This is a genomic window from Candidatus Acidianus copahuensis (assembly GCF_000632495.1).
In the GTDB taxonomy this organism is placed as follows: Archaea; Thermoproteota; Thermoprotei_A; order Sulfolobales; family Sulfolobaceae; genus Acidianus; species Acidianus copahuensis.
The window spans coordinates 1-57,671 of the sequence record NZ_JFZT01000021.1; the positions used below are offsets into that span (position 1 = coordinate 1).

General features: G+C 35.0%; 55 protein-coding genes. 31 read left to right on the plus strand and 24 right to left on the minus strand.

Features of this window, described 5'->3' with window-relative positions; translation table 11 throughout:
* The 3 genes from CM19_RS03345 to CM19_RS03355 all read left to right on the plus strand — a co-directional run.
* A partial coding sequence (locus tag CM19_RS03345; RefSeq protein WP_048099044.1) for an APC family permease occupies positions 1-527 on the plus strand: 527 nt, incomplete at its 5' end.
* Between the two features lie 109 nt (positions 528-636).
* On the plus strand, positions 637-1,575 hold the full coding sequence (locus CM19_RS03350) for an alpha/beta hydrolase (protein WP_048099045.1): 939 nt from the start codon (positions 637-639) through the stop codon (positions 1,573-1,575).
* Between the two features lie 91 nt (positions 1,576-1,666).
* Positions 1,667-2,020, plus strand: coding sequence for a hypothetical protein (locus tag CM19_RS03355; protein ID WP_048099046.1), 354 nt, complete (start codon positions 1,667-1,669; stop codon positions 2,018-2,020).
* 39 nt (positions 2,021-2,059) lie between these two features.
* Here CM19_RS03355 and CM19_RS03360 read toward each other — a convergent pair whose 3' ends face one another.
* From CM19_RS03360 to CM19_RS03375, 5 genes are all read right to left on the minus strand, one after another.
* Positions 2,060-3,634 (minus strand): APC family permease, encoded by a 1,575-nt coding sequence (locus tag CM19_RS03360; protein WP_048099047.1) that lies wholly within the window; start codon positions 3,632-3,634, stop codon positions 2,060-2,062.
* Between the two features lie 98 nt (positions 3,635-3,732).
* Complete coding sequence (locus tag CM19_RS03365) at positions 3,733-4,905, minus strand: NAD(P)/FAD-dependent oxidoreductase (protein WP_048099048.1); 1,173 nt, start codon at positions 4,903-4,905, stop codon at positions 3,733-3,735.
* A 448-nt stretch (positions 4,906-5,353) separates the two neighbouring features.
* Positions 5,354-6,016, minus strand: a complete 663-nt coding sequence (locus CM19_RS03370) for an HAD family hydrolase (protein ID WP_048099049.1) — start codon at positions 6,014-6,016, stop codon at positions 5,354-5,356.
* Positions 6,017-6,835: 819 nt separating this feature from the next.
* A complete protein-coding gene (locus CM19_RS13040) occupies positions 6,836-6,991 on the minus strand; it encodes a hypothetical protein (RefSeq protein WP_160164857.1) in 156 nt (51 codons plus the stop codon).
* Positions 6,992-7,694: 703 nt separating this feature from the next.
* Positions 7,695-8,852 (minus strand): MFS transporter, encoded by a 1,158-nt coding sequence (locus CM19_RS03375; protein ID WP_048099050.1) that lies wholly within the window; start codon positions 8,850-8,852, stop codon positions 7,695-7,697.
* A 584-nt stretch (positions 8,853-9,436) separates the two neighbouring features.
* Here CM19_RS03375 and CM19_RS03380 point away from each other — a divergent pair.
* Positions 9,437-10,339, plus strand: coding sequence for an ABC transporter ATP-binding protein (locus CM19_RS03380; RefSeq protein ID WP_048099051.1), 903 nt, complete (start codon positions 9,437-9,439; stop codon positions 10,337-10,339).
* Positions 10,336-11,817 (plus strand): ABC transporter permease subunit, encoded by a 1,482-nt coding sequence (locus tag CM19_RS03385; RefSeq protein WP_048099052.1) that lies wholly within the window; start codon positions 10,336-10,338, stop codon positions 11,815-11,817. Before CM19_RS03380 ends, CM19_RS03385 begins: the two co-directional genes overlap by 4 nt.
* 319 nt (positions 11,818-12,136) lie before the next feature.
* Here the strand turns inward: CM19_RS03385 and CM19_RS03390 are convergent, their stop codons facing one another.
* The 3 genes from CM19_RS03390 to CM19_RS03400 form a co-directional block, all read right to left on the minus strand.
* Positions 12,137-12,898 (minus strand): sulfite exporter TauE/SafE family protein, encoded by a 762-nt coding sequence (locus tag CM19_RS03390; RefSeq protein WP_235185612.1) that lies wholly within the window; start codon positions 12,896-12,898, stop codon positions 12,137-12,139.
* 22 nt (positions 12,899-12,920) lie between these two features.
* Positions 12,921-13,613 (minus strand): phosphorylase family protein, encoded by a 693-nt coding sequence (locus CM19_RS03395; RefSeq protein WP_048099053.1) that lies wholly within the window; start codon positions 13,611-13,613, stop codon positions 12,921-12,923.
* A gap of 459 nt (positions 13,614-14,072) precedes the next feature.
* Positions 14,073-14,474: a hypothetical protein gene (locus CM19_RS03400; protein ID WP_048099054.1), complete on the minus strand. Its 402-nt coding sequence runs from the start codon at positions 14,472-14,474 to the stop codon at positions 14,073-14,075.
* A 340-nt stretch (positions 14,475-14,814) separates the two neighbouring features.
* Here CM19_RS03400 and CM19_RS03405 point away from each other — a divergent pair, with 340 nt between their 5' ends.
* Complete coding sequence (locus CM19_RS03405; RefSeq protein ID WP_048099055.1) at positions 14,815-16,005, plus strand: RNA-guided endonuclease TnpB family protein; 1,191 nt, start codon at positions 14,815-14,817, stop codon at positions 16,003-16,005.
* Between the two features lie 89 nt (positions 16,006-16,094).
* Here the strand turns inward: CM19_RS03405 and fdhD are convergent, their stop codons facing one another.
* Positions 16,095-16,871 (minus strand): formate dehydrogenase accessory sulfurtransferase FdhD, encoded by a 777-nt coding sequence (fdhD, locus tag CM19_RS03410; protein WP_048099056.1) that lies wholly within the window; start codon positions 16,869-16,871, stop codon positions 16,095-16,097.
* Positions 16,858-19,788, minus strand: a complete 2,931-nt coding sequence (gene fdhF, locus CM19_RS03415; protein ID WP_048099120.1) for a formate dehydrogenase subunit alpha — start codon at positions 19,786-19,788, stop codon at positions 16,858-16,860. Before fdhF ends, fdhD begins: the two co-directional genes overlap by 14 nt.
* A 633-nt stretch (positions 19,789-20,421) precedes the next feature.
* Here fdhF and CM19_RS03420 point away from each other — a divergent pair.
* Complete coding sequence (locus CM19_RS03420) at positions 20,422-21,339, plus strand: fumarylacetoacetate hydrolase family protein (RefSeq protein WP_048099057.1); 918 nt, start codon at positions 20,422-20,424, stop codon at positions 21,337-21,339.
* Here CM19_RS03420 and CM19_RS03425 read toward each other — a convergent pair.
* The 4 genes from CM19_RS03425 to CM19_RS03440 all read right to left on the minus strand — a co-directional run bounded on the left by CM19_RS03425 (position 21,323) and on the right by CM19_RS03440 (position 25,142).
* The gene (locus CM19_RS03425) at positions 21,323-22,936 is read right to left on the minus strand and encodes a hypothetical protein (RefSeq protein ID WP_048099058.1); all 1,614 of its coding nucleotides are present in this window, start codon (positions 22,934-22,936) and stop codon (positions 21,323-21,325) included. The genes CM19_RS03420 and CM19_RS03425 overlap by 17 nt on opposite strands.
* A 162-nt stretch (positions 22,937-23,098) precedes the next feature.
* Positions 23,099-23,530 carry a CoA-binding protein gene (locus CM19_RS03430; RefSeq protein WP_048099059.1) on the minus strand — a complete coding sequence of 144 codons (432 nt, stop codon included), beginning with the start codon at positions 23,528-23,530 and terminating at the stop codon, positions 23,099-23,101.
* Between the two features lie 32 nt (positions 23,531-23,562).
* On the minus strand, positions 23,563-24,420 hold the full coding sequence (locus tag CM19_RS03435; RefSeq protein ID WP_048099060.1) for an electron transfer flavoprotein subunit alpha/FixB family protein: 858 nt from the start codon (positions 24,418-24,420) through the stop codon (positions 23,563-23,565).
* A complete protein-coding gene (locus tag CM19_RS03440; protein WP_048099061.1) occupies positions 24,417-25,142 on the minus strand; it encodes an electron transfer flavoprotein subunit beta/FixA family protein in 726 nt (241 codons plus the stop codon). The genes CM19_RS03435 and CM19_RS03440 overlap by 4 nt, the downstream gene beginning before the upstream one ends.
* 144 nt (positions 25,143-25,286) lie before the next feature.
* Here CM19_RS03440 and CM19_RS03445 point away from each other — a divergent pair, with 144 nt between their 5' ends.
* Positions 25,287-26,075 (plus strand): hypothetical protein, encoded by a 789-nt coding sequence (locus CM19_RS03445; RefSeq protein ID WP_048099062.1) that lies wholly within the window; start codon positions 25,287-25,289, stop codon positions 26,073-26,075.
* A gap of 67 nt (positions 26,076-26,142) precedes the next feature.
* On the opposite strand, the gene CM19_RS03450 is transcribed toward CM19_RS03445, so the two are convergent.
* The 3 genes from CM19_RS03450 to CM19_RS03460 all read right to left on the minus strand — a co-directional run bounded on the left by CM19_RS03450 (position 26,143) and on the right by CM19_RS03460 (position 28,696).
* Positions 26,143-27,903, minus strand: a complete 1,761-nt coding sequence (locus tag CM19_RS03450) for a cbb3-type cytochrome c oxidase subunit I (protein WP_048099063.1) — start codon at positions 27,901-27,903, stop codon at positions 26,143-26,145.
* A 102-nt stretch (positions 27,904-28,005) separates the two neighbouring features.
* Entirely contained in the window at positions 28,006-28,485 is a 480-nt protein-coding gene (locus CM19_RS03455) for a hypothetical protein (RefSeq protein WP_048099064.1), read from the minus strand.
* Positions 28,478-28,696, minus strand: a complete 219-nt coding sequence (locus CM19_RS03460) for a hypothetical protein (RefSeq protein WP_235185610.1) — start codon at positions 28,694-28,696, stop codon at positions 28,478-28,480. Before CM19_RS03460 ends, CM19_RS03455 begins: the two co-directional genes overlap by 8 nt.
* A 1,398-nt stretch (positions 28,697-30,094) precedes the next feature.
* Between CM19_RS03460 and CM19_RS03465 the strand changes: the two genes are divergently transcribed.
* From CM19_RS03465 to CM19_RS03510, 11 genes are all read left to right on the plus strand, one after another.
* Positions 30,095-30,697 (plus strand): cupredoxin domain-containing protein, encoded by a 603-nt coding sequence (locus tag CM19_RS03465; protein ID WP_048099065.1) that lies wholly within the window; start codon positions 30,095-30,097, stop codon positions 30,695-30,697.
* Between the two features lie 11 nt (positions 30,698-30,708).
* The gene (locus CM19_RS03470; protein ID WP_048099066.1) at positions 30,709-30,969 is read left to right on the plus strand and encodes a hypothetical protein; all 261 of its coding nucleotides are present in this window, start codon (positions 30,709-30,711) and stop codon (positions 30,967-30,969) included.
* The gene (locus CM19_RS03475; RefSeq protein WP_048099067.1) at positions 30,966-32,636 is read left to right on the plus strand and encodes a DOMON domain-containing protein; all 1,671 of its coding nucleotides are present in this window, start codon (positions 30,966-30,968) and stop codon (positions 32,634-32,636) included. Before CM19_RS03470 ends, CM19_RS03475 begins: the two co-directional genes overlap by 4 nt.
* Complete coding sequence (locus tag CM19_RS03480) at positions 32,633-33,574, plus strand: hypothetical protein (protein ID WP_048099068.1); 942 nt, start codon at positions 32,633-32,635, stop codon at positions 33,572-33,574. Before CM19_RS03475 ends, CM19_RS03480 begins: the two co-directional genes overlap by 4 nt.
* A gap of 45 nt (positions 33,575-33,619) precedes the next feature.
* Entirely contained in the window at positions 33,620-33,817 is a 198-nt protein-coding gene (locus CM19_RS03485) for a hypothetical protein (protein WP_048099069.1), read from the plus strand.
* Positions 33,808-34,416, plus strand: a complete 609-nt coding sequence (locus tag CM19_RS03490) for a DUF1404 family protein (protein ID WP_048099070.1) — start codon at positions 33,808-33,810, stop codon at positions 34,414-34,416. Before CM19_RS03485 ends, CM19_RS03490 begins: the two co-directional genes overlap by 10 nt.
* 88 nt (positions 34,417-34,504) lie before the next feature.
* A complete protein-coding gene (locus CM19_RS13045; RefSeq protein ID WP_160164858.1) occupies positions 34,505-34,666 on the plus strand; it encodes a hypothetical protein in 162 nt (53 codons plus the stop codon).
* Position 34,667: 1 nt separating this feature from the next.
* Complete coding sequence (locus CM19_RS03495) at positions 34,668-36,530, plus strand: hypothetical protein (RefSeq protein ID WP_048099071.1); 1,863 nt, start codon at positions 34,668-34,670, stop codon at positions 36,528-36,530.
* A gap of 76 nt (positions 36,531-36,606) precedes the next feature.
* A complete protein-coding gene (locus CM19_RS03500; RefSeq protein WP_048099072.1) occupies positions 36,607-38,700 on the plus strand; it encodes an AAA family ATPase in 2,094 nt (697 codons plus the stop codon).
* 22 nt (positions 38,701-38,722) lie between these two features.
* The gene (locus CM19_RS03505; RefSeq protein WP_048099073.1) at positions 38,723-38,980 is read left to right on the plus strand and encodes a hypothetical protein; all 258 of its coding nucleotides are present in this window, start codon (positions 38,723-38,725) and stop codon (positions 38,978-38,980) included.
* Positions 38,980-39,174 (plus strand): hypothetical protein, encoded by a 195-nt coding sequence (locus CM19_RS03510; RefSeq protein ID WP_048099074.1) that lies wholly within the window; start codon positions 38,980-38,982, stop codon positions 39,172-39,174. Before CM19_RS03505 ends, CM19_RS03510 begins: the two co-directional genes overlap by 1 nt.
* 4 nt (positions 39,175-39,178) lie before the next feature.
* Here CM19_RS03510 and CM19_RS03515 read toward each other — a convergent pair whose 3' ends face one another.
* On the minus strand, positions 39,179-39,472 hold the full coding sequence (locus CM19_RS03515; protein ID WP_048099075.1) for an antibiotic biosynthesis monooxygenase family protein: 294 nt from the start codon (positions 39,470-39,472) through the stop codon (positions 39,179-39,181).
* Between the two features lie 251 nt (positions 39,473-39,723).
* Here CM19_RS03515 and CM19_RS03520 point away from each other — a divergent pair, with 251 nt between their 5' ends.
* Positions 39,724-41,628, plus strand: a complete 1,905-nt coding sequence (locus tag CM19_RS03520; RefSeq protein WP_048099076.1) for a 4Fe-4S binding protein — start codon at positions 39,724-39,726, stop codon at positions 41,626-41,628.
* 14 nt (positions 41,629-41,642) lie between these two features.
* Here CM19_RS03520 and CM19_RS03525 read toward each other — a convergent pair whose 3' ends face one another.
* Together CM19_RS03525 and CM19_RS03530 are read right to left on the minus strand one after the other, a co-directional pair.
* Positions 41,643-42,095 (minus strand): hypothetical protein, encoded by a 453-nt coding sequence (locus CM19_RS03525; protein WP_048099077.1) that lies wholly within the window; start codon positions 42,093-42,095, stop codon positions 41,643-41,645.
* A gap of 111 nt (positions 42,096-42,206) precedes the next feature.
* Entirely contained in the window at positions 42,207-43,022 is an 816-nt protein-coding gene (locus CM19_RS03530; RefSeq protein ID WP_160164859.1) for a helix-turn-helix transcriptional regulator, read from the minus strand.
* A gap of 58 nt (positions 43,023-43,080) precedes the next feature.
* Here CM19_RS03530 and CM19_RS03535 point away from each other — a divergent pair, with 58 nt between their 5' ends.
* From CM19_RS03535 to CM19_RS03550, 4 genes are all read left to right on the plus strand, one after another.
* On the plus strand, positions 43,081-43,533 hold the full coding sequence (locus CM19_RS03535; RefSeq protein WP_048099079.1) for a hypothetical protein: 453 nt from the start codon (positions 43,081-43,083) through the stop codon (positions 43,531-43,533).
* Between the two features lie 666 nt (positions 43,534-44,199).
* Positions 44,200-45,126: a sulfur oxygenase/reductase gene (sor, locus tag CM19_RS03540; RefSeq protein WP_048099080.1), complete on the plus strand. Its 927-nt coding sequence runs from the start codon at positions 44,200-44,202 to the stop codon at positions 45,124-45,126.
* Positions 45,127-46,483: 1,357 nt separating this feature from the next.
* Entirely contained in the window at positions 46,484-46,936 is a 453-nt protein-coding gene (locus CM19_RS03545) for an HPP family protein (RefSeq protein ID WP_235185611.1), read from the plus strand.
* Between the two features lie 275 nt (positions 46,937-47,211).
* Positions 47,212-47,553: a hypothetical protein gene (locus CM19_RS03550; protein WP_048099082.1), complete on the plus strand. Its 342-nt coding sequence runs from the start codon at positions 47,212-47,214 to the stop codon at positions 47,551-47,553.
* Here the strand turns inward: CM19_RS03550 and CM19_RS03555 are convergent, their stop codons facing one another.
* The 3 genes from CM19_RS03555 to CM19_RS03565 form a co-directional block, all read right to left on the minus strand.
* Positions 47,554-48,012: a DUF2173 family protein gene (locus tag CM19_RS03555; RefSeq protein WP_048099083.1), complete on the minus strand. Its 459-nt coding sequence runs from the start codon at positions 48,010-48,012 to the stop codon at positions 47,554-47,556.
* Positions 48,009-48,314: a hypothetical protein gene (locus tag CM19_RS03560; protein WP_048099084.1), complete on the minus strand. Its 306-nt coding sequence runs from the start codon at positions 48,312-48,314 to the stop codon at positions 48,009-48,011. Before CM19_RS03560 ends, CM19_RS03555 begins: the two co-directional genes overlap by 4 nt.
* A 138-nt stretch (positions 48,315-48,452) precedes the next feature.
* Entirely contained in the window at positions 48,453-48,872 is a 420-nt protein-coding gene (locus CM19_RS03565) for a DUF3211 domain-containing protein (protein WP_048099085.1), read from the minus strand.
* Between the two features lie 330 nt (positions 48,873-49,202).
* Here CM19_RS03565 and CM19_RS03570 point away from each other — a divergent pair, with 330 nt between their 5' ends.
* The 5 genes from CM19_RS03570 (at position 49,203) to CM19_RS03590 (ending at position 52,833) form a co-directional block, all read left to right on the plus strand.
* A complete protein-coding gene (locus CM19_RS03570) occupies positions 49,203-49,877 on the plus strand; it encodes a TIGR00266 family protein (protein WP_048099086.1) in 675 nt (224 codons plus the stop codon).
* Between the two features lie 288 nt (positions 49,878-50,165).
* A complete protein-coding gene (locus CM19_RS03575; RefSeq protein ID WP_048099087.1) occupies positions 50,166-51,287 on the plus strand; it encodes a thiolase family protein in 1,122 nt (373 codons plus the stop codon).
* Complete coding sequence (locus CM19_RS03580) at positions 51,287-51,499, plus strand: zinc ribbon domain-containing protein (protein WP_048099088.1); 213 nt, start codon at positions 51,287-51,289, stop codon at positions 51,497-51,499. The genes CM19_RS03575 and CM19_RS03580 overlap by 1 nt, the downstream gene beginning before the upstream one ends.
* A 22-nt stretch (positions 51,500-51,521) precedes the next feature.
* Positions 51,522-52,058 (plus strand): CRISPR-associated ring nuclease Crn1, encoded by a 537-nt coding sequence (crn1, locus tag CM19_RS03585; protein ID WP_048099089.1) that lies wholly within the window; start codon positions 51,522-51,524, stop codon positions 52,056-52,058.
* Between the two features lie 133 nt (positions 52,059-52,191).
* A complete protein-coding gene (locus CM19_RS03590) occupies positions 52,192-52,833 on the plus strand; it encodes a uracil-DNA glycosylase (protein ID WP_048099090.1) in 642 nt (213 codons plus the stop codon).
* Here the strand turns inward: CM19_RS03590 and CM19_RS03595 are convergent.
* On the minus strand, positions 52,802-53,518 hold the full coding sequence (locus CM19_RS03595; RefSeq protein ID WP_048099091.1) for a sugar nucleotide-binding protein: 717 nt from the start codon (positions 53,516-53,518) through the stop codon (positions 52,802-52,804). The genes CM19_RS03590 and CM19_RS03595 overlap by 32 nt on opposite strands.
* A 674-nt stretch (positions 53,519-54,192) precedes the next feature.
* Here CM19_RS03595 and CM19_RS03600 point away from each other — a divergent pair.
* Positions 54,193-55,497, plus strand: a complete 1,305-nt coding sequence (locus CM19_RS03600; RefSeq protein ID WP_048099092.1) for an outer membrane protein assembly factor BamB family protein — start codon at positions 54,193-54,195, stop codon at positions 55,495-55,497.
* Between the two features lie 613 nt (positions 55,498-56,110).
* The gene (locus CM19_RS03605) at positions 56,111-56,440 is read left to right on the plus strand and encodes an Sso10a family chromatin protein (protein ID WP_048099093.1); all 330 of its coding nucleotides are present in this window, start codon (positions 56,111-56,113) and stop codon (positions 56,438-56,440) included.
* Positions 56,441-57,671 lie beyond the last annotated feature (1,231 nt).

A 57,671-nucleotide genomic window follows, 5' to 3' on the forward strand; every position in this document is an offset into this window, starting at 1 on the left:
CCTTATCATATTCCCACGCTCCTCAGGTACTGCTTTTGGTAGTAGACATCGGTGCTCTAATGGCAACAACTTCCGCAACCTTAGCTATGATATTGACTTCCTCTAGAATGCTTTATCAATTGGGTTCTGATGGTTTACTACCTAGGCTAGTAACGAACTATAACGAATCTAAGGATGTAGCAACTTCAGGAGTAATAATCTCATCAATAATTGGCTTTGTTACTCTTTTTGCTGGTAATGTCTACGTTATAGCCGCAATAAGTAACTTTGGTCTCCTCTTTTCCTATCTTGTCACATCCCTTGCGGTAATTCACTTTAGAAGAAAAGGATCAAACGCTACATTTAAAACCCCTGGTTATCCTTATTTGCCTGTAATTTCAATAGTAGCTCTTCTAGTAGTCTTTATAGGAATGCCTAAGGAGGCTTTGCTCATAGGTTCAGTAACTACCGTGTTGTTACTCGTCATATATTCTGTAATAAGAGAAGGAAAAAGAGAAAAACCAGAAAAAGCCAGACTTTTTGGTTAATGTTTACAATGAATTTACGATTATAATCTTATTTTAAAGAAGGTTTCTGTATGCTTTTCCTTAAAAATATAAATATAATTTTAAATTATCTTTTGGGCAATCCATATCTATGAAGCATGATATAATGACTATAGAAAGCGAAAGCTTAAAGGATAATTTCTTAAAGGATCCTTATGTCAGGGAACTTCACATATATACGCCAGATCAGCTCGATGAAGGTCTACCTCTCTTTATAGAACTTGCAGGAATAAAATGGTCAAGGAACACAAGTAATATATTTCATCATATAATGCATAATTTGCTTGATAAAGAAAAAATAAAGGCGATTGTAGTTAATCCGGACTTTAGAACAAAATATTCTATGAACCAATACATCAATTCACCTGCTGTTGGAAATTATGAGGACTTCATCATCAATGAATTAATTCCACAAGTTAGAGAAAAATATGGCACAGGAAATGTCGCTTTATTTGGAAAGTCATCTGGTGGTTTTGGTTCTTTTACCTTGGCGGTAAAGCATCCAGATATAGTAAATGGCTTTGCTGATCACTTTGGTGACAGTTGCTTCTTTTATCTTTACGCTCAAGACTTTGTTTACGCTGTAAAGTATTTACATGATAAGGACGTAAGGCAAGCGATTTCTGAGCTTATCTCTAAGGAGCCTAATGACGATGAAATGAGGGTTCTTAATGTACTAGGTAGTTCAGCATTCTACTCGTACAATGTAAAAAAGGAGTGTGGATTTGATTTACCATTTACATGTTCTGGAGAGATAGTTGAAGACGTATGGAAAAGATGGATAGCGAATGATCCAGTTAAGACTGTGTCCAACTATAGAGACGAATTAAGAAAAATGAAAGCGATTTACTTAGACGTTGGAAAGAACGATGAGTACAACTTATTTATAGGTATGCGAACTCTACATAAAAAAATGGAGAACCTAGGCATAACCCACTTTTTCGAGGAATTCGATGGCGGTCACTTTGGTAATTCAACTAGGTACTGCAAGTCCCTTCCTTATCTTTATGAAAAATTAGTAGACAGTTAGGTGTACAATACTCTTTGATATTGTAAGCTTTAAGATAATACATAAAAACCTAATCAGGAAAACTTTTACGTGTTAACATCCCATTTTATTTATGGACAAATTACAAGAAATAGCAAAGCTCAGATGTATGAATAAACCTGTTAAATACATTGCAAAGAGAGTTGGAATGGACAGAGACGATGTAGAAAAATATATTTCCGATTTAATAATAAAAACAGATCCGTTCTTAAAGGAAATAGTTAAGGGAAGAAAAGCATCTAGCACTCTTTTCGACATATCTCCTTTAATCGAGATGAGTGATCTCTCAGTAGATTATGCGAAGTTACTCCTAGGAAACGAGAAAGTTTTAGATTATGTTGCTGTAAAAATGAATGACCATCACGATAGGTATATGGATTGTATAAGATATCATGCCTATATATTAATGAAAAAAGAGGCAAAGTAGCACGTGTTGGAATATTTTAGGCTAAGAAGGTATTTATTGTTATTCTATATTATTCTTACCTACAATTCCGGCCTCTGTATGGCTTTCGTAGTTTCTTTGTTTTAATCCCTGTAGAATTCCAAATGGATAAAATACTGCTATTGACACTATCGCAACTATCAAAGTGGATAGATTAAAGGAAATTAGATTGAGAGCTCCATTAGAACCAATATATGTCATTGCCGTGAGGAAAGCAATGTACGTTATATACCACGCCGACTCTTTCCAACCTTCTCTTACTTTTCCTATAATTCCTAGAAATGCAGTTATGAAAGCTAAGATAATCACGGAGTATGGAACAGCAGGCCATCCACTCCAGTACACTATTAGAGAGGCCGAAATAAACGCTAAGGCCGAAATCACGCTACCTCCAGGTATTTTATATTTTGTTACACCTTGTCTTCTTAAGACAATCATTGCTACTGGATTAGTGGAAAATCCTATATAACCTGCAACGGTAGCATCATCTATTAAACCGTATATACTGGGTATTGGAGCAAATAGAAAAGCTATAATAGCCCCAATTATGGCAAAGACTATAAGCCCCCAATATGGTATAGCGTACTTAGAATGTAACGCTTTTAATTTATCATGTAGAAATCCAGATCTTGCTGAGGCAAACATCACTCTAGCTCCTCCTCCCATATAAACATAACCAGTTAAAAATGGACCAACTATTCCCCCAATCAAAAGTAATATGAGGGCAACGTTATTATGGAAAGTGCTAGCAAGGACTATAAACGGATTTCCGATTATCTTATCCAGATTTCCCCAGTTTCCAGTTTGAATTCCTAACTTTGACCAGTCCAAGTTAGATATGAAAGTAAAGTCAAAGAGTAGGTAAATTAGACCTTCGCCTATAACTGTAATTATTAAGGCATATATAAGATCCTTCTTCTTCTTTACCTCTTCAGCAAAATCTGGTATAACTCTAGCTCCTCCGAAGGCGAACATCGCATAAGGCATTGCAGCAAAAATTCCAGATACCCCAAATGGTATGAAGCCATTGTATTGTGTAAAGTTCTTGAGGTTAACAAAGGCAAATAATAAAAGTAACGCTGGAAGTACGTAGATTATATACTTTATTGTGCCAAAACCTGACGTTATCCTTGAAAAAATCCTAACTCCAAAATAATTAAATGGTATATATCCAAGCATCAGTGCAACTCCAACTATTGCTCCATAGATTGTTGGAAAACCTTTTGCGTTTAATAGCTGAGGAAAGATGTAGTATAATCCCTCAATAGTCGCAAAAGCTTCTATTGGAGGGATAAACAAGTACCAAAGCAGATCAGCCATGGCGTTAATCAAGTTTGTCGCAGCTCCATGACTATAAATCGAATATCTAGAGGGTCCTCCTGCCTCTGGATAGGCCTGGGATAACTCTATGTAAGTTAAAGATATCGTAACGTAAAAGAATATGCCCAAAATCCATGAGATTAGGCTAGCAGGTCCCGCTATTTCTGACATCTGAAGTGGGCTGAAGAATATCGCTGTTGCTACTGCTGATGATAATCCTATTACAGATAAGGAGTAAAGGGATATCTCCTTTTTAAGCTTCTTGTCATCGGTCATGGCAAACCTTATATTCCCGATCTTTTTTAAAATTGCCTTGGAATTCTCTGTTTAATAATTAACTATATCTTTCCCAATATTTCAAGATAGTTAGAAAATTAATTCTGATATTTATATCCAAATAGTCTATCCAGGTAGGCTTGTTCCCAGTTATCCTTTTGTACGGTGTACTCCTTTTTCGGTTCAGTGTCTTTAGATGGTTTAGGAGGCTGAGTAGAGAAATCTAGACCAAATCTAACCGATATAGTCTCTAATTTTCCTTCAATATTTCCCATGTAAGCCCATCCAATGAAAGCGTACTGTACAGGATTCTTTGGTAGAGATTCCGTTTCAAGGATTTTATTGGCGGCGAAGTTAGCAGTCTCAAACGCTATTTCCTGGTTCTTAGGGAAAGGTAAGTTTGCTATATCTCCTGCAGAAAATATATCATCGTACTTAGGGTGCCTTAAATCCTGAGGGCCTCTAATATCCATCCATGTTTTTCCTAGTCCTGCCTCCTCTACAAATTTCGGTGCCCTGTTAGGTTCGAGCATGGCTAAAACGTCAAAATTATATTTCTCACCGCTCTTGGTTACAACGTAGTTGTCTCCAATTTCAGTAATTTCCTGGTTTGTTACAAGTTTTATGCCTGCTTTTTCGTAAATCTTAGAAACTACGTCAGCTATTACAGGTGGCTGAGTTTTATCATTAGCGTCTATATGCACTATTTCTACCTTGTCCTGAACTCCTTTGAATTTTAAAATTGTATATAACAAAAGGGCAGTCTCTGTAGGTGCTGGTGCACATCTGTACGGAGCTTTAGGAGCATAAACTATCACTTTTCCCGAGTTTAGGTTCCATATTCTTTCCTTTAATACGTGAACTCTTCCAGGATCGTAGACTGTAGTATTGTTATACCAGAACTTTTCATAACCGTTTATAGCGCTTCCATCAAAGGTAACTCCAGGAGCTACGACTAGGTAATCATAAGAGATCTTTGTTTTAGAAAAATTCGAAGTAGTAGTTTCACTCATTATTACCTCTCTGTTTTCTGGACTTACCTTAGTTACATGTCCAAACACAACTTTTATTCCCCTTTTACCTGATTCCTCATATCCTCTTATTGTCCTGGAATATCTTTGCTCATTAGTTAGTATTAATGGTCTTGAAGGTCCTGCAAAATAATATGGAGAATCAGTTACTACAGTCACTTTGATATCCTTTTTCTCAGCCAATGCATTTGCCACTGTCATTCCTGCTATTCCTCCGCCTATTACCAAAACGTTTTTCATATTTAGAAAATTTTATACTATTTTTTAAAATAAACTCATCAACGCCGATAAAGATAACTTTAATAGTTCAGTATGAGAAAATTATTGGCAATAATTACTATAACATTAGTCAAATATATTTATTTTTTGTATTCTAAAATTTTGATAAAATTTTGTTTTCTATAGGATTAATTGATTTTTATAGAATGTCATCGTAAGCGTTTCCGTTTAACTATGAAATTTATAATGCACAATGATTTTATTATTAATTCAAAGAAATAATAATAGGGCAATTCCTCTGGGCGTGTATACCCTGATTAAGCTTTTTATAAGGATGTATTCATTCCAACTATTGCGCTGAATCTTTATCTACTTAACTCTAGCTGAGGAAAATATCATGTTAATCGATCTCTTCTCTTCTAAGTATAAGAACCTTGTAAACTATTCTAAATAGGCCAGTCCATAAAAGTTATTCTTCAATATTTTTCTTTATTTCCTTTAAAGCATCTTTTAAATTTCTCACTTTCTTAACCTTCAATTCTTTATAAAGTTCAGATCTATCAAGGAGTATAGCGTCTATAAACGCGCTTTTAGCTCCTACATAATCTGCCTCATACATATCACCTATGTGAACAGCTCTATCTCCTGCAAAGTCGATTGCTTTTGAGAATATTCGAGGATTAGGCTTGATTAATCCGACTTCAAAGGAAAAGATCATCTTATCGAAATATTTATCTAGTTTAAATTCCTTAACAGTTGATAAAGCTCTAGGCGTAGCATTGCTTACTAAGACTAGAGTAAGGCCTAAAGATTTGACTCCTTCTAAAAAGTCTATAGCATCATCGTAAAGAAATTTTGTTTCCTCAGATTTTAATGATCCATCAAATTTCCTTATGAGACTTTCCTTTGGATAGATATTTAATTCGTAGAGTAGGTCTCTAATATCTAGCATATCTGTACCATTACTTCCTGGATACAAATTAGAGGTTACAACTTTGGCGTAAGCTCTGTAAACTCTTTTCTTATCTAGTTCGTAACCACTTTCCATTAATATGTTATACACTACCTCGTACGTTCTTGGAGTAAATCCAACTAGCGTTTCTCCTAAATCTGAAAATACAGCCTTATACATAACATAGAGTTTTTTATGGACTAAAAAATTTTTGTTATATTTATTCTACTGCCGAAAACCTATTATAATCTATGTAGATATCAGACAACAAAAGTTCAATTATTCTTTAATTCATTCTAACTATATCTTAATGGTTTTATCCTTAAGGAGAATCGTCAAGGTTTCCTCCTTAGAGGCGGACGAATTAATCAATGTTATTAACTATTAAATGACCTTAATGGAGTTAAGGCCTAGTTGAAGTTAGCGTATAAAATATACAATGCAGTATGGTAGTGTTCAATGTATTCTTTTAAAAGGGCGAATAAGCGTTAATATATAGGTAAACTAGGCAACTAGCTCAAAGGGAAAAAGCAGTATAAGGATTATGAAATAGTCCCATAATTATTTAAAACATAGCTGTTCGCTTTCCGGGAGCGTGAAGGGTTTTTTATGACCGATACCTTAAGGAAAAGATATATACAATTTATCCCTCAATTGACTCTCTGGAAGATCATAGTCCATGGATTATATCATAGAAGAGGTAAATTGTGGCTAATTAACTTAGTCAATTGAATAAGATATTTTGAATATCCTTCCCAAAATAGTTAATTTTTTCCTATTAGCTCACAACATAATGAAAATATATCATTAATATCTAAAATTTTTGTTTGTCGAACTATTTTATGGTAAATACAGATTCTTTATTCAGTGTAGTATATTCATTTTTAGAGTACTTGACAAAACGGAATATAAAAATTAACTCTTAGCTTGATATCAATGTTTCTAAAAACTTTATATTTGTTTTACAGTCCAACCCTGAGATGTTTTTATTGAATTTGCTTAGAATAATTCCAATATACCATTAAGAACTCCATTTACTCCATGTAATACAAGATATAGTCCGTATTCAATTCCTTGGATTATTGCTGTAAATAATGCACTTATGTTGTATGAGAAGGTGACTTGTATTGTATTTATTATTATAGGATCTATCATAAGACTATCCTTCTCTATAAGAATATAAAATTTTCTTTAAATATTAGCCCAGACATATATGTTCATTTTTAGTTAGCTTAATCAAAAACTAATGATAAAGTATAAATATAGATAAGAAATATTTCTTATTTCTTATTCCATAGAGTTGAACAGTATAATTTAGTAAAATCATTTTCTTAAATTTTTTTTAATGCCCTAAACATTTGTTGAGTATTTGATTAAGTTTTGGAAAATCTTCGATTTAAGTCTAAGATTATTAGGTAATAGTGAAGTATTTTATCTTACTGAGTAAGAATGAATTTACAACTACTATATCTCTAATGAAATGACGTTTGTAACCTTGAGAGAATATTGATATTAAAAAGAAGCGGAAGGATTTACTGGAAAATTTCTAGACATGTAAAGCTTTGACTGTTACAGTGTAGGTATAAGAAAGACAGATATGATAACAGCTCTAACAACATTTAAAACGTAGTCATATAAAAATAGAAGAACAAGAAAGCGCGTCATGACTTACGAAAAGAAACTTGAAGAACTTTGCAACTGCTTCCTTAGCCTCAAGATCTGTCCATGCTAGACTAACGATTTTATCCTATATGGTCATTATTTGACGTACCTCGGTTACGCTATCCCGTAACATTATCCAGAGTTACGTTTTCGCATAAATAATCCTGCTTAATTCTAAGTTTTCTTTAGCAAATAATTAATGAAATAATCTATCAACTTGTTTTACATATTTATGTATTATAAATAATGAAACTAGAACTAGAAATATTAGAGAGAAAAATGATAACCTCAGTCCTATTATTGAGGACAATTCACCAACAATTAGTGGTGTAACTATAGCTACTAATGACATGATTGCAAAAAACGTACTATTTGCTACATTTCTCATTTCAGGTTTAAATCCTCTATTTAAGGCTATTAGTGACAACGGATAGGTTAAGCCATGTGGTATTCCTAGCAAAAACATCGCCATTCCAAAAGTAAATACATTAGTCGATAAAAACAAGATCAGTAAGCCAAAAATTGCTATTATCATTGAAAGATAAATATGAAAACCAACATTTTTTACTCTTCTTAATGAAAGATAAAGCCTTGCTATAAATGACGAAAGGAAATAGATTGAGAAAAATAAGGCTATGGTGGAGTAGTTAAGATGTATAAGTTGTACTCCATATATTCCGCCAAATGCGGTAATAGCAGCAAAAGGGGTATCATATGATGTATTGTTTACAATTGCTGTAATAAATGAAGGGTTCTTTAGTACCAAGATAGAGATACCCCTAGCTTCATCTCTAATCGGAGGGAACTCTATTAGAAAGGATAAAATCCCAGCTGCTATACCAAACGGGGAAAAGAGGAGAAAGATATTCTTTAAGCTCACTATTTTCAAAAACCAAGACTCAAGTAATGGGCCTACTATTAAGCTTAAACTTAAAGATAAGGTATACAGAGCCAATGCCTTCTCTTTTTCTCTCTCATCTTGAATTTTTCCTGTAGCGTTAATTATGTTAGGAAATATTAGTCCTAAAGAAAGTCCGGAAACTGCCGAAAGCAGCCAAACTGAGATGGAAGAGGAAAAAGAGAAAAGCGGTAAATCTATAGCATATACTGTAGCTGAGGCTATAAACAATTTTCTTCTTATTTTATTTTTTAATAAAGGATTAACTATTCCACTTGCTATAAACATAAAAAAGGAAATCAATGCCGAAAGTATCCCTATAGATGCATTACTAAAATCAAAGAATTGTTTTGCTACTAAAGGGACAGTTGTACTTATAATGTTATTTGATCCTCTTATAACAAAAGTCAGAGAAATAATTATCAACATGAAGTAAAAGTATTCCTTCTTGATCATGACAGAAGGTATGTTAAAATGAATATATTATTAACGCTTTAACGTTTTAAGCTAAACTTTTTCTACGTGAGTTCAGTTGTGCCATATATAATATTTTCATCGAAGTATTAACCTGATATAACTCATTGTATTATAATTGAACAGAAGTAGTGTTTTTATTAAAGAGAATTCTGATACCTTCAAATCTATAGAGATAAATAATTCTTAGAAAGCGTGTCTCCACATCTTCCCATCCCACAAACAGCCTATTTTAATTTTTAGGATTTTAGACCTCAGCTTTCTAATGGATCTGTAAAGTATGTAAGTGAGATGATTGGTGGGAAAATATCAATAATAATCATTTCATTAGTTCTGTAAAAAAAAAGTCGAGATAGTTCAATTTCTCTATATATAATGGCTATAAGAATATTTTTATCTCAAACTGGATTTGTCGACAAATGAACTATATATTTAATATAATTATAGTAAATTAAGACTTTAATATTATTTGAAATAATATCTCCTAATTTTAAATTTTCGTTAAATCTCTGTTTCTATAACTATAGCGATAAGCTTTATATATACATATATAGAATTTCTCCACAATGATAGTCATAGAAAATGTTACTAAACATTTTGGAGATTTTATAGCCGTTAATGATGTAAGTTTTACAGTTAATAATGGAGAGATTGTAGGCTTTGTTGGATTAAATGGCGCAGGAAAAACCACAACTATTAGAATGATAGCAGGCGTTCTAATCCAGGATAATGGAAGAATAAAAGTGGACGATCATGATACTATTAGTGAGAAGAAAGAAGTATCAAAGAACTTGGGCTGGGTTCCGGAGCTTCCAATATTTGAACAGGACGCTAAAGCTTGGGACTACTTCGTTTATCTAGCTGGTTTTTACGGTATTTCTAGTAATGATGCTAAAAGAATGGCTAGACAACTTTTTGACGAATTAGGGCTAGCAGGATTTGAAAAACGTAAATTGGCCACTTATTCTCAGGGTATGAAAAAAAGGTTTTCATTAGCAGTTTCCTTAATTTCCAATCCTGGGAATTTTATATTTGATGAAGTGTTTAATGGTCTGGATCCTCAAGGTATTCAATTTTTTAGAGATTTAGCAAGTAAATTCAGAAATGAAGGTAAAGCTATACTTCTTTCCTCTCACATACTCTCTGAGCTCGAATCAATAGCTGATAAGATAGTATTCATTCATAAGGGAAGGATTATTAAGCAAATGTCAATGGATGAAGTAAGGAGATATGTCTCTCCTTCGCTAAAAATAAAGGTTGATAGAGTAAGCGTGGAACTAATTGACTATCTTTCAAAGTATGGTAAGGTTAGAGAAGAAGGCGGATATATTATCATAGATAATTTTAATGGTAACACTGCAGACGTATCAAAAGAAATCTCAGCTTTGAACTTAAATCTTTACGAGATGAGCGTTTCATCGTCGTCTTTGGAAGAAGTATTTTTCAAGGTTATAGGTGATCAGAAATGAATCCTCTGATATATGATTTTAGGAGAACATTTTTAAGATTCTCTGTATTATTTTTCCTAGCTATTTTTATCTTGGCTGGAATAGGAATAGTTTATTCAAGTTATTCCTCAATTGCTAAGAACATAACTCAGAAGACTAATATGATAGCTGGAATATGGGAGGAAAACGGGACTAACATTATTGGATATATCTTTAACAACCAAGGAGATGGAGTAAGTGGAAAAGTAGAAGTGCTAGTCAATGGAAGTTTAATAGGATCTACATCTACGCAAACTGGATATTTTAGGTTGAAATTTCCTTTAAATGGAAGCGAATTATCTAAAGACCTGGAAAAAGGAATAAAAGTTGTCGCGTCAACTAGTTTAGGCTACGTAGAAGTTCCATTTCAGGTACAATATATTCAGATAGGCGCAGTTCAGCCTTCTAATCAATTTATTTCAATTGTACATGAAAATATATCTGTAAATTATTTTAATTCTTATTTAGGTTATTTCGGATACGCGCCAAACAATGAAGCCTTTTCCTTAGTTGATGGAAAGTTAATATTTCTATATTTAGGGAATAGCGGTGAAGTTAACTACAGTGTATATTATGGTTATTCAAATTTGAGTGAGGTATCAGTGTTTCCTGTTTCGCAAACATCTGCAACAATATCGAAAACTTTAATGTTCGCAGGCACTGGAGAGGGAATTTCGATATTTCATGTTAAGATGAGCAAAACTAACGGATTTTTCACTGTTAAATTAGTTCTACCTAAATCTAATGAAACGAGCATAATATCATCAAGGTATAGTGCGCTTATACCTCTAGAGGTCGACGTAATGTCTTCATTTCCATCTGGTGTTAGTTTATTTGCTACTTTGTTTCCTATAATTTTCTTGTATTTAGTTTACTCAATGATATCCAAACCATTAGGTAGCGGAGCAATGGAATTTCTGCTTGCAAGACCTATAACTAGAGACTCAATTTATATTAACAGATTTATAGCCGGAACGCTAACCGCAATTCTTTCGTCTGGAATACTTACTTTGAGTATAGGATTAACAATAAGTCTTCTTTATGGAATCTCTCCGCCATTTAATTTCTATGGTTTAATATTTCTAGGTATAACTGGAGATATTATGGGATTTTTCTCCCTCTATACGTTATTGGCAATTTTAATAAAGAAAACCTCAGGATATCTCGGCCTCTCAATTGTATTCTACTTAATATTTACAATTTTCTGGGGAACATTAGCTCTTCTCTTATCTGGAGGAATGTTTAACTTATCAGCAATTGAACGTAACGAATACCTTCTTGACTATTTCAACCCTGGAGGATCATTATCTTTTTCGGAATACTATATTCTAAGAGCTATAGGGGAAGTTAATTCCATATCTGTTGTAAACCCTGCTTTCGTCGTTGTTTCATCTTTACTCTGGATCATAGTACCATCGATAATTGGACTGATAAGGTTTAGGAGAATGAACTTAATTTAATTTATACTATTGACTTTCTTTAAAAAATCTTTTTCTTCTTTATATCATTGAAGGGACAACTAAAATATGCTCGGCTTCAAACTCTAAGGAGTCCTAGAGATCTTATCCACTTTTTCATAGTTATTTTACCTGCTAAGGCTATGTAATCCGTTTCAATTGATATAATATGTATTTCCCTTGGATTATGGCTACGAAATATCGATTAAACGTTTTCTCGTTTTTATATAGTATTTTTACATTTGAGACAATCTATGAATTTAATGACTGTTTTATAACATGATTAATTATAATCAAATCTTTGTTATTTTTAATCTATGGATTAAATCACTCTAGCCAATTCGCTTATAGAAACTATTACAAACACACTTCCAAGAAAGGCATAGATATAAGCTGGCTTCATTTTATTTGCTAACTTAGCGAAGAAATAACCTGAAAATAAAGCCGTTATTCCAATTATCAACGAGGCGAGAAAATCGATCTTATCAGCAATAGAATAAGCTACAGCGCCGCTAGTGGCTGACAAAAGCATGGCTAGTGTGGCTGTCCCAATCATTCTTTTTACGTCTATCGAGAAAAGCAGCATCATAACAGCGATGAACATTATACCTCCACTTGCCCCTAATGTGCCTGTAACTACTCCGATTAGAACGCTTAAAAGAGGAGCATAGATATATGCAACGTTCCTTGCATTAATTTTCCTTATGTTTAATTTTGGGTTTTTAGATCTCTTGAAAGATACATAAGCCATATACGCTGTAAATGCAGAGAAGACTAATTCTAAGGCTCTTTCAGGGGCAATGAAGGCTAGTCGCGAACCTATTTGAGCTCCAATCACTGCTCCTAATCCAAGTATTAAAGAAGTTTTAATATCAACATTACCATGCCTAAAGTAAACAAAAATTACAGAAAGAGTTGTTATTACATCTACTAGTAAACTTGAACCAATTGAGTCAACAAAACTTAAACCTAAGTAAGAAAGTGCAGGTACAACTATCAATACACCACTAGATCCAGTTATTCCCGTTAATGCACCTACAGCTATTCCTATAATAATGAAAATGAACAAAATAATGTCAAACACTGGCAATCACAGTTTAAAAAATTTAGATAGAATTTAATATTATTTCTGCTATTTCTTTTTCCTTCTTCGTTATTTCATCTTGACTTAATGTCTCCTCTGTTAGCGCGTTTCTATATATTAGGTGTACAGATACTGCCTTAAACCCAAGTAAGTTAGCTAAGAAATAGAGTCCTGCTCCTTCTAACTCTACTGCTAGATGATTTCTTGAAGATAACTTCTTAAGGTAATCCCTTGTTTGGGCTAATAGCGCATCGCTAGTGAAGACGTTTCCTACTCTTACCTTTTGCGATTGACTAAGGGACCTTACAAGTTTGTTCATTAGTTCGTAGTCTGCAGTAAGGGCATAACTCATTAGGTCTCCTCCAAAATATTGCATAAACGTACCTCCCATATTATATGAGTAACCTATTGGAATAACAATCTCTCCCGGTTTAACGTCCTTTAACCCTGTGGCTGAACCAAACCTTATTATTTCCTTAACTCCTAGATTGAATAAATCATGTGTTATCAACGTTAAAGATGGAATTCCTATTCCATGAAATACGACGCTTACCTTTTCCCCCTTATAGTTCCCTACATATGTATAGTATCCTGCAAATTCACTTATCTGTCTAGCATTATCTAATAACTGGACTATTGTTTTCATTCTAGTTAGGTTTCCTACGATGATTGATTTTTCTCCTAATTCGTCTTTTTGTGCCGTTACAAGGACCATGAACGTGAATAGGTAACAATGATATTTATGATTAATTAAATAGATTTTACCTGTTAATCTTTTAAAGCGTGGGCATTCATTCCACAATATCATCTGAACGTATGTACATAGTCTTTTAGTAAGAAATCATTTTTACAATTCTATTAATTATCCATTTTAGAATTGTCTTCTTTTTATATATGATTTAATATAATTAAAGGAAAGAAGTGCGTATACATGAAAATTTCTTATTTGCTATATTTTATTATTAATTGATTCAATCTCCTTAGATAATGCTTAAGAAGAACATATATCATTGTTTTAAAGAGTGAAGATCAGTAAGTAAACAGGTCTCAGACTTAAAGGTCAGGTGTTTCACTACAACATTGTGTTGAAAGCAATAGGTCTATTGTGGGGTTTTACCCCATTTATATGTATATTATGATTTAAAGATTGTTCTAACTATTTATACTTACATGCTTATGCGTTACTTTCCTCCGTATAGATTAGAAGATTTAACAATGTTTTTGTTGGAATTGGGAAGGCTTTAACAGTAAATTGCGCTGTATTTCTAGCAGGTATTGTGAACACTGCATTTTCCCCTCCCATTATCACATTATCGTGGAATTCATGAGTGTTAAACGTTCTTCTATATATTAAGTATGTCCTTTTGTTAAACGTTATAGTTAACGTTACGCCTATTGGAGAGGTCAGCGGTATCGTATTAGGGGCTATAACATCTAACGTTATAGCCACTATTCTAAGAGGGAACTGAAATGCTTGCGTGTTTCTGCTTAATATTAACTCTCCACTGATTGACTTTCCATAGAACATTATTATTGGAGAAACAGGCGGAGTTAAGGTTGTCCTGACGTTACTCATGGTATATTCTTTCTACGGGCGTTTAAAAGTTTTGTATAAAATGAAATAATAGTTTAGCGGAATAACTTAACTTATTAAGTTGGAATATATGTTATTTATTTTTTTAAAGTGTATTAAATCAGGAAAGTCTATTTCAAGAATTATAATAAAGAATCTCCAGATCAACTTTAGCGAAGTCTCATTTTTTACGGAAAGGATAACCATCGGGTAATCCTTATGATTCTCGTATAGTGTTACTTCATAGTGTTACTTCGAGGATTATCCTATATGACAACTACTCAAGCCTCGCCTTTTAAGGCGGGGTTATTTTTTAAAAGCTTTGATCTATGTGGTATCTTATATGCCCTCCGATGAAGGGGTACTAACCAGGACAATAATCCTAAAGGTTAGCCCAGAGGAGGACATCAACTTCTCAAAATGGAAGACCGCGACAAACCTAGTTTTAAATTGGTTAATACATAAAGCAGTTTGGACAAAAAGAAATGGGGAGTACACAATCTCATTAAACAAAGTACAACAAGTGTGGTATAAAGAGTTAAGGGAGAAGTTTGATTTCTCATCTTATCAAGCAATAGCGTGTTTAAGACAAGCTATCTCGATAGCGAAAAGTTGGATGGACAACCCAAACAAAGGTAGGGAACCTAGGTTAAGGAAAGACGTTTTGTGGTTGAAGATCGACGATATCAAAGAGGTAAATAAGGAGTATGTTGAGACCTCGTCTTATGGTAAGTTAATTGTTGAAGGGTATCCAAAGACTTTTGATGAGGTTAAGGAATGGAAAAGAGGGGAAGCAAGACTAATGAAACAAGGTGATGAGTACTACTTACACATAAGCTATGAGAGAGAAGTTGAGTTACCAAAGCCGTCAAGTAACGCCGTAGCTGTAGATATTAACGTTAGAGAGGTCGTATATGGTGATGAGAAACACGAGAGGAGGAATGAAACGCCTATAGAAAGATTAATAAACAAGAGAGGATATGTGTCGACCCTTCAAAAGAAGTATCCATCTTGGAGGTCTCTAAAGAGGGTGTTGTTAAGGATAGTCGCTGTGTACCAGAATATACACGATGATCTTGTTGATTGGGCTAGGAAAGAAGCTATCACGGTTATAAACTACGCTAAACGGTTAGGTAAGGACACAATTATACTAGAGGACTTAAACGGGCTCAACGAGAGACAGCCTGATCTGAAGAAGTCTTGGAGGGAGAGGTTCCAGTACATGGCTTACCGTACTCTTCAGTTTTGGATATCTTGGGAAGGGTTGAAACACGGTATAGCTGTTATCAAGGTACCAGCATTTTACACTTCAACTCATTGCCCTTACGACGGTGAAGAAATGGTTGAGGTTGGACACAGACTCTTTAAGTGTAAGAAGTGTGGTTTTCAAGCTGATAGGGATTCTATTGCAGTTTTAAACTTATTGCGTAGGGGGATTTCTGGCGACCCCAACAGCCACCACAATGAGGGGTCTGTGAGACCCCAGAGTGGTGGAACCGATGAACCGCATCTGAAGAGAACCATCGCCCTTTAGGGCGGTGAGGACGTCAGCTATTAGGTCGCTGAAGGATTGAGTATTAACTTACGAGAATAGAAGTTAAAGTATGTAATGATTTCGGAACTCTAATCAATTAATATTCTTTCTGGATGACTATAAATATTCATTTTTCCTTCTCTAGTAAAGCCGACTACAGTCATTCCTATAGCCTCAGCATAACTTACAGCCATAGATGTTGGAGCTGATATGCCAGTAACGAAGGATATACCGGCAATAGAAGCTTTATACACAATCTCATAACCTATCCTTCCACTTACTTGTAAAACTTTTCTCCTAGCCGGTATTTCGCCCTTAAGCACAAGTTTCCCTATTGCTTTATCGACAGCATTATGTCTTCCTACGTCTTCTGCAGACGACTCTAAATCGCCTAAGATGTTAAATACTGAAGCACCATGGACTCCACCAGTGACGTGGTATATTCTCTGAGACTCCAAAAGTTTTATTGGAAGAGAAACTAGGACGTTAATATCAATCCTTTCATTATAGCTAACCCTTCCAATCTCATTTAGTTTATTTTTCCCACAGAATCCACAACTTGAGTTTATTATAAATTGCCTGTTGGTAGGATTTCCCCTAATTCTAACAATTATTTCATTATCTCCCTCTTCAAAAGAGAGTATATCCGTACTAGAAGATATCATTCCTTCCGTATATAGAAAACCTGTTACTAGTTCAATATCATTACCTGGCGTTCTCATTATTATAATTTCTGAATTGTTAGTTTTTCCAAAAATCTTCAAACTCAACGGTTCTTCTTCAGCTATGGCGTCGTCTTCTTCGTCTAATTTTCCTCCATTAAATTTCAGGACTTTTACACTTCTTATTCCCCTAGTTTTTTCCATCTTCAATCACTGTACCCATCTTTTTCCATCTTTCCTTGTAATTAATCCCTATTTGAGGAGTTTTCCTTACGTATCGTGGATTCCACTTTGGAAGAGGAGGTTCACAGGTAGTGCATGACTCTAGTATTTCTATTCTTATTGGAGTTTCCTTATAGTCAGGAGTTTTACTTGTTGGATCTAGAACGCTATTAGTTAGCGTGTTTATGGTGATCTCTTGATTATCATGAAGTGAAAGGAATGCCCTCATTCCTTTTAGCTTATCTGTAACCATGATTTCAGCCTTTAATTTCTCTCCGTTTCTTGAGTATATCATTACTTTGTCTCCAGTCTTTATTCCATACTTTTTCGCAACTTCGTATGATATCTCAAGATAAGGCTTTGGAAGTTTGTAAACTATACCTTTAGTTTTACCAGTTATGTTGGTCCAGTGAAATTGCTCAAGCATTCTACCATTATCGAGGTAGACATCGAACTGTTCTGTAGTCGGTATTGGTTCGATATAGTAAGTAGGCCAAAAATGCGCTTTACCATCTGGTTTATTAAATTTTTCTAGGTAAAGCGTCTCCGTGCCTTTACCATCTGATGAGACTGGCCATTGTAGACTGTTAAATCCTTCTAATCTGGAGTAAGTTATTCCAGCAAATTCTGGAACTAAAGAACTCACTTCTTTCATTACATCTTCAGGAGAACTATAATTCCAGTTAGCTCCAAGCGAGTTTGCAATCATCATAATAATCTCGAAGTCACTCTTAGCTTCTGCAGGTGGAGAAAACGCTTTATAAAGTCTTTGTATTCTCCTCTCCGTGTTTACATACGTTCCCTCTCTTTCAATTGAGGCAGCAGCTGGTAATACTACATGAGCTAATTTTGCTGTCCTTGTCATAAATAGATCTACAACAACGAGCAATTCTAGTTTTTTCAAAGCTTCAATAACTTTTTCGCTATTCGCTTCAGCTAAAACTTTATCCTCCCCTATAATTATCATCGCCTTTAGTTTTCCTTTTAATGCCTCTTCAATCATTTCTGTACTGGTTAATCCAGGTTTTTCATTTATCTTACATTTCCACGCATTCTCAAAAATCTCCCTTCCCTTTGCGTCTTCTAAACTGATATAACCTGGAAGGTAATTAGGAAGAGCTCCAAAATCACTAGCTCCTTGAACATTTGCGTGACCTCTCATTGGATATCCTCCCGTCCCGTGTTTTCCGAAATTACCTGTAAGAAGCAAAAGGTTACATATTTCTGTTGATGTCTCACTCCCAGTTTGATGTTGAGTTATCCCCATTGCCCACAGGGCTACTACTTTATTTGCTGAATGAATCATTTCAGCTATTTTTATTATGTCCTCCTTTCTTACTCCTGTAACTTTCTCAACGTAATCCAGGTTTATGTCATTCAAGCTTTCCTTAAATTTTTCGAAGTTACTAGTCCTGTTCGATATAAAATCCTTATCTTCCCATCCTTGGTCAATGATATACTTTTCTATTCCCTTAATCAGAACTAGGTCTGTCCCAGGGTTTGGCGTTACGAAGAGATCTGCTCTTTCTGCCATTTCGTGTTTTCTTACGTCCACAACAATTAGTTTTTGCCCGTTTAACTTTTTTGCCCTTTTTATCTTACCAGCAGCGACAGGATGCGCCTCAGCTGTATTTGACCCAAAGATAATAACCAGATCTGCAGACTCAATGTCTCTAAAAGAGCCAGAGTCAGCTCCATATCCAACAGTTCTTATCAATCCTACAGTTGCTGGAGATTGACAATACCTTGCGCAGTTATCTACGTTATTGGTACCTATAATCTGTCTAGCTAGTTTTTGGGTTAGATATGCTTCCTCGTTAGTGTCTGTACACGATGCAATTATTCCTATAGAATCAGGACCGTACTTCTCTCTTATATCATTTAACTTTGTTGAAATAATAGATATCGCTTCTTCCCAATTTACTTGCTTAAACTCATTATTGTATCTAACAAGGGGATGTTTAAGCCTTTCTGGGCTATTGACGAATCCCCAGCCAAATTTTCCTTTAATACATGTTGCAATACCATTTGCGGGAGACTCTGGTTTAGGTTCAATCTTGAGTATTTCTTTCCCTCTAGTCCAAACCTCATATGAGCATCCCACCCCACAAAATGGGCAAACCGTCTTAGTTCTTTTAATTAGTCCATTTCTTATTGATCTATCAATTTCGCTTAACATCATAGGGAATGAGAAGTCCCTTTCATTCTTTGCCATTTGTATAGCTAATTTCTTTTTGGTCTCTAAGGAAATACCAGTAAAAAGACCTCCTTTTCCTAGGATCGTTTTTTCCATGAGCGCATTAACTGGACAAGCAGTCACGCAAGTCCCACAGGAGACACATGCAGACTCATTAATTTTCTTTCCATCTGACCAGATAACTCTAGGTGGATTAAGATTCCAATCTATCTTGATTACCTCATTTACTACAACGTCTTGACAAGCTTCAACGCATCTCCCTATAAGTAGACATTGATCTGGATCGTAAACGTAAAATGGGTTAGAGTCATCAATCTCATATGGTTTTTGCTTAAACTGTTGCTTTTTTATTCCTAGTCTTACTACCGCCTCATGAAGCTCACAATCATAGTTGTTATCGCAAATTGTACAGTAGAGCAAATGATTTCTAAGAATTCCATTCATTGCTTTTTCTCTAGCTTCCAGTACTCTGTCACTATTGGACAGAACTCGCATTCCTTCCTTAACTGTAGATGAGCAAGCCCTGGCTAGTTTTCCATCTATCTCAACTACGCATGTGTCACATGTCTGTAATTGTCCTAAACTCTCATTAAAGCATAATGCAGGTATATAAATTCCATTTTCTCTCATTACGGAAAGAACAGAAACTCCTTCTTTTGTCTCTATGTCTTTTCCGTTGATTTGGAGTTTAACCAAGGAAATCAATTATCCTTTTCTACAGATCTATATGAAATCATCTTAAAAAAACTTGTAAATCTATTTTATAAGACTCTTTTTATGGAAATAAGACATCGTATAGTGTTAAAATGTTTTCCATTAGCTGTTGTCAGCAGTTTCACTTAAACCGTGACACTTATATGCATTTCATGATTTTCTCCATCAAAATGTTTATATATTAATAAAGAAACAATATTAATTTGTCCTACATGTTGGTATGTAGACCCAGGGAAAGGGCAAAAAAGGGTGAGGGTGGAGTTATGTATGTGCGGGTTTTCCCATACCCTAGTAGTGTTGGTGGGTTAGCCCGCTAAGGTGGCGGAACATGATAATGATCTTTGTTCATAACGTGGTGAAGCCCAAGGCTTTATGGACATGATAATAAATGCCCGTAGAGCCCAAACCCCAATTGTGGAACAATCCTAAGGTCTTAGAGAATTGATTCCATTATACCTTGGCAGGGTTAGTTCGACTGTGTAGCTGTAAGAACCCGAAAGATTAGAGTAACAGCATGAGGATTACTTACCGAAGCTTTAGATATGAGTCGGTAATTCAATTTCCTACAAATTTCTACACTAACCCCATAAAGTTAAATTTTAACTATGATAACTTGTCCCTATGAAACTTCTAACCTTTTCTCATGAAGGACAAAAGTCTATTGGGTTTTTATTAGAAAGAGAAAACATAGTGATAGATTTAAGTGAAGCTTATCAGCAAGTATTTGAAGGCATTCCACCAGAGTGGTTTTTCAACATGAAATCACTTATCTCAGGAGGCAAAGGGGCTATGAAACTTCTCTATGAAGTAGTTAGGGAAGTAGAGAGAAACTTTCAGGAATTTAAGGCGTATAGACAACAGGAGATAACATTCTACCCTCCTGTAGAAAATCCAGAGAAGATTTATTTACTGGCGGTTAATTATAGGGCCCACGGTGAGGAAACTGGCACTAAGCCTCCTGATGAACCGTACTTATTTACGAAATTTAATAATGCCTTGACAGGTCATAATAGACCTGTCATAATTCCGAAGGGAAACCATAAGGTTGATCATGAAATTGAACTTGCAGTAATTATTGGAAAGGCTGGAAAGTATGTTGAAAAGACAAAAGCCATGGATTACGTATTCGGATACACAATCTTGAATGATATAAGCTTTAGAGATAGGCAACTCCCACCTAGGGGTCAATTTGGTCATAGTTGGGTACATGGCAAAGGTATGGATACTGCAGCACCTATGGGACCATACATCGTAACAAAAGACGAAATAGAGAACCCTTACTTGCTAAAACTTCAGTTAAGGGTTAACGATGAGATTAGACAAGAAGCTTACGCTGAAGATATGATACATAAGATAGATGAAATCGTGGAGTACATTACTCAAGGAATAACTCTAACGCCTGGAGATATAATATCAACCGGAACTCCTCCAGGAGTAGCTCTTTCTACAGGAAAGTACTTAAAAGAGGGAGACGTTGTAGATGCAGAGATTTCTGGAATAGGAGTGCTAAGAAACTTCATTATCAAAGAAGATGAGTAACCTTAAGATAATATAGTAATATCTTTATATCAACTGGAATCTTTGGAATTTCCAAGAAGTAAAATGCTGTCCAGACTAAAGGAAAAGTGAAGTGAATCGATAGCAATATAGGCACTATAGCAAGAGCGGAAGCGATCTGAAAAACAGTTGCTTCTAAACCTCTATCTTTAATGTTATATCCTAAAAGGAAAAGAATAGGCGAAAATGCAGGGATAATAAGAGATGCAGGTATAAGATAATAATACTTCCACTTAAAGGAAAAGATAGTTGATATTGCAGCAATTATTGTACCAATACCGTACTCTATAAGGTTCAAGTTGAGAAATGTTAGGAATGCGTAGAATTCAATGAAAAATATTGACCATGCAAGCCTATTTCTTCTATCGAGAAACAGAGAAAAGATACTTGCAATTGGAGATATAAGTGAAATAAGGATTAGCCTAGATGGATTGGGTGCTCTTATATTACTTAAGAAGTAAAGTAGAGAAATGCCAAAAGTAATGTAAGCAACTAAGAAATATCCTTGAAAGAACAAGTAAGCGGAAATTCCAGCTATGCCTATAACTATAACTCCTTCCCATTTTCTGAATCCCTCTTCTATGTATTTTAATACATTATTCCACGGGAGATTCGGAGCTAAATAAAGGATCGAGAAGCTTATTGCAAGAGTTGAAGAGATCGTGATCCCTAGTAAATTGTAAGTAAGATATGAGTAGATAAACGATATAATTGATGCAACCAAAAAGCTTACTCTTTTATAAACTAAACCAGTCAATCCTCCTAGAATAATCGCTAATAGAGTGGTTATAGGGAAGATTGAGAAAATTCCAAACAGAAATAGCCCACTCACCTTTTCCTTAAAAAGTCTTAATAAAAGATAAAGAGGCATAAGACCAAGGAATTCGAGACCTGTAAAATTATGAAATAAAATGAGATATGAAATTGAGTACGCAAAGATTGCAGGAGGGAAAAATGAAGCAGAACCTATCGCTAGAAATGCTAGGGGAAGAAAAGAATGCGAATAAAGCAACATTGCAGAGGATATAAGAGAGGTCGCTCCAGCCTTTCTTTCAATTCTTTCAGGTATAATTAGTCCTAGAACTCCAGTAAGTAGAAGTTCGAAAGAAATCATCGAAATTTGATTGGATATAGTTACCAGGTTAGCAGAGTACGCTACTGCAGAGATTACGAGAGTCAGTATACCAGCTGAAATAAAAGATCTAATATCCATTCCCAATAATTCTACGCCCAGGACTAAGAGGATGAGAGAAGCAAACTCTTCGCTGGCTGGTACGTTAAACATGTAAAATACAGAAGTAAAAAGTAAGGCTATAGAGAGCGAGGATGTAAATTTAGGTAAAATGTATCCCATTAGTCCTATTATGGGTAGCAAGGAGAGAATTATTGGGCTTCCCTTTAATATTTCAAATACAGATAAAATAGAGGTTAAAACAAGATATACTCTCTTGTCAAAAAGGTAAGATATACTCATAAATGCGAAAGTTATAGGAATGACCTCAAAGCTTGGATAAATAAGTAACAGAGTAATAGAGTAAATAACTGGGATAGCCATACTTCCGTATTGTTTTATTCTCATTCTAGTTCCCTTTTCACAAAGGGTTATAAATTTTATCCTAAAAATTTGAAATAAACCTAAATTCTTACCATACTCAAGTCAGCTTTTAATTGCATCTTTTTGAGAAAATGGAAGGATAAGACGTTTAAACAAGAATGTACTTTACTCATGTGATAAAGGGATTTAGACTCCAAATATTTTTCTATATTCTTTGTACATACATTTGTCTTGAATTACTGTTAATCCCTCTTTTCTAGCCTTTTCTGCCGCATCTTCGTTCCTTATTCCTTCCTGTAGCCATATTACCTTTACATCTCCTCTTTCTTTAGATCTATTTATTACATCGTCAACTATTCTTGGAACTTCATTTGATGGCCTAAAAACTTCTACAACTTCTACTTTCTCCGGGATTTCGATAATTGATTTATAAGCTTTTTTTCCCAAGATCTCGTTTGCGGTAGGATTAACTGGAATTACTTCATATCCATGTTCCATCAAAAATTTAGGGACGTAATGGGAAGGTTTTGTTGGATCTTTAGAAAAGCCAATAGTTGCTACATGCCTATATTTCTCTAAAATGAACTTGATCTCTTCCTCTTCTACATCTTTTGTCATGGAAAAAATTTCATAATTCAACTTAAAAAAATTTATCTCTTAAACTTTTCCTTCATTAACTTGCAAAACTCTACTGCGTCTCCAACTACTAGATAGTCTGCGTTTTCCAGTATAGGCGCATCTTTATCTTTGTTTACTGCTACGATAACCTTTGAATCTCTAATACCCGCAATATGCTGTGGTTGCCCTGAAATACCTAGAGCTATGTATAGTTTAGGTCTTATCCTTAGACCTGAAAGACCTATTTGTCTATCCTCAGATACCCAATGTAGATCTGCACAGACAGGTCTACTTCCCCCCACTACTCCTCCAAGAGACTTCGCAAGTTCCTCAGCATAATTCACATTTTCCTTTGAACCCATACCCCTACCTACACCTATAACAATCTGCGCGGTTGCTGGACTTGCTCCCGACGTAGTGCTCTTAACGCTTAAAGTTTTAATTCTTCCTTCCTTAAAGGAAAGCTTTTCTACCTTTGTCTCCTTCTCCTTCGGTTGGATGGAAGTTCCAGCAACTGTTATAACTGCAGGAATATTTGCTGTTACGTCTACGAGAGCTATCCCACTATAAGCTGTCCTTGTGACCTTAATTACATTTCCTTCAATTCCTAAAGACACTGCGTCTGGAATGTAGGGTAATCTTAGTCTTCCTGCGACTCTTGAAGCTATTGCCCTATCTCTTCTTACGCTACCAGTAATTACAACGTCAGGACTGAGTGATGATATAAAGTCGACTAAACCATCTTCATCCAATTTATCATATACGTAATTTACATCAGTCAGCTTTTGAGGTTGAGGTGAAATACCTATAAGTTCAGCATTAAATCCTTGAGCTAAAGCTGAAGCCATTCTATAATGAGGTGGGCTTTCAGAAAATACTACGATTTTCATAGAACACCGTCCTCTCTAAGTTGTGAAATTAGTTTATCCACTGCCTCACTCATGTTTCCTTCAATTATCGTCTTTTTCCTATTAACAATCAAGGGCTTTGGTTCTCCAATAGAAACCTTAGGTTCAGGATTAAACTCTACTTCTCGGACTGGCTTTTTCGCAGATTCCATGATTTGTCTAACGCTAGGTATTCTTGGAGTGTTGATTTCTCCTCCGACTGAAATTACTGCAGGAAGCTGAGTCTCATCTTCTTCAACGTAACTAACCATACCTCTTTCTACTTTGATTAAATTTCCTTCAATTGTCAAGGACTTAACGTTTGATAAATATGGTAATCCTAAGATCTCAGCTACGTAACCTGGAACCCCTGAAGTTCCGCTATCTACTGTTTGTTCGCCGAATATCACGAGGTCTGGATTAAAAGCCTTGATGTTCTCGGTAATTGCTAATGAAGTGGAGTAAACGTCAGCTTTCTGCGTTTTTATAGCTAAAACCTCATCTACTCCCATTGCAAGGGCTTCTCTGACAGATTTTCTTTCGATATTTCCAACAGTAATTCCAATGACTTTTCCTCCCATTTTCTCCTTTAGGAGAATGGCTTCTTCAATAGCGTTCTTATCGTAAGTGCTTATCTTTAAGGGAACATCAAGAAATATTTTATCGCCTGTTGCCTTTATCATGGTATCATCTGGAACTATTTTGAAGCCTACAACGATATTCATAAATCACTTTACTAACAAACAAAAATAAAAGTAACTAAGCGAGTATTACATCTAGATAATTCTAATCATTTTGTTGAAAATATCTATAGTTAACGTAGATTAGTTGAAAAGAATATTTTAAGTCAATCTACTTACGTATTAAACATGACGTCAATTATTCTATTGTCTTTAGTCGCTGCTGGTATGGTAGCAATAATTTTAACTATCCTATACTATATAACAAAAATTAGAACATATATAGGTCTTTTCTTCTCATATTTTGCTCTTCTTATGATGCTAACAATGTTCTTAGGAGCATCTATTTACTTGTATTCGCCGTCGAATGTTAGTTTAGCTGTAGCCTTTGCTGTCAATATGGGAGTTATGATAACAGTTTTAGCGTATTTCTTTGCTATAGCAGAAAATATTTCCGAAAGAAAACTGCATGTAAGTTCGATCCACGTATATTCTATTTCTTTACTAGCAGTTCTAAATGAGGTGTTAATGGGTTCTACTTTTGGTCTTGCTCAGTTCGGTTCTAGGTTATTCTCTACGCCTTATAACGCATTTTATTACAGCATAAATAGTTACTGGTTTTTTCTTCCTATGATGAGCGAGATGATTGGTTTCTACGTAATTCATTATTTAAGGGGTTTACAGTATCCATATCTTCTTCCTCTTGTAGGAGTTACCGCATTCCCACCTACAGCGTTTAACGTTAGTAATTGGTTTCCGTTTGCTGTTATAATGACCCTGGGAATATCAGCTTATGGTGTTTTCTTTAGTAAGAGGAGAGACTGGAAATATGTTTACCTTAGTCTTATAGTAACAGGCGTGATTCTAATAATTAATGCGTTGCCTTATGATCTAAATGTAGTTATAGCGATGACACTTTATTACTCCTCAATATTTTTCCAAGTCTTTCAGAGAGGAGAAATAGATAAGAGATTATAAAGTGCTGAATATATAAAAAAATTATTGATTAAAAATTACTTTAGTTTATATAAAAAGAAAAGTTTTATTACTTTATGTCTGCCTTGTCAGTTTTATCTAGTTTTAGTTCAGCTTTTACGTCCTTTTGTAAATTTACATTTCTTGTTAATATGTTATTTCCTTGAACGTTGTTGTTAACGCTATTACTCACTTTTCTTATCATTCCATCAGCAGGTAAGGCTGTTGGTAGTTCTTCATCGGAATATCCTTCTCTTCTTAATCCATATCTTTCCATAGCTACTGTTATTACGGCCCACATTGGTATATCAGTTTCCTTAATTTTCTTACCATAAAGTAAAGTCATAATAAGGTTATAGCCAAAGAAGATAGTTGCGAATCCTGCTAACCATCCACCTATCATTATTAACTGATAGTAGGGTTCATAAAATGCTGCCCAAGCCACTTCCCTTCTTATTAATCCGTAGAACCCTCCTATGGCAGAGGCGGATACGAAAAGGCCCATTCCAGCTTGCCATCCCCAGAAGTGAAGCCAAGATAATTTAGTGCTATACCACTCTCTTCCCCATAGATATGGTCCAACAGCATACAATACTCCTAAGAGACCTCCTACAGAATATAGAGCTAGCATAACATGAAAATGGCTAAATATCCACCCGGTATTATGGATTGTAGGATCTATAGCTTGCACTGGGTTAGTCGGCTCCGCTTGTATCCCTCCTATGATGTTCCACACAGCTGAAGCGTAGATAAATGCAAGTGCCGCATCCCACTTTAACTTTCTAGGGTCTCCTAACGTTATGAAGAACAAAAGCCATAGAGCAGCGAATGGTATTGCTATAAGGGCAGTTGAGGTTTGTGCAAATATGTCCCTTAATATTAATGGCCATGGGTCGTCTCCAAGATGGTGAACGTATACACTGGATCCTAAAACGAAAAGTGTTGGAATTAACCATCTTGCAAACCTATAGCTATAGAGCGGTCTTTTGGCGTAAATTGGTATTACTGCTAAAGACGCTCCAGTTAAAGTATATGGGGCAAAGTATACTAAGGGATGATCTGCAAACCAGAAAAGTCCCTTCCAAACCTCAGCGTTTGGCACTCCAAATATGGTTATTCCTAATCCTCCTATTGGTGAAAGTAATGACCATATAACATCAATGAACACAGAGATGTTCGCTAACGCCATCATTATCATATCCATAACTATGAACCCTATTGCGGTTGGAACTAGCTTTCCCTTGATTCTTCCGTTAAATGAAGTACCCAAAACAGACGCCATTTCCATCCATTCACCAATAACCATAGCGGCGTATCCTATGAACCAAGTAGGAGATGCCTTCAATGGATTAAGGAATGTAAACATGTATTGATTCTGTACTCCTCCAAAATTCATCATGAACAGACCAATTGTTGCAATCCATAGTCCGGCATTAGCGATTTTAGGCCATTTTATAAGCCTGCTTCCATTCATAGCCGGTATTACGTAAAAAGACACTGCAAACACTATTGAAAAAACCGCTCCGAAAATCATATCCATAACATGATTAGTCATTGCTTGGAAGTAATATTCAGGAGTTACAACTACTGGAACTCCCGTAGAGGACAAACCTGCTTGGCTTCTTAGAATAAGGGCAAAAGCGCCTCCTACGAATAACCAAACTACAGCGACTATGATGTTTTTTATTGTCAACATTTTATACTCCTCGCTATACAGCACCTTCATTAGGATGTTTCTCTTCTGTTCCCTGGCCTTTACTTCTTCATACTGAGCTGCCCACTCCGATAATTTTTCTCTTTCAGTCCTTCTTACCTCTTCACGGCTAGCCATAACTCTCTTAAATTAATGAGACTTACATTAGTTAAAAAACTTTACCATTTAATCATCATATTAATTTAGTTAGTAAAATAGATATTATTTTAAAAAAAGTAATTAATAAGACGAACTATTAAGCACTACATTAATATCCATTCCATTACTTAGGGATATTATATAGTTACCAGGTGATAAATTTGGTGTTGGAATTAGAACTGTCTCAAACCCCATGAATATATTATAAGTTCTCTCGTAGGCAGATACGACAGTACCATTTGGTTCTGGCACCTCTACAAGAATATAGTATTCAGGATTTGATTCTGAAAAAGTTGAATTAAATATTCCATTTACTGTTAGCTTCTGCGTACATAGGTTATTTATACTAAATATAATTCCATAGATCCTCTCAGACTTTATATTTCCAGAACTTGGAGAGTATATTAATATATTGAATTCACCTGATTTAAATGTGGAAAAGGATACAGATTGAGTTTTTACATACGAAAAGAATAATTGCTTATCGAACAAACTAACTGTGAATAATATGGCAAGTAAAACGATTACTGTTAAAAAAATTGCCTTGACTTTTTTATTCACGTTTGAATATCCCTCCTATCATAATTAAGGCAAGTCCTATTATAGCAAGGAATTCGCCAGCGTAGTCGATACCTCCAGGGACATAACTAAACGCATAAGGCACAGGCTTCAGTAGGCTCATAGAGTACATAACCTCTATAATTATTGCGATAGCTACTATAATGGCTCCAACAAGAATAGGACCCCACATCTTTAGATTCATTTTGGTCATTTTGAAGTTTGTGCTATAATATATATACTTTTTTCTTCTTAACTTCGTAAGTTTATTACAGAAATGGTAAATCATTAATGAGTTGTGTTGTTCGTCATAGAAAATAGCTTATTTTTAAAAAAGTAAAATATTTGTATACTTTATATGGAATTAGTAAGCGGTAATTACTTCCATGGAAATAATCAGCACTTAACTAAATAGCAATAATATTCGTTGTTATGTAGTATAGTGTAACGTTAATTTACTAAATTAATTACTTAGATTCTTGTTCTATCATTAACGGGGTTAACCGCATCCCATATATTATTATTAGATAGAAATCAAGTTACTTAAAAAAGGAGAAATTCCACATTATATAATTTAGAAATGCGTTTCCCCTATATTTAAACTTTTCTCTGTACGTGTTTCGTTGAAATAAGATTTTCATCATATATTCTAAGGTAAAGTTTCTCCTCCTACTACAACTGACCCATATACTCAGTTAAGATGGTTTTTCCTCTATCTAGAAAGAGGATAATAAGGATCAGTTAAAGGACTTTGTGGGTTAAAATTCAGGGATAAGAGACACTGGATTTTTTTATGGTTTTCTCTTTGTTTAATTATTCGATTTAAATATTTACAAGACGAAGTTTAATAATATTAATGGAATTCGTTCTCAAATTCTCTATATATAACATCTTTGTTAAGCTTTAGCAATAAATTATCCATGAAAGGACGACAATAGTAAGTGCGGGATATATAAGCCAGTAGCGTAGATGCTGATCATTTCGTCTTTCTATGACCCTCTTATCAACTAGGTTAAGGTGACTGCTATCAGAAGTTCTTTCAACTCTACAGTGATTGACATACTTCATTACTCTTGGGTTAAACAGCAGATGTTTCCGTGAGAAGTCCCTCTATCTTCCACTTTCCTCTGTTGGCCACTTTTATCAGTCAAACCACTGCTAGAACATTGATCTTAGGGTCTATTCTTCCTCAAACTATAATCTGGTGTTTGTTCTAATCAGGTATGTTAATATTTAGAAACAGTCTCTTCTTCCTAACTTAAGTAGATCAGGTGGAAGAGGACGTTTACATACGCTATAAGTAGTATAAGGGAGTTAGATACTCATATCTCCTCTCCTTTTTTTCTTAACCTGGTCAAGGAGAATCCCAAATAAGGATTAGTTACGCTTCTCGTCTCTCTTTTTAATACCTCTTCACTACTTAGCGTAAGATAATTCATAACCATATATTTTACTGCTTAGTTCACTTATTCTGCAAAGTATGTGAAAGGTCTCGTGCTGTTTTCCAAAATATTTTTCAATAAATAACAATAATTATCAATTTTATTTGAGTTTACTTTTGATGGAAACATAAGATTTAAAAACCATCTAATCGAAAATCTCTTGGAGAAAAATGAAGAGATCAACTGTAATAGCTCTGTTTCTGGTTTTAGTTGTGGTAGCTGTAATATCCCTAGAGGTGCAATATGATTCATACGATTATGTAGGATACAATCCAACTAACAATGCAGGAGTAGGCGTTGTTCATGCTTCGTTTGCCAATGCACTAGGAGCATATAAAGGTCCCTATGTAGTTATCTACGTTACTGGACAACAGTGGCATTGGGACTTTTATCCTCATGACAGGACTTATACTAACTTAACAGTAGTACCAGTTGACGAGCCAGTAGTATTTGTAGTGCATAGCGTTGACGTTTTCCATGAGTTTTTTGTACAGAGCGCTACTTCCAATTTCAGTTTATTTAATTATGGAGCTGAGGCTGTTCCGGGCTACTACTCTTACATTGTCCTAGTATTTCCAAAGCCTGGGATATATCATGTGGCTTGTGCAGAGTACTGCGGAACTGCTACTACAGGATTAGGACATTCTTGGCTAGTTGGTACAATAGTTGCGACGACTAACGCTACATATGCTTCTGAGATAACTGGTGGAGTAATGCCAGAAGGTACATGGGCTCCCAACTCAGTAAGCGGACAGGGAGTTGGAGGGTATTGAGGTGAGGAAAAATGGCAAGTAATAAAACTCCAAAAACTTTCCTTTATCTAGGTACAGTGTTAATTATATTAGGTATCATATTATTAGTAGGTGGAACAAGGACTATCACTTATCATCAAGAAATCTTTACTGTCAATGGTATGAACCTAGCTTCTCCTCAAACTACTCCGAACTACTTTATCAATTTTATAGGTTTAGCAATTTTTCTCTTCGGTATTGGAGGTCTTGTATCACATTTTGAGTTAGCTAAAAGAGGAGGTGTAAAAGGATGAACGGTTATGCAAAACTTCTAGTTATAGGTTTAGTTGTGTTTTTAGTTATTGTAGGAATAGGATATGGATTAGATCAAGTACTTAATGCTGCAGAAGTCTCATCGAGCACAGTTACTGCATATTATGTACCCAATGCACAATTAAATGAAGGAGACCCTGGTAGTGAAATGTTTTGGCAAAGTATACCTTGGAGTACAGTGCCTCTGGTCCCCACAGTTCCTGTACCTAATGGAATCTCAGGACATACAACAACGGTTTACGTAAAGGCAGCTTGGACATATGTTGACGGCGTTCCATATATTTTTATTCTAATGAAAGCACCAGTTGTTGGATATGAGTCATGGCAAGCATGTGCTGAAAGAATACCATCTGGACAGATTTGGCAACCATTTTCAAATGCTGGACCAGTAGGCTGGTGGGACGTTAATGTTTCATTTAGCTATTCTAATCAGTCTGTTGTCAATGTAACGTACTTAAGGCCTGATCAAGTGATTCAGTATCCTCCAGGTCAAGCAATGGCCAATCCTGTTCAAATTATTGTATTAAATCAAAGTGGAAAACTAGTAGGTGAAGTCATTGGAGCCACATTACCTAATGGTAACCCGCTTAACAATGGACAACCAGTAATAATTCATAGTTTATCATTAAATTATAATGGCACAATGATTACTTCGCTGTCTCAATTTCTCTCTATGGGTCTTAATGATACCACATGGTCTCAATCAGCATATAATGAATTTTATCCAGAAGATACAGCAGGTTATGTATCTTTATTCTATAACTCTACTTATATGTATCCAGAGAGGTTTGCTATAATGTGGCTTTTAGGTGGAGTTCCAAAGGATTGGACGCAAATTGCATATACACCTCACATGATGCCAGGTACTTCTGGAGCTTTATCAGCTGGTGAAGCTGAGATTTGGGTGTTAAATAATAACCCAAGAGCGAATAATACAGCCGACTTTGGATACCCAGGGCCGACCCTTTTCAGTAGGACAACGGCACCACCTTATTACCATTATCCTCAGTATAAGGATCCACTTAATCTAGGGTATCTGAAGAATCAAGGGATAATTGCTGATTTATATAGTAATGGTTCTTCGATATACTATATCGGTGGTCCTCCTTATCAGGGCTTTCCATATATAAATTCTAAATATATATCGACATGGCAATTCCAACAGTTTGAAGAAGGAACAAACACTACTCCAATAAATGTTACGGCTTTGTGGAATCCGTCAGTTGTTGCTACAGGCTTTAAGTTCTATAATACTCCTACAGGACCATGGATGAAGGCAGTATTTGCTAGAACTTTTACTACTTTTGGAGTTTCTGGAGGACAAGGAGAATCTCATTATCAAATACAATTAAAACCTGGAAATAGCTACTGGGTGGCCTTTGCTGTATTTCAGGGGGGATCTGGTGAATCAGTAGATTTCAAGTCTATATCGTTCTGGTGGAGAATATATATACAACCACCTTCTGGGAGCACTTCTGCCTTACTTCCTCTTTTCATTATAGGCAACTCGATAGCAGCTCCAGCTATAGCAATAAGTTTATTCGTTAAGGGTTATTCGATGGAGAACTTAAGGTCATTCCTAATTATACCAAAGAATATAATTAAAGTAATAACTAGAACTAGACAGTTAAAGGGTAATCATTTATGAGCTTTGTGATCAATCTTAGAAGATATCAAAAATTTTTTTATTATCCATATATTTTTTTATTATTTATTGAACTCTTTTTTAATAGAGAATTTCTAGTTGGAGTACTTCCTCTAGGTATGGCTGGCTTATCCCTTTCCGTAACTAGGACGTTTTATTTCCTCTACCTTATTGGCGGAGAAGCCTATGGTTTCGTATTTTTTCTTCAGTTTGCAGTTCTTATTTTGGCAATAGTATCCAGTACGCTGACTAAAATTCCTAAAGCCCTTTTATTAAGCATACTTTACTTGACAGCATTTTTTGATATAATTCATGTCTACTTTGGAATTAACAATACGTCCTTTAACTTACCTATAGGTGCGTCTTTAGCCTATGTGCTGTTAATAATAGCAACGTCCATTCTAATAATCAGAGATATTAACAAAAAACTTCTATATGTAATGATAATACCCGATATTCTCGCGTTTTCATTTTTAATTGGTTCTTGGCTTGTTGAAATGACTGGTGTATCTGAGTTTGGAGGTATAACTTCTCTCTCTGCTAGACTTATGCCCTATTCATTGCTATCTGTGGGAGCAGTATTTGTAGCAGTTGTTGCAAGGAAAATAAATCGACTTTTCTTAGTAATTCCTCTAATTATCTCAGTTCCTTTAGCTATACTGGCTTGGTTTAATGTGGTCCCAGGCCTGGCTACAATGTTAGGCTATACCTTCCCTTATATTCTAGGAATACTCGGAGTTACTGATTGGTTCCCTCCGATATTTTTCGTTATAGCCTCCTTTGTCTTCTTTACATCATTAGGTTTGCTGAAGATTGATAAATCCCTCTCACTGCCAGTGCTAGGTCTATTAGGGGGAGCGTTAGTTTTCGACACGATCTCCTCAACCACCTACATGTTAATGCCCTTAATAGCAGTTGTATTAGGTTCGCTGAGCAAATAAAGTAAAGTTTATAAGTCTTTTTTTATATAAAATATTCGAGTTAAAATGGCTGAAATAAAGTTTGCTAGAAGAGTTTTAGGTGCAGTTGTTGCTGCTATAGGAGTAGCAACCTGGGTTGCAGATATTTTTCTAATTCAAACTATGCCGTATACAGAGTATGCAAATGACTCCTTAGTCGCAATGGTTCCTCTAGCAGGGGCTGTACTAGTTGCTGGAGGTACTCTGTTGGGGTTATGGAGTTGAGATCAGAGGATAGGTACTTGATTCTGGGATTAGTGTTGATAGCATCGTCAGTGAATCCTTTTTCTCAATATTTATACGGGACTCTAGAGTTAGCTAAGTTTTCCTTTGATATGTTGCTAGTCTGGGGTTCAGGACTATTGGGAATATGGTTATATAAATTACTATATAACAAAGGGGGAAAAGTGACCAGTGCTGTTCTTTCCTTTAACTATTCAACCAAAGGCATATTATTTGTCTGGATAATCGCTGGATCAATAGTTACCTACTGGTATATTCCCGGTCCCTTTGATTATAGTGTTATTAATATGGTTGGCAGGTCTCTTCAGATAATTTCGTTTATTGTCGCAGGTATTATTGCAGGTCTGGGGTGGGAAGCTATGAGCAACGCGTGGAGAAGTATAACTTTATTTTCAATGTTTAGTATGATGGCTGCAGTAGCTGAAATATTCCTCGAGATGGCTAGCTATTACTCTACTAATTATTACCCTGCTTACTCATCTATTCAGCTTGTTTACACCTCATATGCGTTATTCGCAATGGCTGCAGTCCCTTCAACCTACTATATGGTAAAGATTCTTAAGGACCTTGATTTATTCTGAAATATTTTAAATAAAATTAAAATTGTCTTTTTTTCCTTAGTAAACCTTTTATACTTTCTTCATTAACATTTATAATGAGGTATAGCATATGGCTATATTCGAATCGCAGGCTATGCTATGGGAAATAGGCTTTTTGTTGATGGCTTTAATATATCCTATATGGTTTATATTGCTAATTGTAAAAGCCGATAAGGATAAACAAGTCGAGTTCAACGATCTCTTAAGGCAAGAAGCGGACCAAGGGGTATAAGATGGATCCCCTTGATTTTTTTAGATTTTTAAAATATAAAATACTTTTTGGTTTAGTTTTTATTTTGTATTTTCTTTTCTTCCAGTTTGTCGCAAGGTTATTAATAGCCGATAATGTGAGATTCCCTCACGGTGTTTATTTTCTTATATCAACTTCTCCTCCGGTTTCTCCTCAATATATGCCATTTCCTTTATGGGGGCCTTTCTTTTCCATTAACACTCCGGTTTTTTCGTGGGCTATGACTCCTCTTTCCTTGGGAATCTCCTTACTTTTATCTTTTCTTGTTGCGTTTAACATAACCCTTTACGTTATTTATTATAATACGATGAAAATAAAGGCCTCTCAAAAATTACTCTCAAGTTTAGGTCTAATAGCTACCTCTCTTTCATGTTCGTGTGAGCTATTCACTGCACTCATCGGTTCAGCAGCTGCGAACTTACCCTTTATTCTTTCCTTGACTTTTATGGAAAGACTATTTGAAGGCTTAGTCGTTTTAGCAGCTGGCCTCTTAATACTATCGAGTTATGTCCTTTACTCTGAAATAATAGGTAAAAACGTAGTTAGAGGTTTAGGAAGAGGAAAGTGGACATATATGATAGGAATTTCCTCTATCTTTGCCTCAGTAATTATCCCTGGAACGCCTGCGTTCTCTTTTATAAAGGTTGTTTTAGCAATGCTAGCTGGAAGCGCTTTTGCCTCGATTTACGGGAGGAAGTGGAAGATTGGGATTTTTATTTCTATATCTCTGGTTATTTCCATATTTTCTATTTTCGGATATATTTATTCTATTCCAGAAATTCTAATTCCCTTGTCCTTCATATCAGGTCTAGTTGGGTTTATGGGATTTTCAACGCTAAAGGGATGGTCAAGGCTAGGTATTCTGCATATTACCGCTTGGTCACTTATCATGCCTGGACCGATCTCCTTACTTATAGGAAGGCCAATTCCATTCTTTAACTTCTCGTCCGATCAATTGATCGATCTATGGATAACAACTTGGATAGTCGGAACTCCACTTGCATGGTATGCCGGCGTTTATTATCTACAATACCTCAGAAATACAATGGCTAGAAGTGATGTTAAGATAGAATTTCCAAAGATAAATAGTAAGGATCTAGGCTTACAGTGGATTTCTCTTGGTGCAATTATATTAGCGGCCCAAACTCTTTATTTCTTAACTCACATTCCATATTATGTTGATTATAACGGGTACGATCTAAACTTCTTAATTGTTACTACAACAGCATCCACTTTAGTAATGGTTATTGGTTCAATATCGTTAGGTTATGGTATATCTAGGCTGATAAAACAAGTATTTGATCTCCCAAGACCAAAGCACTGGTTAAGATGGTCCTCAATATTCGCTGTTGTGTTTGCATTATTATCAGGGGTTATTCATTTAGGCGTATCTGGGTATCCATATCCTCCAATATTAATTGGTGGTTTTGGTATCCCTATGTTTGAACCGTCTCTTACAATATATATTCCCCATATTATTGGCATGTTTATCTATCCTTTGCAACTCCTTCAGTTGATTTCATCGTCTATGATAGTTGGTTCAATAGCTTCGTATTCATTTGATCTAAATGCTATTTCTAGAAAAGGATTGATTTCATCAGTTATAGGTTCTGTAGCTGTATGTCCCATGTGCACTATATCCTCATTTTCAACATATTCCTTAGGAGTAGTCGGTGCGGCTCTTGCTGGAACATACTTTATTAATTTTGTGAATAGTCTAGAGGGACAATTGCTTCTATCGTTCTCTTCACAAATCATTTTACTTGTCCTATTGATTTTCACTGGAAGAAAAACTAGGGTTAAATTAAAACCCCAGAAAACTCTGAGAATTTCTGACACATCTTAACGAATTCAGTGTAAAAGTCTTTTATGAAAAAGTTATTTTCCTTTAGAGAACCAATTAAAGTAAGGGATAAAGGAATATGGAGTCTTTGTTCTTTGTGAGGGTTTATAGCGGTAAAACAAGATCTGACATTGCATTAGTTGATAGTAACCTCTTTTCCTCGCTTTCTCTATTGCCAGGTGATGTTATTATTGCTATAGGTAGTATACCAATTCCCTTCTACGTCCAAGAAAACAAGGAGAGTAGAGGAGGAATAGTAATAAACGAATCTAGGCTGAAAGCGCTAGGGATAAAGGAGGGTGAAAAAATACCAATAAAAAAGTCAACCCCTGTCTCCTTAAAAGAAGTTACACTTGCTCCAGTCACTCAAAAAAACTTTGATTCGAGAAGATTAAATCTAGAACTTAGAGGAAAAATGATAGCTAGAGGCATCTCTTTAGATACAAAGATTGGAGAGTTCATAGTTGTATCTTTGAGCCCACAAACAGAGGCTGGCTATGTTACTTCCGAAACTGTAATAACAGTTGCTCCAGAAGCTGTTAAGTTGACCAAGACAAACATACCTTATATTACCTTAGATCAAGTTGGAGGTTTGTCAGACCAGATCAAAACATTGATGGATATTGTCGAAATGTCCTTGGTTAAACCGGAGATAACAAGAGCTTTAGGGCTTAGACCTCCTAAGGGCGTTCTACTTTACGGCCCTCCAGGGACTGGAAAGACATTGATCGCTAAAGCTTTAGCTAATAGTATCATGGCTAACTTCTTTTACATAAGTGGGCCAGAAATAGGTTCCAGATATTACGGAGAAAGTGAAAAGAGATTGAGAGATATTATTGAGCAAGCAGAAAAGAACTCACCATCTATTGTATTTATAGATGAAATTGACGCGATAGCTCCCAACAGAGATGTAACTTCATCAGAGGCGGATAGGAGAGTCGTAGCTCAACTCCTAACTCTTATGGACGGGGTCTCATCTGGCTCCGGTATACTTATAATAGGGGCTACTAACAGGCAAAACGCTATAGATCCTGCTCTAAGGAGACCAGGTAGATTTGATAGAGAGATTGAGATTCCTGTTCCTGATAGAACAGGTAGGTACGATATATTAAAGATCCACACTAAAAGAGTCCCGTTAGATTCATCTGTGGACCTTGATGCCATTGCAGATCTTACTATGGGCTTTGTTGGAGCAGACTTAGAGGCGTTGGTAAGAGAGGCTGTTATGAGGGCATATCATAGATGTAATGGCTCGCTTGAGTGTATGAAAATAACACAAGATGATTTTATAGAATCCTTAAAGGTTGTAGAGCCCTCTGCATTGAGAGAGTTTAGAGTTGAAATACCTTCAATTACTTGGGAAGATGTTGTTGGACTTGACGAAGTTAAACTTGAGTTAAAGGAGGCAGTAGAATGGCCATTAACTAAAAGAGATCTTTATGAGCAAATGTCTGCAGAGATTCCGACAGGAGTCCTCATGTATGGTCCTCCTGGGACCGGTAAAACAATGCTGGCCAGAGCAGTTGCGCGGGAGAGTAAATCTAATTTCATTGCAGTAAATGGACCTGAACTCATGAGCATGTGGGTTGGTGAAACAGAAAGGGCAATAAGGGAAATATTTAAGAGAGCTAGACAGGCTGCTCCAACAATAGTCTTCTTTGACGAGATAGATGCAATTACCGTAGCAAGAGGAGCAGATCCAAATAGAACAACAGATAGAGTCGTAAGTCAGTTACTGACTGAAATGGATGGAGTGAGCAAAAGGAAAGAAAGAGTTGTAGTAATAGCTGCGACCAATAGACCAGATATTATAGATCCTGCTCTACTTAGGCCAGGTAGGTTGGAGAAGTTAATTTATGTCCCTCCTCCGGACTTCTCTGGTAGGATTGCCCTATTTTCTAGGTTCTTGAATAAAACTCTACATGAAAAAGTAGATATTCAGCAATTAGCCAGATTAACAGAAAACTACACACCAGCAGAGATTAAGGGAGTCGTAAATAAGGCAATACTGTTAGCAATAAGGAGATCTGTTCAGACTGATTCGAAACCACTCTTAACAATGGAGGATCTCATGGAAGCACTTAAGTCCATAAGACCAATAGTAACTTCCACTATGGTTGACTACTATGTAAGATTTAATGAGAGGGCCAGAAGGGGAATGAATTACGCTTAACTACTTTGTAGTTTTTGGTTCTATGGTTTATTCATTAGTTGCATCCGGTATGATTACCCTAGTTATGTTAGGGGTTGCAGAAAACGAAGTAATTGAGTCCCTAAATATAGATACTACTGTAATTCCCAGATGGGAACTTAGAGTTCTCTTCTTAATCTCCTCTTTTTTAATTATATGCGGCATTCTAGAATCACTTCTTGTAACGTTTTCCGGAATACTTTTATCCTTTGAATCTATACCATATATAACAGTTTTATTAAGCGGGAGGTTGAGAAGGTAATGCCAAGTACAGGTGGGAGTATTATAGTTCATATAGGAATAATAGGTATATTATTTGCTGCACTTATCTACTTTGATCAGTATGAGAAGAATCCAGGTCTATATTATACTTTCTATGCATTATCAGTTGCACTAACAGCTACACTACTTTATTTCCTTATAATAAAACCTGCAATAAAATATTTTAATTTTTAATATTTTAAGTGTTGACTTGTTGGAAAACTCTGTGGGTTGGTCTACCTTCGATTATTGTTTTTCCATAATCTACTGTAGACTTGTAAGCGTAGGAGGAGATGAACTTCTTAAACGTGTCTAGATCTTCCCACTCGCTATAAATCAAGTACTCTCTAGGTTCCTTTACGTTTTTATAAAGTGTAGCGTTCTTAAAGCCAGCATATTCTTTCCTTAGGTAATCTACTACTTTGTCAAACGTCTCTTCAAACTCCTTCTCGTGACCTTCTTTCACCTTATAGTAAAATCCTACGTTTATCATGTTTCTCTATTACTTTTACTTTTATCTGGATATAAAGTTTATGATAGATTAAATATATTATTAAGTAGATAGGGAATAATATGATACCTTTAAGATAGTAAATAACAAAAATGAACTAATTTATGTTAACACTTTTTACCTTAATGGGGTTAAGAGACTGAAGGTTTAGAAGAACCTTATATAATTCCTTTTAATAATTCCTTTTATAAATTAAAGTAAAGATTTTTAACTAGTAGACCCGATAAAATATTATGGATAATTCATATTTGTTGTTTTTAGGAATTGCTTCCTCAATGCTGGCGGTAATGCTATATGTTGTATATGAAGTTGAGAAGTGGAAATCAGTAAAAAGGGTATCTATAGCGCTTTATATCCTAGGAATGATGTTTACAATGAATTTAGGCGCTTACCTATATGTTGCCTATCATCAAAGCTTCTATTTCCTTGCAATAAATGGCGCCTACATGTTCTTTGGTCTACTTGCCGTTTTAAACTCTAATGAAATAAAGAAGCAGATTGTATTTCCGATCTTTACATCTTTAATGGTTGCTTCGGAATATTTTATGGGTGCACTATTTTACTCTTTGGCTACAGGTGCACCAGCCTCCTTTACAGATTCAATTGACAATCCATGGTTTGTAGGAGTTATGATATCTGAAATGGTTTTTGCATTATCCATATCTAAACTTAACGGATCTCTCAAAAGATTCTTGATTTCTCTTCTTCTCCTCATGCCATGGTTTCCTCGAGTTTTCCCTATAAACGTGGTTTTTTGGGCATCCTCTGCAATTATGATAGGAGCAACTGTTTTAATTTATGAGACCTTATACGCTCAAAGGCTTAAGGCTTCTCAAGATACTTATACGGCATTAGAATTGATGGTTATTTTTGCCTTAATGATGACTGGTGGTTTTGTTTACTTTGTAACTAGGAGCTTCATAATCTATAATATATCAATGATCTTAGGGATGACTTGGTACTTCTACAGGATCGTAGCTGGATCTAATCCTAAGAAGGGAAATTATATTAAGGATCCTAAATTATCTTTTTCCATTATTTTTACAACGTTTATCATGGAATTCTTTATGGGTAGTGTACTTGACTTCGTTATGGGTACTTTTTCGCCAGGAATCTCTGGCTTTATTTCCTCATTAAGTCTTCCTTGGTTAACGCCAAGCTCTTTCATATCGGTCCTATGGGACGGTATTGACATCGTAGGATCTGTATTAGGATCTGTGTGGTTTCTGATAATGATGGGAGTTGAGATGGGATTTCTAGCATTTAAAAAGATGACAGAGATGCACGTTAGAGAGAATAAAGTGAGAATGGGATTAATGATCTCAGCATATGCTCTATACACGATTTATCTTTCATCTTTTAGTCCAATTTCGCCTATTGCTCAATACGTTCCAGGAATGTGGTCGATGGGAATAGGAACTTTAGCTCCAATAAGCGGAGCTGTATTGATCGGATTAATAGGAACTTACGTGATATTTGGTGGTCTGTCCTTCTTATTCGGATCTAGAAACCTATGTGCGGTTTCATGTACTGCCCCTTTAATGTATCAAGGAACATTCTACGATTCATTGAAGGTTTACAATAGAACATCTAGGTTTGGCAGAAAAACTCTTACTTCGAAACTTTCAGGTTGGTTTAAGTTTGTAGTTTTGGGGGTGTCTGTATTTGTTTTGATCTCTGCGATAATATCTTACTTGCACAGCGCCGGAATTGTAGCGCTTACTGTATATGGTGTTGATATTACTTTGTTGATATACTTCATATGGTTTGATATACTTTGGTACGTTCTCTTTGTTTCAATACCTTTTATGGGAACGTTTGCATGTGTAACATCCGGTTACTGCTACTGGGGGACGTTTAATCAGGCTGTTTCTAGCGTAGGACTATTCAGGCTAAAAATTAGAGACCCAAACCAATGCATTACTTGTAAAACTGTTGATTGTGCAAACGCTTGTCCAGTTGGTTTAACCGATATGAGGGCCTCCTTTATTAAGAAGGGTGAATTTAAGTCGTTCAAGTGTGTTGGATTAGGAGAATGTGTGGACGCTTGTCCTTATAACAATATCTTCTTCTATGATGTAAGACACTGGCTAAAGGAAAAATTTATTGGCAAAAAAAGAAATAATAATTTATCTTGAACCTTTTTTATCTATTAAGTTTCTTCGCTATCGTTACCTAGTTGTTTTACCGTTATCAATGGCTCATTTTCTACAACTCTATGATGTGCATGGCTAGACACTAAGTAGCTTATGATTATTACCACAGTATATGTACCTTTAGTTAGGTTCACATGGACATCGTCTCTTCCATGTAGTAGCAGAATCACTGTTTGATTTCCTAACTTGATTGTAACATTAAATTGGGAAAAGGCTCCCTTTAATGTATCCTTATCTAGCTTGAATGCATAAGTCCCATTAGTAGGTATTGTGAGAGTAGCATTTTCTGTCACTGTTCCTGCGTGTCCACTCGTTAAATTGCCTAAATTAAAATTAGCAGGAATTATTAGAAGAGATTGAGATTGATTTACATTATAGCTAATTAACGCTAGGTTGCCTGATACCTGATCTGCTAGTACTATACCTCCAGCTACCATTACTAGTAGCATTCCTAATAAGAGTATTTTCCTTGTCGTTTTTTCTCACCTAAGAAAAACATTGACGTTAATCTATAAAAGGAACAGGTTCCGGAACACATTTGGAATAAGAAAAATACAATTTTATTCATGATTTCTCTTTTTCTTTTCGTTAAGTATGTACTTCACTTTACCTTCTTCTCTAGCCTCTATCACGTAACCCAGCTTTACCAGTTTTTTTACTCTTCTATAGGCAGTAGATTTAGGAAGCTTAGTAATCTTAATAACTTCCTGTAACGTTGACGCACCGTTCTTTATCGCATCCAGGACCGCTAAATCTCTTTCGTTTAACTCCTCTTCCTTTAAGTCTATTTCCTCTTCCTTCTTCTCTTTTGATTTTGTTTTAATCAAGGAAAAGATGGCGTAACCAAGTATAGTATCGTTAGCTACAAACAGTATACCTATTAATGGTAAATCGTAAGTTTCTTTGTGAACGTTGGATGGTGTAAACAAAATTTCGACCCCTCCAGAGTAAAAAGTGACGTTATACAGATTTCCAGAAAGTTCAAAGGAAGTAGGCTCTGGACTAATATATGAAAGCGTAAAAGTAGATGGCAGTAAAACGGAAATACTTGAGTTAAATGGCTCATTTATTTCAATGACACCTTCTGGAAATGATGCTCTATAGCTAACTGTTATAATTTTAGATGAATTATTAAAATAAAGAGTGCTTGAATTTAATATAAATGATGTACCTTTAACAATTATTCTCGATATATTATCTCCTATTATGTTAAATTTAGATATACCATATAATTTTGCATATACCGTACCATTATAGTATACAGTAATTGTTGAATCCTGGCTAGAAATAGAAAAAGAAGGGGTGAAATGTACTAGAAATATAAATATAATTAGCGCAAAAGCCATTTTTCTAAAAATGGAAAGACACAGTTTCACAGTTTCACTGTTCATCTGGAACTAAGTCTTTTATTTGAAACAGCCGAATAAAAGAATAATGATTAAACAATCTGTCATGCTTACTCTCATAGTAGTAACTTTACTTGCCAACGTAATTTTAGGTTTTGAACTATATACCGCTATACATAATGGAAACACGATGGCTAGCCCATCAATTGCCCACGTAAAAAATCAGAATTCTTCACAACTATATCACTTTTCCTTTAAAGAGAAATTACATACTCATGTTAAGAAAAAAGGCGAATATGTTATAGGAATTAGACCTAACTCTTCAGTATTCAATGAGGTTTACGTGATTATCTATTTTAATAATGGAAATACAATATCCCTTTCACTCAATCAAACACAAGCAATAGTGAAATTACACGGTGAAGAAAAACTGACCATATTTCTCACAGGTCTTTCATACCAGAATATATCTTCAGCAGAAATGGCACTCAATCTTGTTGGATTCTATTACACTCCACTTAATGATGGTGAGACTGATTAAAAACTGTAATATAAAATTAATTTATATAATTAGTTATACCTTACTAATATTTTGTGCGAAATTGATCCTTGAATATCATTTAAAGTTATTTTTATATTATATATTATAAAGGTATTATTATACAAATTCTTTAGCTCATTCTATTACTATTTAAGGGCAAGTTTACGGGGAATTTCTCTCTCAATTATGTTATAGACCGACATAAAATGATCCCTTGAAGTTTATCCATTTTGACGTTGATCTAGGAGTAAAACATTCAGTTTCTTTGTTTTGTCCTCCTTTCGACGAATCTTGTCCACGTGATTATCAAACTACTTGATATCTTAATCGGGGGCCGTTATTGACAACTTTGATTCCCTGTTTTCCATTTGTATCTTTTAAGGACATAACTTGTTGTATACTTGTAAATTCTACTTCGCAATATCAATCACATTAAGATCACTCGCTTTCAGAAGTAAGAACCTAGGATTAAATCTAGTTCATATTTCTCCATTCACTCATTTACCTTAAATAGGCTCTTTTATTTCAGTATTAAAATATAATAAAATATTATTCCTCATTCTTCACTTGTGACAATTTTTTTATTCGTACCAAGTTATACTTTATATAGTTTTTATGAAAAAACATATATAAACTATGTGCAAGAGAACATATTAGTGAACAAAAATGCCTAAACCATATGTAGCTATAAATATGGCAGATCTTAGAAACGAACCAAAAACCTTCGAAATGTTTGCCTCAGTCGGTCCAAAAGTTTGTATGGTTACTGCTAGACATCCTGGATTTGTAGGATTCCAGAACCATATACAGATTGGAGTTTTACCTTTTGGGACAAGATATGGAGGAGCTAAGATGGACATGACAAAGGAAAGTAGCACTGTAAGAGTATTGCAATATACATTCTGGAAGGACTGGAAGGATCATGAAGAAATGCACAGACAAAACTGGTCCTACCTATTTAGACTTTGCTTCTCATGCGCATCTCAGATGATCTGGGGACCTTGGGAACCACTATATGAGATAACTTATGCTAATATGCCAATAAACACTGAAATGACTGACTTTACCGAAGTTGTAGGAAGAAAGTTTGCTGAAGGAAAACCAATGGAAATACCAGCAATATCTCAACCATATGGAAAAAGAGTCGTTGCATATGCAGAACATACTGTAAAACCTGGAAAGGAAAAACAATTTGAGGACGCCATAATAAAAACTCTGGAAATGTTTAAAAGGGCACCAGGATTTCTAGGAGCGATGGTATTAAAGGAAATTGGAGTTTCAGCAATTGGAAGTTTTCAGTTCGGTTCTAAAGGGTTGCATGAACTTTTAGAAACTCCTGGATCACTAGAACCAGATCCAAATAGCACTATATTTGAACCTCCAGAAGCGAAACCAACACCTCCAAACTACATAGTTCATGTAGAATGGGCTGACCAAGACGCTTTACAGTTCGGTATGGGAAGAGTACTGCTAAGCCCAGAGTACAGGGCCATTCATGACCAAGCTTTAGATACCCTAATATATGGTCCGTACATTAGAATAATTAATCCAATAATGGAAGGAACGTTCTGGAGAGAATATCTCAACGGATAAACCATATGCGAACTACCGACCTTTCGATCTTACTACGCTATTGTTAACCTTTGCCTTGGTTTTTGCCAAGATAAAGGGGGCCGACTCTACATGTACTAAGGACTATCCCACCCCGCACTAGAGATGATATTAAGAGAACCCACAAAACTACAGTCGGCAGTGAAAACGACAGCTCTTATAGACTAAAACTCTCTCTGAAAGACGCATATTCTTTTTTAAAAAAAAAAAACATAATCACAACAAGGACAACTCCTTGAAGTGTACATGGGCTTGACTAATTCGAATTCCTTTTCATACTTTTCCATCTGCTACCTTAGTATCTCTCTCATCTCGTAAAAGCTAAAATCATCTAAATGAAGGTGGAGGAGTCTAGTAGAACTTGAAACTATTTTCTTCACTTATATATCCTCCATGACTAGGTCGTCATAGTTCTTAGCAAGAAACTTCCCTATCTTGAAGTATAAGCCACAACGGAAATTTACAATATTTTTACAAAACTTTAGATATTATAACTTTCGCCTTCTAAAAGTTTTTAGAACCTTTGACCTTCATAGATAGTGACTGTTTAAATCCCTTCAACCTTTCTAGCAGTTTCTCAAACGCTTAGGGTTTTCCACGTAATGTCTATCTAAAGTTGTTAGAAGTCTATATTATTTAAACATCAAACTTCTTTCATTCTTTTCCCTTGGGAAATTTACCTGTTTATCTAGAATCCCTTTAATGCTTCAAATAACGATCATTGATAGCTTGTACTTCTTGAGAATAGAGTTATTGATACTTCTAGTCCTGTTTTCTCAGTTCGAGGACTATCATCTTAACTTGTCTTATTTAGTCCTTTTCGTTCATTTCATAAAAATAGATTGATACCTACCTTAAGCCCGTTGCATATTTAGTATTCTAACTTTAACTACCTTTTTAAGCCTTTAGTCCTGGATGGTTGGCATAGGATCTAAATCTGAAGTACGGTATGCATCAGATCATTAATGAGAAACGAGACTTATTCACCTCTAGAAGGGGCTATTCATTTCCATTTTCGCGGTCTTTTTTCCCACCGTTTGTCCCTAGAGGGCTTTATGTTGTTTACTGTACTTTATCCCTCTAAGAGCTTTTCTCATCTACACGTTAATTAGTAGCATAGCCATCTCCAGTGTGGGATCAAGGAATCTGGATCAACAGCATAGATCCCTACAGACATATCATCCCACTCCTTAGTGCAGTACACGTCATTAGATGGAGTTAGTCATGAAAATTATGTAATTGCCTTAAGAGCCTTTTGTTACCCTAGAATCTGAAATCGCTTTACTGTCCCCTAAAGAGATAAGGCAAATTTTTTTCCTAGGTTTATGAACATTGAAAAGTGAAAAAGAATAAAGTCAAAAAATTAATGGCTTTACTTAACCTGATTATATCTATTCTATTTCTAACTTGGATAACTATAATAACTAAAACAGCGTTTATTCTTCCTCCATTCCTTGCAACAGCAGCTACAAAATATCCTGATCCTGATTGGAGATTACATAGAAGTATAATTATATTAACAAGTTATATTGTAAGCGCCACAATAGGTATAATCTTTTCATTCTTTGGATTGGCTGGTATATTTTTTGCAGTAGTTGGATCAATATTATCTTTCTTGATACAGATATCCTTTGATATAGAACATCCACCATCAATACTTGCGACTTTTCTTGGAGTTTTGGAAAAGGTTAAATTCTTCTTTCTGATTCATCCAATAATATCTGGAGTTATTATTATTGAAACTGTAAATTATTTATTTACAAGGTTCTTAGAGCCCAAATTAACAGATTAATCAAAACTGTTCTAGAAATAGCGTAATAGACTTAACCCTATGTTTTCAGTAATTAATGTATCTCTTCTTTCATTTTCTCGAAACATAAGTCTTCTCGTACTCTATGCAGTATAGCTTCTTTGCTGTCGATAACAGTTTCGCTTAAATTATGACATTTATAAGAATAATTGTCAATTTTCCTACAGGCATAGAGAGGGTTATAACTGAAAACCTCGCTCTTTAGCATTCTCCTAAAAGCAGGAAAAAATTTAGCTATTCAAAGATATCATTTATCCATGGATGAGAAAGAGTTAGTCCTAAAGAGTTTAGATAAAGTAGACAGATGGTATATTATGCTAGCTGGAATAAAGGAAAATAATCTTCTCTTAGTTACGAAGCGAGAAGTTCCCTCTACAGTAGAAGTAGATGGAATTTTCCTTAACGTCATCCACTACGATCCGGATCAGTACCTTGAAGAGGTCTCAAGAAATGAGGAACTATTCAGATCTTACAAGGTTTATTACTTTGTAAAAACATATATGAGAAAATTACTTGACTTACTCTCTTCATTAGAAGTTCAAAGAATGAGCTTAACTTTAGAGGATTTTGAAGAAAAAAATAGACAAAACTTACATTAATTATAGTCTATAACTGAACTTAGTTCTAGACATACCTAAGAATATTACACCAACTAAGATTAGTATAGTTGGAAGATAAAGCCTAGGCTCTGGTGCAAAATAGTTCATAAAAGGAGTGAAAATAGCCAAATAGTATAGAATCACAGAAATAATCACTAATATAGAACCTATAGCTATCCATACCTTATTGTATACATATTCTACAAACAGTTCTTGCCAATCAACTTTTTGATTATCCACTAAAACTGCTAAGTTCTTCATGAAAGCTAGACTCTTATCGGATCCTATCATCGCGAAACCGTTAAGTTTAGAGAATCCTAACTCCTTGGCTTCCTCATTCCCTTTCTCTATATTAAACTTTATTACTTTAGCTATTTCCTCCGAATTGCTTACATCGCTTTCAACTACCCTCCCTTCAGGACTTATTCTGACATGACCTAAATAGCCCTTGGTTTTCATGCTGCAATCACCCCTCTCTCTGCTTCCCTAATTATGGTTGACCAATCAGTATTCCTAGCGTCTACTACAATAAGAATTCCATTTAAGTAAAGTATTCCAGTGTTATCAACTACCATTGCGAATCCTCTTAAAGATCCTAGACCTATTCTCTTTGCCTCGTCGTCCCCTATTCTCATGTTTTCCATGATTATGTTTATCATTTTCTGTTGATCTATTTTTAGATCTTTACCAGTAATTTTTATCATCTTTTCACCGCTAAGCCGATAAACACCAATCAATCCTGGAATATTTTCGTAGGACATTGTTAATCTATGTATATATTTGTCTAAATTAGTTAATAAATGTTTCTCTTAGAATTATAGCGTTTTAGAAGATTTTAAATTTTTTAGAAGTTTTATGATTAGCTAAATTTTTTAAAAAAAGATTAAAAATAAATTTAACTAAATTTTCCTCCTTATTCTCTCTAGTCTAACCTCTTCGTCTAGTTTTGAGGCAAAATCATTAAACCACTTACTCATAAAGAACGTCTTAGATAAAGTGTCCATCCAACCTTCATAAGAGAATTTTACATTTATCTTCCTCTGTTGAGGTTTCAGTTCGATAACTAATTTTCCATTTCCCTTCCATCTACCAGCTTTTAGAATAAACGTATAGGTCACCGATTCGCTTCCTATGTAGTAATTTCCCTCTATATTAAATTGCATTCCCATGAACTTACCATTTGACTCAAATGAACCTTCCTTAAAGCGGGTATTCTTTATAGGAGGGAAAACCCTCGGTAAAACAAAGGTAGGATCGGAAAGAATAGTCTTTAAAGGTTCGAATTCATGGGGGTAAAGGATTTCTTTCTCCACTTGCATATATAACTACTTGAACGAAGGAATAAAAGTTTTATAATTATAATTTTAATAAGGCCTCGTTAAATGTGAATAAATTAAATCGGATTTTATGATAAAGGATAAATTTTCTTAAAAATCAGTCAATGTCTAAATCTTTGGATCTGACCTCCTCCCCGCTCTAAAGAGCGAGGCTTCCAGTTGTAATACAGTCTTTAAAGGTTCAGTCTTCATAGTCTAGTAAATATATTTTTTCCAAGAAATATGTACTAAAACATTAAATTAAAGTTCTCTATTGTAATACTGATTCTATAAGCCTATAAGGAATTTATATTTGCTTTCAGAAAATATGATATGGCAATATATCAGATTATAGGAGAAGATATGCAATACCTTCAGGCAGATCTCCTACCTCAAGATTTAATATATGGAGAGCCAGCTCATCTAGTTTCTAAGGACTTTACGGTCAGTTTTGAGATGAAAATGAGGGGAGGCTTGCTTAAGGCATTAGGGAGAGCGTTAACTGGATCGGACTTTTTTGTGACAGAAGTAAAAGGCCCGGGTAAAGTTACTTTCTCTGGTTTTTTACCAGGGAAAATAATAGAGATTCCATTAAACAATTCTTCACTATTGGTCGAGCATAGCTCGTTTTTAGCAGCAGAGAGCTCAGTGGAATATGGAGCCACATTAGCAAGACTTACTGCTGGAATTTTAGGAGGAGAAGGGTTATTTATGGCAAAATTTAGCGGTAGTGGAAGAGTATGGATTCATGCAGTAGGCGGGGTTATAACTAGATACTTGAATCCAGGAGAAAAGATCCAGATTGAGGCATCACACTTACTTGCGTTTAATGAAGGAATGAGATACGGTATAGCGAGAGTAGGTGGTCTAAAAACAATGTTACTATCTGGTCTTGAGGGAGAAGGAATATTTTTTGTAGAAATAGAGGGACCTGGTATGATATGGGCTCACGCGGTATCTAGACTTCAATTAGCAGCATCTATAGCCAAAATGATACCACATAGCTAAAGCTCTCTAAACAAAAAGAAATCTCTTTTCAATATATTTTTAACAAAAAAGTTCATATTAGTTAGAATTTTAGAGTAACGAAGTCGAACAATATCTTAAGGCTTGATCTTGAGAAATTGATGAGATTATATACATCTGATCCGAATAAGATCATAATGATAGATAACCAAGATATATGATATTAGTGCCCAAAATATAAGTTTTTGATTATAATTTTCATTTTTATGTAAATATTTATATTACGTCACAGTAGTTTAAACTTTTAATCTACATATATATTGCCTTATTATGGTCGCAATTATTGAAGTAGGTCTCACTAAGTTTGGCAAAAGAAAGGAATCCGTTTTGGACTTAGCTGCAGAAGCGTCAGTTGATATAATTAGAAAGCATTATGACGAGATCGACTTTGTAGTCGTCTCTAACAGTTATTCTGGAGAATTTAATTCAATTTCTGGAATAAACAATCTTCTTACTACCTATCTGTCGATTGACAGCGTCCCTTCAGTTAGAGTTGATAATACTAGTGGGAGTGGAGGAACGGCTCTTTTAATAGCAAAAACCATAATAGATTCTGGATTAGCTAAAAGAGTTCTAGTAGTTGGAGTAGAGAAGATGTCTGAAAAGAACACTAAACACGTGACTTCTATTATAGCTTCTCTCTTACCTAGAGAAGAGAGGGATGTTGGTCTAACTTTACCTTCATTGGCTGGCCTTATGGCAAAAGAATACGTTTCAAGGTATAATGCAAAAAGAGAAGGGATAGCGATGGTAGCAGTAAAAAATCACAGAAATGGTTCTATGAACCCTTATGCACATATACAGAAAGAAGTTAGCCTAGATGAGGTCCTTAGATCTCCTATGATAGCTGAACCATTAACACTGTACGAATTCACTCCAATAAGTGATGGGGCAGCTGCAATTCTACTCACAAAAGATGAAGAGGCGGAGAGTTTTACAAAGAAGCCTGTATACATTAAAGGAACAAAGATTTCGTCTGACACAAGTAACATTTCTTCTAGAGAAGACATCTTATCTTTGAGGGCAGTAAGGAATTCAGGCAAAATCATAAAGGAAAAGGTAGATTTTGCAGAACTTCACGACATGGCAACGATTTTGGAAATAGTTGAAGCAGAAGAACTCGGACTTCTAAAAAAGGGAGAAGGATGGAAAGCCTATATTGAAGGAGATACCGACATAGATGGAGAAATTCCGATAAACACAAGTGGGGGACTTAACTCAAAAGGGCATCCAATTGGGGCTAGCGGGATAGCCCAGGCAGTAGAATGCTTTCTCCAAATAAGAGGAGACGCAGGCCAAAGGCAAGTAAAGGAACATAGATTAGGATTATCGCTTAGTATGGCTGGTTTTGGAAATTCTGTATCTGTTATAATCTATGGTGATGAACCTTGATGAAGTGTAATAATTGTGGTTATATATCATTCACAAGAAGATATATTTGTCCAGTTTGTAGGTCTACTTCCTTTATTAAAGACGAAGTGAGTTTAAGCGAAAAGATATGTTGGAAATTATATGCGACTCCAGAAGGTTTTCCAGAAAAATACACTCTATGCTTAGTTGAGGACAAAGGAGTCAAGGGATTTAAGAGAATTGAAAATATTTAAACTTTGTTCGAAAACTGATTACATGGCTAAACTAATAGCAACTTTGGGAACATCTCCTGGAGGAGTAGTTGAAACGTTTAATTTCCTTGTTAAAGAAATGAATGAAGAAATTACAGATATATATATAATCACTACAGAAGATAAATCAGTAAAGAAGGCATGGGAAGTCGTAAAGATTCTCTTTACTTGCTGTGTTAAGCAAGAATTTCCACAAATTCAGATTGCTGAAATTCCAAGCGGAATAAGGGATATAGAGTCACCTGAAGATTTAAGGAGGTTTATGGAAACGTTATCTGGAAAAATAGAGAAAAATGACTTTGTAGATATTACTGGAGGAAGAAAAGGAATGAGCGTTGCAGCAGCACTTATGGCTCGCGAAGCTGAAGCAAAAATTATTACGTCAATAATTCCTCAATCTGAGTACAAAGAGATAAATGAAAGATTATCAAAAATTAGTAACATTCCTCAAATAAATGAAACTAATTGCCCAGAAACATTGAAAGAAGATTATTGTAACATGATAAGTAAAAATGCTAAGACAATACTATTTGATCTATGAGAAGAAGAGAGATATAAAAAAGGAAAAGTGTAGCGATAGAAAACCAATTTATCCTCAAACACTATTGGTCAAAAATTTTATAACATTCTAGGAAATGTGAAAATAGAGCCAAAGAGGTAGTAGAACTATTGTGATGAGTCTTCTATTCGATGAAATAGTTTCATGCAATAGATGTGAACTAAGAAACTTCTCTAAGCAAATTGCCGAAAGAAGAGTAAGGAGATTCCATTCATGGGATTATTGGGGAAAACCTTTACCGGGCTTTGGAGATGAAAAGGCAAAACTTCTGATCGTTGGTCTTGCCCCAGCTGCTCATGGAGGGAACAGAACGGGTAGAGTCTTTACGGGAGATTCTTCAGGTGAATGGGTAATAAAGGGACTCTACGAACTAGGTCTTTCAAACTTGGAGAAGTCAACCTCAAAAGAAGACCAACTAGTCCTACGAGGAGTATATTTGACAAATTCCGTAAAATGTGTTCCTCCAAAGAATAAACCAAATTCCATAGAAATATTGATCTGTCGTCCTTTTTTAGAGAGGGAAATTTCCATGCTAAATGAATTAAAAGTGATCCTAGTCCTAGGAAGAATAGCCTTTTCCTCAGTTGTTAGTGTGCTAAAACTGGAATGTAGTTTTTCTCACGGCAAAGTTTGTGAAGGGCCAATAACACTAGTTTCAAGTTATCACCCAAGTATGCAAAACACTAGAACTGGAAGGTTAACTTGGGATAGTTGGATTGAGGTTCTCAGAAAAGCAAAGGTTCTTGCCGGTCTCTAATAGAAATTCCTAGATTTTCTAACAACCACGTGTCTATAGAAAAATCATAGTACTTTCCTTTCACCGGGACTACTGAACCTCCTAGTATTTCGGATAATTTATAACAAAGATCAGTAAACGAAATTCTTTTTCCTCCCACGTTAACTATTCCCCTCGCATCAAGTTTTATGAGCTTAGATATTATTTCAGAGAATTCCTTAACTGATATTGGAGAAAGGAAAAAGTCATCATTACAATTGGCTTTATGCCTTTTGAGCAATGACCTTATAAAAGGTCTTATTATTCCATCATAAGTCATCGAGTAAATGGCCCCAGCTCTTACTATTAGGTAATTTCCAAGAGATGCTATACCAGTCTCGCCGGCTAATTTAGTCATACCGAAGTAATTTATTGGCGATGGAGTAGAGCTTTCAGAGTAATATCCATTTTTTCCATCAAATATAAGATAACTGGAAATGTATACATTAAGTGCGCCTAATTTATTTGCGTTCCTTGCCACATTTATTGCAAACCAAACGTTATTGTTCCACATGGTTGATTTGTTATCTTTTGCTTCAAGTGTGTGAATAACCACTCTGGGTTTAAGTTCTATAACTCTTTTTGGCGTATCTATTATAGAAACTTCATCATCAAGATATAAAGCTAAATTTCTTGCTAATTCTCCTTCATCTGTTACGGCAATCATTTGAATACATGAGACTATTAACTAAAAATATCTATGTTAAGATCTAGAACCATTTGTTCTTAATTATTCCATAATATTAAGAAATGATGCATAAATAGGATACTCTTTAGAGTATACAAAAGTTACTATACTTCCATATTTTTAAATAACAATATTAATTATCTAGAAAATTGAAATCTATATCGGAAATTAGAATAAACTAATTTTATATAGTACGTTAATTTCCGGTGAACTATTCGATAGTTTTGACCATTAATGATAAAATCTTAATAACCGCGTTTATTATGACCTAACTGAACTATTTATCATGATTTGGCGACACTATCAACTACTCTGATCTTTCGGTTTTACTTTGAAAGTTGTGGTTACGTCGCAGACCGCAATTTAGTTGGTTCCATTAACGTTTTGTCCCGTCCGGTGTGGGGTCACCTTAGATCCTGTGGAGTTGACCCCTCTTAAAGCCAAGGCAAGAGTTAACGATGAAGCAGGAAGCTCTGCACTGAAGTGCGGAGCGGATCACTTTCTCGCTAATAGGAAATGCCTTATTTAATTAGGTACATTTATATTTCAAAAATTCCTCTTTTATTATCATAAAGATAAAAATTGAGAAAAAGTTTTTATTAACACCATAAAGTTTATAATTTAAGCATATCATTCCTAAATAGAAAAGTTCTATGAAGAGGACATTGGCTTTATTTCTCTTTGTAGTATCAATTATTATTATCGGGTCAATTACTGTTTCACTAACTTATGTTCATATATTATCTTTCAAGAAAACATCCAAACCAACTGTTCAGCCAATAGTTCAATTTGAGGAAAACCCTAATCATATCTATATTATTAATGTATCTACTGGTATTTTTAAGGATAATGTAGATTGGGCAATTATAGTTCCCCCAAGCATTGTAGGAAATATGTTAATACTAACAACATCAGGTCCTATGAATATGTCCAGTAGAGGTCTTGAGGAGAATATAGGTAGTGTAGTAGCAATAAATTTGATCACTGGAAAATTGATGTGGGAAGTACAATTTCCTAATCAAATCATGACTCAACCAATCATAGTAAATAACACTATTATAGTTGGTCTAGGAAATAATGAGTTTCCTAACTACTATAACATTTCTTCGCTAACAGGAGGAGTGATAAGGGGTACAGGTGTAAATTGTTTAGTAGCATTAAACTTAGCTGGAAAAATTTTGTGGAGATTTCCGACTTCTGGTGAGGATATGCCAACTCCAGTCTACTATAATGGAAATATAATAGAAGCTAATGGAAACGATCAAGTATTTTCTCTAACTATTAAAGGAAATTTGAGTTGGATAGAAAATATAAGCTCTTACGTTAGCATGTCTTCTCCAGTACTAGTAAATGGAACGATCTATTTTGGCGGTGCGCATCCATATACATTTTATGCAGTAAATGCTAGCAATGGGAAAATATTATGGCAGGATTCATTAAACGCTACAGGAGGTCTTGATGACTCTTCTCCGGCTTACGCTAACGGAATTGTTGTAACATCATACACTAGGTTAATAGATGAAAACACTAGCTTAGCTAATTACTTAACTGGAATAAATTCTAGTAATGGTAAGTTAATTTGGACTGTTTATGAAGGCGATGGTTCTATACCCCCAAATCTAGAATCTCCCCCACCTACGATTTACGATGATATTGTGTTTCACGACACTCCTACCAATGGCACTCTATATGCAGTTAATTTAACTAATGGAAATATCCTCTGGACTTTCTACACAGGGCCTACAACAGCAAATGCCAATATCCTCGAGGGCAAGTATGTTGTTATCCTTAATGGTCAAGGGGAACTTTTCGTACTGTCTTTAAATGGGACGTTTGTAAAAGAAATTAATACGGAAATTATGTCAGGACCAGGAAACGTAATAGTAACAAACAATACATTGATATTGTGGGGATTAAATGGTATAATTGAGACAATTCCAATAAACTATATTATTTAAGGTGAAATTAAATATAAGTCTTGAAAAAGTTTAATTTTATTTATAAAATTTTTAATATAAAAAATATAAAACATAAATGATACATAGCACAGATCTAAAGGTCTAGTTAGTTCACCTTTAAATCTATTATACTTGTAAAGCTTGTGTTAGGCTGTGTTATATAGGGTTCTCACGAGTTCACCTAGATTTTTGCTACCTGCATCCCAGATAATATTAACAAGTTTTTTAAAATATTTTATGTGTAGATTCTTTGTGTATACTTTAATGTGATCTACAAATAAGGAATCTCTCAGTCCATTGTATGTATTTTAAATTAAAGTTATATTTTTTTAAAAAAAATTTTGAGAACTATAGAGAGGCGAGGTTAGATCAGAATTTCTGAAATTCTCTACTTGAGAAGAAATAGGAACTATCATAAGTAGTCCTCTCAACTTATACTCAAACTAATTATGAGCCCATAAGTACTTTCTTAGTTTAGTTTTATATAATATTATATCTATGGAATATTCTTTCACTAGTAAGTAAAAAATTCATTATGTAACGTCTATATAAACTTATGTTAGAAAACATTTATCGTAATACTAATAAATGTCCACTTGGCATATAAAATATCATGGATAGATTTGATGGATACAGTACTTTAGAGATTTATCTTAAACATAGAAAAAAAAGAACACAATTAGAAATATTGCTTGAAGTTGTTATGTGCAGTAACAATCAATCAATAACTAGAATAATGTATTGTGCGGGATTAAGTTATCCCCTGGTAAAGAAGTACTTAGGCACCGCTTCAGAAAATGGACTTGTTGAATTTAATGGGAAAACATATTTGCTTACAGAAAAAGGAAAGAGTTTATTAAAGGCCTACTCAGATTTTAGTCGGCTTGTTAAAGAAGTAAAGGTAATTGAAAATAATATCAACAGTTTATTGAATAAAATCTAATTTCATTATAATTCTAATAAAAAATCTTTATATTTTTGAAATAAGAATAAAATTAGAATTATTGCCTAATAAAACAAGGAATAATATAGTCTAATTATCTCTTCAGGGATTAAGAGGACTGAAGATCAAGGTAAGAATGGATATCTTAGGGACATGATCTAATTGTGGTATAGTCTCAAGAAAGCACAACTAACGCATTTTCAATTGTCCTAATTGTGATTATGAGGCTAATTTGGTTGTTAGCGCTTTATAAATATGTTTAAAGGCTAATCAACACGTTAATATGACTTCGGATATTCTTAACGAGTAATTCTAAGAATTATCTAACACGAGACATACTTGACATCCTCACCCCAATGAAGTGGAGTGCGTCCGACTGAGAGTGGGATTAAGAGGTGATGATAACGCTATCTCGCCACATCAAGTTATGTAGCTTGTAGACATAACAGGTGTTCATGAAGCACAACTTGAGGTTTGAGAGGTAATTATAGATATATTTAAGAACCTTCTCCCTCTCATCCCTCTCCATGAAACGCCACTTCGTCGTATGTATAGAGAAGAGAGATAAGAAAACTCCTTTGTATTTTCATTCAGTGAAAGATCTTGATTCTCTCTATTTCCCTCTTCCTTATGCTTTTGATCATGAAATATCGGTATTAGATCAAATGTGGAGGTTTTCTCAATATAAATATATAGTAAGATAAAATTATGTAATATTCGCATATAAATAGTATAAGTTAAAAAGAGTTCTAACTTCTCGAATATAACACAGTTTCCTTTGATGAGACGTTAGAGATAACAAAGATAGGATGAGGACATATAATATAAATAGTTAGATGATAGTTATTGTTTCCATTAATTCTGTATATAGATTATTTTCAATCAAAGCCATATAGATCATTACAAGAAGTAATAGAAACTACATTTTATGTAAAAGATTTTTAAGATAAAATTTTCAAAATAAGGGCAAATCACGTTAAAGTTGTCATCGTTCAGTCTGATTTTTACGGAAAATAGAATCTCGATAAGGCAACCGGATGGAATTTTCTAGTTAAAGAACATACACGTGTATCTATTCCTCTTTGATTTGGAGGAAGCTCGTTCTTACCCTTTCTATCCAATTCATTTTAAGAAACATATGATTGAAGGATAATTTTATATAAAATTTAAGTGGTAATTCCCTTCCAATTATAACAAAACAATTAGTATGCTTATCCTGTAACAATATGCT

Bases quoted from the DNA above. Each gene is read 5' to 3' on its own strand.
- CM19_RS03400 (WP_048099054.1), bottom strand. From the start codon at position 14,474: ATGAGTAACGTCAGGACAACCTTAACTCCGCCTGTTTCTCCAATAATA.
- CM19_RS03375 (WP_048099050.1), bottom strand. From the start codon at position 8,852: ATGATCAAGAAGGAATACTTTTACTTCATGTTGATAATTATTTCTCTG.
- CM19_RS03565 (WP_048099085.1), bottom strand. From the start codon at position 48,872: ATGCAAGTGGAGAAAGAAATCCTTTACCCCCATGAATTCGAACCTTTA.
- CM19_RS03580 (WP_048099088.1), top strand. From the start codon at position 51,287: ATGAAGTGTAATAATTGTGGTTATATATCATTCACAAGAAGATATATT.
- CM19_RS03495 (WP_048099071.1), top strand. From the start codon at position 34,668: ATGGATCCCCTTGATTTTTTTAGATTTTTAAAATATAAAATACTTTTT.
- CM19_RS03500 (WP_048099072.1), top strand. From the start codon at position 36,607: ATGGAGTCTTTGTTCTTTGTGAGGGTTTATAGCGGTAAAACAAGATCT.
- CM19_RS03470 (WP_048099066.1), top strand. From the start codon at position 30,709: ATGGCAAGTAATAAAACTCCAAAAACTTTCCTTTATCTAGGTACAGTG.
- CM19_RS13045 (WP_160164858.1), top strand. From the start codon at position 34,505: ATGGCTATATTCGAATCGCAGGCTATGCTATGGGAAATAGGCTTTTTG.
- CM19_RS03405 (WP_048099055.1), top strand. From the start codon at position 14,815: ATGCCCTCCGATGAAGGGGTACTAACCAGGACAATAATCCTAAAGGTT.
- CM19_RS03430 (WP_048099059.1), bottom strand. From the start codon at position 23,530: ATGACAAAAGATGTAGAAGAGGAAGAGATCAAGTTCATTTTAGAGAAA.
- CM19_RS03520 (WP_048099076.1), top strand. From the start codon at position 39,724: ATGGATAATTCATATTTGTTGTTTTTAGGAATTGCTTCCTCAATGCTG.
- CM19_RS03535 (WP_048099079.1), top strand. From the start codon at position 43,081: ATGATTAAACAATCTGTCATGCTTACTCTCATAGTAGTAACTTTACTT.
- CM19_RS03385 (WP_048099052.1), top strand. From the start codon at position 10,336: ATGAATCCTCTGATATATGATTTTAGGAGAACATTTTTAAGATTCTCT.
- CM19_RS03575 (WP_048099087.1), top strand. From the start codon at position 50,166: ATGGTCGCAATTATTGAAGTAGGTCTCACTAAGTTTGGCAAAAGAAAG.
- CM19_RS03560 (WP_048099084.1), bottom strand. From the start codon at position 48,314: ATGTCCTACGAAAATATTCCAGGATTGATTGGTGTTTATCGGCTTAGC.
- CM19_RS03395 (WP_048099053.1), bottom strand. From the start codon at position 13,613: ATGGTCCTTGTAACGGCACAAAAAGACGAATTAGGAGAAAAATCAATC.
- CM19_RS03360 (WP_048099047.1), bottom strand. From the start codon at position 3,634: ATGACCGATGACAAGAAGCTTAAAAAGGAGATATCCCTTTACTCCTTA.
- CM19_RS13040 (WP_160164857.1), bottom strand. From the start codon at position 6,991: ATGATAGATCCTATAATAATAAATACAATACAAGTCACCTTCTCATAC.
- CM19_RS03550 (WP_048099082.1), top strand. From the start codon at position 47,212: ATGGATGAGAAAGAGTTAGTCCTAAAGAGTTTAGATAAAGTAGACAGA.
- CM19_RS03450 (WP_048099063.1), bottom strand. From the start codon at position 27,903: ATGGCTAGCCGTGAAGAGGTAAGAAGGACTGAAAGAGAAAAATTATCG.
- CM19_RS03525 (WP_048099077.1), bottom strand. From the start codon at position 42,095: ATGCTACTAGTAATGGTAGCTGGAGGTATAGTACTAGCAGATCAGGTA.
- sor (WP_048099080.1), top strand. From the start codon at position 44,200: ATGCCTAAACCATATGTAGCTATAAATATGGCAGATCTTAGAAACGAA.
- CM19_RS03355 (WP_048099046.1), top strand. From the start codon at position 1,667: ATGGACAAATTACAAGAAATAGCAAAGCTCAGATGTATGAATAAACCT.
- CM19_RS03475 (WP_048099067.1), top strand. From the start codon at position 30,966: ATGAACGGTTATGCAAAACTTCTAGTTATAGGTTTAGTTGTGTTTTTA.
- CM19_RS03515 (WP_048099075.1), bottom strand. From the start codon at position 39,472: ATGATAAACGTAGGATTTTACTATAAGGTGAAAGAAGGTCACGAGAAG.
- CM19_RS03370 (WP_048099049.1), bottom strand. From the start codon at position 6,016: ATGTATAAGGCTGTATTTTCAGATTTAGGAGAAACGCTAGTTGGATTT.
- CM19_RS03435 (WP_048099060.1), bottom strand. From the start codon at position 24,420: ATGAAAATCGTAGTATTTTCTGAAAGCCCACCTCATTATAGAATGGCT.
- CM19_RS03555 (WP_048099083.1), bottom strand. From the start codon at position 48,012: ATGAAAACCAAGGGCTATTTAGGTCATGTCAGAATAAGTCCTGAAGGG.
- CM19_RS03365 (WP_048099048.1), bottom strand. From the start codon at position 4,905: ATGAAAAACGTTTTGGTAATAGGCGGAGGAATAGCAGGAATGACAGTG.
- CM19_RS03440 (WP_048099061.1), bottom strand. From the start codon at position 25,142: ATGAATATCGTTGTAGGCTTCAAAATAGTTCCAGATGATACCATGATA.
- CM19_RS03420 (WP_048099057.1), top strand. From the start codon at position 20,422: ATGAAACTTCTAACCTTTTCTCATGAAGGACAAAAGTCTATTGGGTTT.
- CM19_RS03605 (WP_048099093.1), top strand. From the start codon at position 56,111: ATGGATAGATTTGATGGATACAGTACTTTAGAGATTTATCTTAAACAT.
- crn1 (WP_048099089.1), top strand. From the start codon at position 51,522: ATGGCTAAACTAATAGCAACTTTGGGAACATCTCCTGGAGGAGTAGTT.
- fdhD (WP_048099056.1), bottom strand. From the start codon at position 16,871: ATGGAAAAAACTAGGGGAATAAGAAGTGTAAAAGTCCTGAAATTTAAT.
- CM19_RS03490 (WP_048099070.1), top strand. From the start codon at position 33,808: ATGGAGTTGAGATCAGAGGATAGGTACTTGATTCTGGGATTAGTGTTG.
- CM19_RS03485 (WP_048099069.1), top strand. From the start codon at position 33,620: ATGGCTGAAATAAAGTTTGCTAGAAGAGTTTTAGGTGCAGTTGTTGCT.
- CM19_RS03570 (WP_048099086.1), top strand. From the start codon at position 49,203: ATGGCAATATATCAGATTATAGGAGAAGATATGCAATACCTTCAGGCA.
- CM19_RS03425 (WP_048099058.1), bottom strand. From the start codon at position 22,936: ATGAGAATAAAACAATACGGAAGTATGGCTATCCCAGTTATTTACTCT.
- CM19_RS03595 (WP_048099091.1), bottom strand. From the start codon at position 53,518: ATGATTGCCGTAACAGATGAAGGAGAATTAGCAAGAAATTTAGCTTTA.
- CM19_RS03510 (WP_048099074.1), top strand. From the start codon at position 38,980: ATGCCAAGTACAGGTGGGAGTATTATAGTTCATATAGGAATAATAGGT.
- CM19_RS03380 (WP_048099051.1), top strand. From the start codon at position 9,437: ATGATAGTCATAGAAAATGTTACTAAACATTTTGGAGATTTTATAGCC.
- CM19_RS03590 (WP_048099090.1), top strand. From the start codon at position 52,192: ATGAGTCTTCTATTCGATGAAATAGTTTCATGCAATAGATGTGAACTA.
- CM19_RS03465 (WP_048099065.1), top strand. From the start codon at position 30,095: ATGAAGAGATCAACTGTAATAGCTCTGTTTCTGGTTTTAGTTGTGGTA.
- CM19_RS03505 (WP_048099073.1), top strand. From the start codon at position 38,723: ATGGTTTATTCATTAGTTGCATCCGGTATGATTACCCTAGTTATGTTA.
- CM19_RS03460 (WP_235185610.1), bottom strand. From the start codon at position 28,696: ATGACCAAAATGAATCTAAAGATGTGGGGTCCTATTCTTGTTGGAGCC.
- CM19_RS03480 (WP_048099068.1), top strand. From the start codon at position 32,633: ATGAGCTTTGTGATCAATCTTAGAAGATATCAAAAATTTTTTTATTAT.
- CM19_RS03350 (WP_048099045.1), top strand. From the start codon at position 637: ATGAAGCATGATATAATGACTATAGAAAGCGAAAGCTTAAAGGATAAT.
- CM19_RS03445 (WP_048099062.1), top strand. From the start codon at position 25,287: ATGACGTCAATTATTCTATTGTCTTTAGTCGCTGCTGGTATGGTAGCA.
- CM19_RS03600 (WP_048099092.1), top strand. From the start codon at position 54,193: ATGAAGAGGACATTGGCTTTATTTCTCTTTGTAGTATCAATTATTATT.